At 63.9% G+C, this 56,033-nt stretch carries 51 protein-coding genes and 1 pseudogene (1 of these 52 only partly in view); 23 read left to right on the plus strand and 29 right to left on the minus strand.

The annotated features are described in order from the left end of the window. From ACLV74_RS00830 to ACLV74_RS00845, 4 genes are all read right to left on the minus strand, one after another. A protein-coding gene (locus ACLV74_RS00830; RefSeq protein ID WP_411877461.1) for a M20 aminoacylase family protein crosses the window boundary here: on the minus strand, positions 1-215 show its 5' portion. The gene continues 1,114 nt to the left of window position 1, outside the view; 215 of the gene's 1,329 nt are visible here — the first part of the coding sequence; the start codon lies at positions 213-215; the stop codon falls past the left edge of the window. Between the two features lie 33 nt (positions 216-248). Continuing rightward, the gene (locus ACLV74_RS00835; RefSeq protein ID WP_411877462.1) at positions 249-1,007 is read right to left on the minus strand and encodes a DUF3047 domain-containing protein; all 759 of its coding nucleotides are present in this window, start codon (positions 1,005-1,007) and stop codon (positions 249-251) included. Between the two features lie 343 nt (positions 1,008-1,350). After that, positions 1,351-2,523, minus strand: a complete 1,173-nt coding sequence (locus tag ACLV74_RS00840; protein WP_411877463.1) for a porin — start codon at positions 2,521-2,523, stop codon at positions 1,351-1,353. Between the two features lie 354 nt (positions 2,524-2,877). After that, positions 2,878-3,957 (minus strand): porin, encoded by a 1,080-nt coding sequence (locus tag ACLV74_RS00845; RefSeq protein WP_411877464.1) that lies wholly within the window; start codon positions 3,955-3,957, stop codon positions 2,878-2,880. A 725-nt stretch (positions 3,958-4,682) separates the two neighbouring features. Here ACLV74_RS00845 and ACLV74_RS00850 point away from each other — a divergent pair. Then, the gene (locus ACLV74_RS00850; RefSeq protein WP_411877465.1) at positions 4,683-6,014 is read left to right on the plus strand and encodes a porin; all 1,332 of its coding nucleotides are present in this window, start codon (positions 4,683-4,685) and stop codon (positions 6,012-6,014) included. 103 nt (positions 6,015-6,117) lie between these two features. After that, complete coding sequence (gene coq7 / locus ACLV74_RS00855; RefSeq protein WP_411877466.1) at positions 6,118-6,747, plus strand: 2-polyprenyl-3-methyl-6-methoxy-1,4-benzoquinone monooxygenase; 630 nt, start codon at positions 6,118-6,120, stop codon at positions 6,745-6,747. Between the two features lie 24 nt (positions 6,748-6,771). On the opposite strand, the gene ACLV74_RS00860 is transcribed toward coq7, so the two are convergent. Continuing rightward, positions 6,772-7,230 (minus strand): OsmC family protein, encoded by a 459-nt coding sequence (locus tag ACLV74_RS00860; protein WP_411877467.1) that lies wholly within the window; start codon positions 7,228-7,230, stop codon positions 6,772-6,774. 301 nt (positions 7,231-7,531) lie between these two features. On the opposite strand from ACLV74_RS00860, the gene ilvA reads away from it, so the two are divergent. The 8 genes from ilvA to ACLV74_RS00900 are packed head-to-tail and all read left to right on the plus strand — an operon-like array spanning position 7,532 to position 16,286. Further along, entirely contained in the window at positions 7,532-9,136 is a 1,605-nt protein-coding gene (gene ilvA / locus ACLV74_RS00865) for a threonine ammonia-lyase, biosynthetic (protein WP_411877468.1), read from the plus strand. A 13-nt stretch (positions 9,137-9,149) separates the two neighbouring features. Continuing rightward, positions 9,150-9,413: a cysteine-rich CWC family protein gene (locus ACLV74_RS00870; RefSeq protein ID WP_411877469.1), complete on the plus strand. Its 264-nt coding sequence runs from the start codon at positions 9,150-9,152 to the stop codon at positions 9,411-9,413. Next, positions 9,370-10,431 carry a nicotinate-nucleotide--dimethylbenzimidazole phosphoribosyltransferase gene (gene cobT, locus ACLV74_RS00875; RefSeq protein ID WP_411877470.1) on the plus strand — a complete coding sequence of 354 codons (1,062 nt, stop codon included), beginning with the start codon at positions 9,370-9,372 and terminating at the stop codon, positions 10,429-10,431. The genes ACLV74_RS00870 and cobT overlap by 44 nt, the downstream gene beginning before the upstream one ends. A gap of 16 nt (positions 10,432-10,447) precedes the next feature. Then, positions 10,448-11,293 (plus strand): adenosylcobinamide-GDP ribazoletransferase, encoded by an 846-nt coding sequence (locus ACLV74_RS00880; protein WP_411877471.1) that lies wholly within the window; start codon positions 10,448-10,450, stop codon positions 11,291-11,293. Positions 11,294-11,306: 13 nt separating this feature from the next. After that, positions 11,307-11,864 carry a histidine phosphatase family protein gene (locus ACLV74_RS00885; protein ID WP_411877472.1) on the plus strand — a complete coding sequence of 186 codons (558 nt, stop codon included), beginning with the start codon at positions 11,307-11,309 and terminating at the stop codon, positions 11,862-11,864. A 21-nt stretch (positions 11,865-11,885) separates the two neighbouring features. Next, the gene (locus ACLV74_RS00890) at positions 11,886-12,854 is read left to right on the plus strand and encodes a 5'-nucleotidase (protein ID WP_411877473.1); all 969 of its coding nucleotides are present in this window, start codon (positions 11,886-11,888) and stop codon (positions 12,852-12,854) included. Positions 12,855-12,871: 17 nt separating this feature from the next. Then, entirely contained in the window at positions 12,872-14,674 is a 1,803-nt protein-coding gene (locus ACLV74_RS00895; protein ID WP_411877474.1) for an ABC transporter ATP-binding protein/permease, read from the plus strand. Continuing rightward, the gene (locus ACLV74_RS00900) at positions 14,667-16,286 is read left to right on the plus strand and encodes an MFS transporter (RefSeq protein WP_411877475.1); all 1,620 of its coding nucleotides are present in this window, start codon (positions 14,667-14,669) and stop codon (positions 16,284-16,286) included. The genes ACLV74_RS00895 and ACLV74_RS00900 overlap by 8 nt, the downstream gene beginning before the upstream one ends. 132 nt (positions 16,287-16,418) lie before the next feature. Here ACLV74_RS00900 and queC read toward each other — a convergent pair whose 3' ends face one another. The 4 genes from queC to ACLV74_RS00920 are packed head-to-tail and all read right to left on the minus strand — an operon-like array spanning position 16,419 to position 20,219. Next, positions 16,419-17,117, minus strand: a complete 699-nt coding sequence (gene queC, locus ACLV74_RS00905) for a 7-cyano-7-deazaguanine synthase QueC (RefSeq protein ID WP_411877476.1) — start codon at positions 17,115-17,117, stop codon at positions 16,419-16,421. Between the two features lie 9 nt (positions 17,118-17,126). Further along, positions 17,127-18,305: a fumarylacetoacetate hydrolase family protein gene (locus ACLV74_RS00910; RefSeq protein WP_411877477.1), complete on the minus strand. Its 1,179-nt coding sequence runs from the start codon at positions 18,303-18,305 to the stop codon at positions 17,127-17,129. 47 nt (positions 18,306-18,352) lie between these two features. After that, positions 18,353-19,213 (minus strand): nucleotidyl transferase AbiEii/AbiGii toxin family protein, encoded by an 861-nt coding sequence (locus ACLV74_RS00915; RefSeq protein WP_411877478.1) that lies wholly within the window; start codon positions 19,211-19,213, stop codon positions 18,353-18,355. After that, positions 19,176-20,219: a type IV toxin-antitoxin system AbiEi family antitoxin gene (locus ACLV74_RS00920; RefSeq protein ID WP_411877479.1), complete on the minus strand. Its 1,044-nt coding sequence runs from the start codon at positions 20,217-20,219 to the stop codon at positions 19,176-19,178. The genes ACLV74_RS00915 and ACLV74_RS00920 overlap by 38 nt, the downstream gene beginning before the upstream one ends. A 198-nt stretch (positions 20,220-20,417) precedes the next feature. On the opposite strand from ACLV74_RS00920, the gene ACLV74_RS00925 reads away from it, so the two are divergent. The 4 genes from ACLV74_RS00925 (at position 20,418) to ACLV74_RS00940 (ending at position 23,618) form a co-directional block, all read left to right on the plus strand. Next, entirely contained in the window at positions 20,418-21,191 is a 774-nt protein-coding gene (locus ACLV74_RS00925) for a 2-keto-4-pentenoate hydratase (protein ID WP_411877480.1), read from the plus strand. A 111-nt stretch (positions 21,192-21,302) separates the two neighbouring features. Beyond that, positions 21,303-22,109 (plus strand): isocitrate lyase/phosphoenolpyruvate mutase family protein, encoded by an 807-nt coding sequence (locus tag ACLV74_RS00930; RefSeq protein ID WP_411877481.1) that lies wholly within the window; start codon positions 21,303-21,305, stop codon positions 22,107-22,109. Positions 22,110-22,266: 157 nt separating this feature from the next. Beyond that, positions 22,267-22,716, plus strand: coding sequence for a carboxymuconolactone decarboxylase family protein (locus ACLV74_RS00935; RefSeq protein WP_411877482.1), 450 nt, complete (start codon positions 22,267-22,269; stop codon positions 22,714-22,716). An 8-nt stretch (positions 22,717-22,724) separates the two neighbouring features. Next, the gene (locus ACLV74_RS00940) at positions 22,725-23,618 is read left to right on the plus strand and encodes a sigma-70 family RNA polymerase sigma factor (RefSeq protein WP_411877483.1); all 894 of its coding nucleotides are present in this window, start codon (positions 22,725-22,727) and stop codon (positions 23,616-23,618) included. A 13-nt stretch (positions 23,619-23,631) separates the two neighbouring features. Here ACLV74_RS00940 and ACLV74_RS00945 read toward each other — a convergent pair whose 3' ends face one another. Then, positions 23,632-24,048 carry a DoxX family protein gene (locus tag ACLV74_RS00945; RefSeq protein ID WP_411877484.1) on the minus strand — a complete coding sequence of 139 codons (417 nt, stop codon included), beginning with the start codon at positions 24,046-24,048 and terminating at the stop codon, positions 23,632-23,634. Positions 24,049-24,130: 82 nt separating this feature from the next. After that, positions 24,131-25,033, minus strand: coding sequence for a LysR substrate-binding domain-containing protein (locus ACLV74_RS00950; RefSeq protein WP_411877485.1), 903 nt, complete (start codon positions 25,031-25,033; stop codon positions 24,131-24,133). A 201-nt stretch (positions 25,034-25,234) separates the two neighbouring features. Here ACLV74_RS00950 and ACLV74_RS00955 point away from each other — a divergent pair, with 201 nt between their 5' ends. From ACLV74_RS00955 to ACLV74_RS00980, 6 genes are all read left to right on the plus strand, one after another. Further along, the gene (locus tag ACLV74_RS00955; RefSeq protein WP_411877486.1) at positions 25,235-26,146 is read left to right on the plus strand and encodes an alpha/beta hydrolase; all 912 of its coding nucleotides are present in this window, start codon (positions 25,235-25,237) and stop codon (positions 26,144-26,146) included. Positions 26,147-26,179: 33 nt separating this feature from the next. Beyond that, complete coding sequence (locus tag ACLV74_RS00960) at positions 26,180-27,124, plus strand: ABC transporter permease (RefSeq protein WP_411877487.1); 945 nt, start codon at positions 26,180-26,182, stop codon at positions 27,122-27,124. Further along, on the plus strand, positions 27,121-27,942 hold the full coding sequence (locus tag ACLV74_RS00965) for an ABC transporter permease (protein ID WP_411877488.1): 822 nt from the start codon (positions 27,121-27,123) through the stop codon (positions 27,940-27,942). Before ACLV74_RS00960 ends, ACLV74_RS00965 begins: the two co-directional genes overlap by 4 nt. Then, on the plus strand, positions 27,939-29,603 hold the full coding sequence (locus ACLV74_RS00970; RefSeq protein ID WP_411877489.1) for an ABC transporter ATP-binding protein: 1,665 nt from the start codon (positions 27,939-27,941) through the stop codon (positions 29,601-29,603). The genes ACLV74_RS00965 and ACLV74_RS00970 overlap by 4 nt, the downstream gene beginning before the upstream one ends. A 43-nt stretch (positions 29,604-29,646) precedes the next feature. Next, the gene (locus ACLV74_RS00975; protein WP_411877490.1) at positions 29,647-31,206 is read left to right on the plus strand and encodes an ABC transporter substrate-binding protein; all 1,560 of its coding nucleotides are present in this window, start codon (positions 29,647-29,649) and stop codon (positions 31,204-31,206) included. 135 nt (positions 31,207-31,341) lie between these two features. Further along, positions 31,342-32,472: a C45 family autoproteolytic acyltransferase/hydolase gene (locus tag ACLV74_RS00980; RefSeq protein ID WP_411877491.1), complete on the plus strand. Its 1,131-nt coding sequence runs from the start codon at positions 31,342-31,344 to the stop codon at positions 32,470-32,472. A gap of 164 nt (positions 32,473-32,636) precedes the next feature. Here the strand turns inward: ACLV74_RS00980 and ACLV74_RS00985 are convergent, their stop codons facing one another. From ACLV74_RS00985 to ACLV74_RS01020, 8 genes and pseudogenes are all read right to left on the minus strand, one after another. Next, positions 32,637-34,181 (minus strand): Ig-like domain-containing protein, encoded by a 1,545-nt coding sequence (locus tag ACLV74_RS00985; protein WP_411877492.1) that lies wholly within the window; start codon positions 34,179-34,181, stop codon positions 32,637-32,639. 51 nt (positions 34,182-34,232) lie between these two features. Continuing rightward, entirely contained in the window at positions 34,233-35,402 is a 1,170-nt protein-coding gene (locus ACLV74_RS00990) for an HlyD family efflux transporter periplasmic adaptor subunit (protein ID WP_411877493.1), read from the minus strand. Then, on the minus strand, positions 35,399-37,573 hold the full coding sequence (locus ACLV74_RS00995) for an ATP-binding cassette domain-containing protein (protein ID WP_411877494.1): 2,175 nt from the start codon (positions 37,571-37,573) through the stop codon (positions 35,399-35,401). Before ACLV74_RS00995 ends, ACLV74_RS00990 begins: the two co-directional genes overlap by 4 nt. After that, positions 37,570-38,937 carry a TolC family protein gene (locus ACLV74_RS01000; RefSeq protein ID WP_411877495.1) on the minus strand — a complete coding sequence of 456 codons (1,368 nt, stop codon included), beginning with the start codon at positions 38,935-38,937 and terminating at the stop codon, positions 37,570-37,572. The genes ACLV74_RS00995 and ACLV74_RS01000 overlap by 4 nt, the downstream gene beginning before the upstream one ends. Positions 38,938-38,965: 28 nt before the next feature. Beyond that, positions 38,966-39,430: a spore coat protein U domain-containing protein gene (locus tag ACLV74_RS01005; protein WP_411877496.1), complete on the minus strand. Its 465-nt coding sequence runs from the start codon at positions 39,428-39,430 to the stop codon at positions 38,966-38,968. Positions 39,431-39,447: 17 nt separating this feature from the next. Continuing rightward, positions 39,448-39,912: a spore coat protein U domain-containing protein gene (locus tag ACLV74_RS01010; protein WP_411877497.1), complete on the minus strand. Its 465-nt coding sequence runs from the start codon at positions 39,910-39,912 to the stop codon at positions 39,448-39,450. 346 nt (positions 39,913-40,258) lie between these two features. Then, positions 40,259-41,689, minus strand: coding sequence for an HlyD family type I secretion periplasmic adaptor subunit (locus ACLV74_RS01015; protein ID WP_411877498.1), 1,431 nt, complete (start codon positions 41,687-41,689; stop codon positions 40,259-40,261). Positions 41,690-41,691: 2 nt separating this feature from the next. Continuing rightward, positions 41,692-43,161 (minus strand): annotated as a pseudogene (locus ACLV74_RS01020) (type I secretion system permease/ATPase); the annotation flags it as partial. A gap of 150 nt (positions 43,162-43,311) precedes the next feature. Here ACLV74_RS01020 and ACLV74_RS01025 point away from each other — a divergent pair. Beyond that, the gene (locus tag ACLV74_RS01025; protein WP_411877579.1) at positions 43,312-43,512 is read left to right on the plus strand and encodes a hypothetical protein; all 201 of its coding nucleotides are present in this window, start codon (positions 43,312-43,314) and stop codon (positions 43,510-43,512) included. 355 nt (positions 43,513-43,867) lie between these two features. Here the strand turns inward: ACLV74_RS01025 and ACLV74_RS01030 are convergent, their stop codons facing one another. From ACLV74_RS01030 to ACLV74_RS01065, 8 genes are all read right to left on the minus strand, one after another. Then, the gene (locus ACLV74_RS01030; RefSeq protein ID WP_411877499.1) at positions 43,868-44,803 is read right to left on the minus strand and encodes a 4-hydroxyproline epimerase; all 936 of its coding nucleotides are present in this window, start codon (positions 44,801-44,803) and stop codon (positions 43,868-43,870) included. Between the two features lie 412 nt (positions 44,804-45,215). Then, on the minus strand, positions 45,216-45,692 hold the full coding sequence (locus ACLV74_RS01035; RefSeq protein WP_411877500.1) for a hypothetical protein: 477 nt from the start codon (positions 45,690-45,692) through the stop codon (positions 45,216-45,218). A 478-nt stretch (positions 45,693-46,170) separates the two neighbouring features. Beyond that, the gene (locus ACLV74_RS01040; protein ID WP_411877501.1) at positions 46,171-47,235 is read right to left on the minus strand and encodes an NUDIX domain-containing protein; all 1,065 of its coding nucleotides are present in this window, start codon (positions 47,233-47,235) and stop codon (positions 46,171-46,173) included. A gap of 6 nt (positions 47,236-47,241) precedes the next feature. Further along, the gene (locus ACLV74_RS01045; RefSeq protein ID WP_411877502.1) at positions 47,242-48,942 is read right to left on the minus strand and encodes an NAD+ synthase; all 1,701 of its coding nucleotides are present in this window, start codon (positions 48,940-48,942) and stop codon (positions 47,242-47,244) included. A gap of 7 nt (positions 48,943-48,949) precedes the next feature. Next, a complete protein-coding gene (gene pncB / locus ACLV74_RS01050; RefSeq protein ID WP_411877503.1) occupies positions 48,950-50,143 on the minus strand; it encodes a nicotinate phosphoribosyltransferase in 1,194 nt (397 codons plus the stop codon). A 30-nt stretch (positions 50,144-50,173) separates the two neighbouring features. Continuing rightward, complete coding sequence (locus tag ACLV74_RS01055; protein ID WP_411877504.1) at positions 50,174-51,037, minus strand: cysteine hydrolase; 864 nt, start codon at positions 51,035-51,037, stop codon at positions 50,174-50,176. A gap of 62 nt (positions 51,038-51,099) precedes the next feature. After that, complete coding sequence (locus ACLV74_RS01060; protein ID WP_411877505.1) at positions 51,100-52,032, minus strand: sugar kinase; 933 nt, start codon at positions 52,030-52,032, stop codon at positions 51,100-51,102. A 24-nt stretch (positions 52,033-52,056) separates the two neighbouring features. After that, the gene (locus ACLV74_RS01065; protein ID WP_411877506.1) at positions 52,057-53,109 is read right to left on the minus strand and encodes an SPFH domain-containing protein; all 1,053 of its coding nucleotides are present in this window, start codon (positions 53,107-53,109) and stop codon (positions 52,057-52,059) included. A gap of 135 nt (positions 53,110-53,244) precedes the next feature. Between ACLV74_RS01065 and ACLV74_RS01070 the strand changes: the two genes are divergently transcribed. Continuing rightward, on the plus strand, positions 53,245-53,961 hold the full coding sequence (locus ACLV74_RS01070) for an NUDIX hydrolase (protein ID WP_411877507.1): 717 nt from the start codon (positions 53,245-53,247) through the stop codon (positions 53,959-53,961). Positions 53,962-53,971: 10 nt separating this feature from the next. Here ACLV74_RS01070 and ACLV74_RS01075 read toward each other — a convergent pair whose 3' ends face one another. Next, the gene (locus ACLV74_RS01075) at positions 53,972-54,577 is read right to left on the minus strand and encodes a DUF4291 domain-containing protein (protein ID WP_411877508.1); all 606 of its coding nucleotides are present in this window, start codon (positions 54,575-54,577) and stop codon (positions 53,972-53,974) included. Positions 54,578-54,579: 2 nt separating this feature from the next. Then, positions 54,580-55,143, minus strand: coding sequence for an RNA 2'-phosphotransferase (locus tag ACLV74_RS01080; RefSeq protein ID WP_411877509.1), 564 nt, complete (start codon positions 55,141-55,143; stop codon positions 54,580-54,582). 311 nt (positions 55,144-55,454) lie between these two features. On the opposite strand from ACLV74_RS01080, the gene ACLV74_RS01085 reads away from it, so the two are divergent. Continuing rightward, positions 55,455-55,988 (plus strand): thioredoxin family protein, encoded by a 534-nt coding sequence (locus ACLV74_RS01085; protein WP_411877510.1) that lies wholly within the window; start codon positions 55,455-55,457, stop codon positions 55,986-55,988. Positions 55,989-56,033 lie beyond the last annotated feature (45 nt).

Below are 56,033 nucleotides of genomic sequence, written 5' to 3' on the forward strand. Positions count from 1 at the left end.
ACGCGGCTGGAGGTGTAAACCTCTTCAAAGCCGAGTTCAGGATGGGCGTGAAGGTCGCGGCGGAAGGCGGTCAGTTCGGGGTGGTACTGCACGATCTGCGCAAAAGCGCGGCCGGTGGCGCGCAACTGGGGCGGGCGGTCCGCGCTGCCGGCGAAGCCTGCCGTCGCGGTGGGTTGGGGGGATGAGGCACTTGGAAGGGTTGCCGGAGCGCGCATGTCAGTGAAGTCCCGAGTTCAGCAGGTTAAATACTAGTCTTGAAGAGATGGCGGTGCAAACACGGGGCCTTGCGAAAGCTTCGCCGACGTCGCAGTCATCGCCGGGCCGGTGGCGGCAAGCATCGGCTTGCCCTGCAGGCGAAGCGGCCCATACCAGGCCTTGGCCTTTTGCCGGGTGTTGTCGCTGTCCGTCATGATGGCAATGCCGACAAGCGCGCCGGGTGCTTCGCCGAAAGCCTTTTCATAGTCGGCGCGAATGTCGCGTTCGTACTCCAGCCAGCGGTCAAGCCGCGCGGGCCCGGATTCAATCACTACCTTGCGGATCCGGTCGGTGCGGGTATTGATGAGCACGCTCTCCGGCGCGCTGTGGCTGCCCCACACATACATGAGGGTGGCATAGGGCAGCGGCTCACCCGTCAGCGCCAGCGCCAATTCCGACAGCATGGCATTCTTGGCGGAAAAATTCGAACGGTCGCCTTCAAAGGCCAGCACCACGCGAACCGGCGAATCATCGCTGTCGCGCTGCGTCATGTCGGCGCCCGTGATCATCTGGGGCACCTTCCAGGAAAAACCCAGTTTGCCCAGGTCCGAAGGCTCAACCCGAAGGTGCTGCCGTAGCATGCTGGCGGCGCTGTCGGATTCACCGAGCACGGCATTGCGCCCGTCCAGCCGCACGGCGCGATAGCGCGTGGATTTTTTACCCGGGAATGCGCTGTGTTGCCATGTAACGGTGTCGGGGTTTGAAGCGGAGTTGGTGTTTGGATTTGCGGGCGAGGCGGAAGTCCAGCTCACGTCCTGGCTGGTGGCGGGCGACGAAGTTTCTACTCCGGCACAAGCCGCAAGCACGGTCACGCAAGCGACAACCATCAAGGTACAGAGCGCACGCAAGGAAAAATAATGAGGCACCAGTGTCATGGGCAAACGGGCCGCAGACGGCGATAAATCGGGCTTTGCGCACCTGCAAGCAGGCACCAAAGAAAAGAGACCAGATAGCTCAACGCGGCTCAGGCAGAAAAAGTTTCAGAATCCCGCCAATTTGTAGCGAAGTCATTCAAGCCATAAAAAAAACCGCCTCGGGTTTCCCCAGGGCGGCTTTTAGATCTTCATAAGAAACTGGCGTCAGGCCAGCTTCAAATTAGAACGTGTGGCGAATGCCAGCTGCGTACGTGGTGGTACGCGAGATGCTGCTGGTAGGAGCGATAGCCATGGTGTTCGAAGCCACGTTGTCGTAGTTCTTCGTGCTCACGCCACCGACGTACAGGGTGGTGCGCTTGCTCAAAGAGTACAGAGCCTGGATACCGTAGCCGGTAGACTTGCCCAGATCGTCACCCTTGGACTGTGCATAGCCAGCGCTCAGGGTCGTCGCGCCCAGAGGCACTGCAACGCTCAAGCTGTACTCTTTCTGTGCGCCCAGTTCGTGAGCAGCGGTCGGAATGCCATTTGCACCGAAGGTGGTGATGACGTCCTTGAACTTGGCACGGTTGGCGCCGAAGCCGACTTTGGCAACGCCGAAGTCATAAGAAACGTTCAGCAGCGTGTTGGTCAGAGCAGGCTTGGCCGTTGCGGTACGGGTAGCGCCTTCAGACTGGTAACCACCAGAAATCAGCAGAGGACCATTTGCGTAGCGCAGGTTGGCGGAAACCGTGTTGCTTGCGCCAACAGCGGCCGTCTTGTCTTCGCCAAAAGCGTACATGAACGAGCCGGTGAAGCCACCGAAGTTAGGCGTGTTGTACTTGATGCTGTTGTTGAAACGGGTGTTGAAACCAACCCAGGTCACGTGAGCGCCAGAGCCGTTGCCGCCGTGGTTCAGCAGCACAGCATTGCCAGCCAGGGTGCCGATGGCGCCAGCTGCAGCAGTGCTGAAGCCGTTGTTGGTATTGGAAGGATCGAACAGGGTAGCGCCCATCATGGCGTGGTCAGCAGACACGTCATCATAGGAGCTGGAGTTGCGACCGATGGTCACGGTACCGAAGCCGCTGGAGATACCCACGTTGGCGCGACGGCCGAACAGCAGGCCGCCTTGAGCGGAAGAGCCGGCGTCAATGTTGATGCCGCTTTCGAGGTTACCGATGACAGCCATGCCGCCGCCGACGTCTTCGCTGAAGCGAATGCCCCAACGCGAACCGTTCAGGCCACCGGAGTCAATTTTGGACTGGCTGATGCCAGAAATTGCGGCGCCGCTGACCTGGTTGGTCTTGTAGCTGCCGATGTTGGCGTCGAGCAAACCATAGATGGTCACGGTCGACTGGGCTTGTGCTGCACCAGCCATCGCGCCGAGTGCGGCCAAAGCGATAAGGGTCTTTTTCATTGAGAGTTTCTCCAAGGTTAAACATAGGGCTCCGGCACGGGGGCTACGTCGGACTTGCGTCTTTGTGGCTCCACCAGAGACCCGGGCCAACCCCCTTTCGGGAAGTTGGCTCTATTGCACCAGACTGGGCTTCAATGCGCAAAGGAATGCCCAAAAAAACCACCAACCCGTTGTACTCATGCCACAAAGGGAGCGCAAGACGTGGGAAAGAAACAACGCTCACAAATACCGGGTATTCCCAATTGCCAAAACCTGGTTTTTGGGCTTGATTACGTTCAGCCTCATGAAAAAAGCCGCTTCAAAGAAGCGGCTTTTTATGAAACCCGCACAGGCGGAAGTGAGGTCAACCCTCTATCAGAACGTGTGGCGAATGCCAACGCCGTAGGTCGTGGTCTTGCGATCAGGCGCGGTGACACCGATGACGGTGGTGGGGTTTTGTTCCTTGGCGGTCTGGACACCCGCATACAGGTTCGAACGCTTGGACAGCGCGTACAGGCCAGCAATACCGTAGCCGGTGCGCTTCAGCTCAGGAAGGCCAGCCAGACGGGTGCTCTTGGAGCGGGCATAACCACCGGAGAGCGTGAAGGTGCTGGAGACGGGGAAGTCCAGGCCGATCTGGTATTCCTTGGTCTTGTCCGCTGCCAGGCCGGTAATAGGCGTGGTGCCGTTCTTCACGTTGCCGTAAGCGCCGAGCAGCTTGACCACGCCGAAGTCATAGGAGCCGTTCAGCTGCGTGTACTTGATCGCCGTGGCGTTGCCGTTGGCTTTTTCGCTTTGGTAAGCCAGGGAAGCACCGATGGGGCCGTTCGCATAAGCCACGTTAAAGCTGGCGATTTTGCCGGCGCTGACAGCGGTGGTCTTGTTCTCACCGAAGCTGTACATCGCCGCAGCCGAGAAGCCGCCGAAATTCGGGGTTTCGTAGTACACCGAGTTGCCTGGACGATCCTGGTAGCTATTGCTGGACCACACGCTGGTGGAAGGAGCGAACAGCAGCGAGTCGAAGTTGGCGGAGCCGGAACCCTTGACCATGTCGTAAGGGGTCCACATTTTGCCGAGCTTCAGCTCACCGAAGCCACCGGAAAGGCCAACCCAGGCCTGGCGGCCGAAAACCGCGGTGGAGGTCGCACCGGTGAAGGGGTTGGTGTAGTTGTTGGCAGCGCCGGTGCTGGGGTCAAAGCCGGCTTCCAGCAGGAAGTTGGCTTTCAGGCCGCCGCCGAGGTCCTCGGTACCCTTCAGGCCGAAACGGCTGGTCTGCAGACCGCCGCCGCTACCGGAAAAAGGATGCGGAACGTTCACGCCGGACTGGCTGAGGTTGTTGTCCTTGACGGTACCGATCCAGGCGTCAACGAGGCCGTAAACGGTCACGCTGGACTGCGCGGAAGCAACGCCGGAAACAGCCAGCACGGCCAAAGCAACTAGGCTTTTTTTCATCATTTAGAAATCTCCAAAAAGGTGGGAAACATACATTGCGAAACACTTTTTAAAGGGCTCTCCGGTCGACCCTGGCTCGATTTAACCAAACTGTCACAAGCCAGACCAAGCCCTTATCGCTCCATTAGCAAAATTCATACCCAAGTGTTGGCCTCCAGCGACACGCCCTCCCGCTGTTGCGCGTTGCAGGTGCTGATTACCCCATTCGGTGCATTCAAAACACACCAAAATGGCGCATTTTTCATTTATGCATCGTCTTAGTGATTGCACTTCATACAGATTTCTTGCTGTGTAGTCTTGTTACGGGATGACAACGAACGCAGCCAGAACCGGGGGCGCCAATTCCCCAAAATCACTTTCTTGCACCAACAGGATGTGGCTCGCGCACCACGCGGGGAGAAAAATAGAGATAAAGCCCTAAGCGACCCTTGGGCTCCACCAAACCGCGCTCAGACCGCTCCCCTGCGAGGCACCGGTGCCATCGCGCCAGAGGGAACGGGCAAGAAATGCGCGACTTGCGCGGGTATTTTTAGGGTTTTGCCCCGGCGACAAAAACCTCGGGTTTTCCCCTGTCGCGAAAGTGATACCCCCCGTAGTGACACTCTTTACGGCTCACGGCATCGCCATTAATCTTTCCTTCACAAAGACGGCCTGCAGGGTAAAGACAGGCGCCAATTTTTCCGCCATCCATCGCTTCCTTTCGATTAATTAAAACTCCTGGAGACTCCATGAAAAAACTGACCCTCGTTGCAACTGCGATCATGGGACTTGTGTCCACCACGGCCGCCATGGCGCAAAGCACCGTGACCATCTACGGCGTTCTTGATGGCGGCTACAACCATGTCACCGGCCTGCGCAACGGCACGGCCAACCACATCGCCAGCGGCATCATCGAAGGCTCCAGGTTCGGTCTTCGCGGAACCGAAGACATCGGCGGCGGCTACAAAGCCATCTTCACCCTTGAAAACCGTTTCGAACTGGACACCGGCTCCGTCACCAACCGCCCTCCTTCGGGCGGCCAGGTGCCTGACCGCCTGGTGCAAGGTAACCTTGTGCTGCCTACCGTGAACGGCGTGCCTTTCGGGCTGCTGCCCGCTGCTACCCAGGGCGCACTGCAAACCGCGCTGAACATCGCAGCGTACGGCAATGCAGCCGGCACCCCCGGCACCACGGGGGGCCTGGGCGCCACCGTCGGCGTGAACACCGCCGGCAACCTGTTTGACCGCCAGGCTTTCGCCGGCCTGATCACGCCGTTCGGCGCCTTCACGCTGGGCCGCCAGTACACGCCAGGCTACATCGTGGGCGCTTCGTTCGACGCATCGCAAACCGAGTCCAGCCTGGCTGCGGGCCAGGTTGCCAGCTTCCCTCCTTCTTTCGACATTCGCCTGAGCAACACCATTCAATACGGCATCAAGCTGGATGGCCTGACCGCTGCCCTGATGTATGGCGCGGGTGAAGTCGCAGGCGCCGGCAATTCCGCAGGCCGTTTCTATGGCGGTATGGCCATGTACAAAGCCAACGGCTGGGGCGCAGGCATCGGCTACAACGCGCGCAACAACGAACTGGGCCAGAAATCCCTGACCAATACCGTGGTTGGCGCCTCGATCGACATCGGCCCCGGCGCACTGTACGGCCAGTGGGCCACCGTGAAGGATGAAAATCCTACCGGCGTGTCCGGCATTGCTGCGGCCCTGACTGCCGCCAGCCCCGCCCTTGCAGGCGTCGCGCCTATCGTCCAGGCAGGCATCACCAACGGCCTGAAGCAGGATGCCAACCTGATGCACATCGGCTATCGCCTGACCAGCGGCGTGCACACCGTGGTGGTGGCATACAGCCGTTACGACGACAAGAAAGCAGCCGACAACGACACGTCTTCCTACGGCGTTCGTTACAGCTACGCCCTGTCCAAGCGCACCAGCCTGAACGCCGTGCTGACCCGCTTCAGCAACAAGAACCAGGCACAGGCTGCACCAGGCGGCAACGGCTTCCTCGGTGGCGTGACCGCCAATGCCGGCGTGGATTCCACCAACATCGCCCTGGGCATTCGCCACACGTTCTAAGCAAAGCGCCCCGGATTCATTCCGGGCCTTCTGCCAAAGCCTCCTTCGGGGGGCTTTTTTCATGGGCGCGTCCATTGCACGCAAGCGGCGCTAACATGGCGGCATGACTACCGCACTCGACACCGTGCTCAACGCCGCCGACGGCGCATTGCGCACCCTCTTTGCCACACCACACGCCAGCCGCACCTGCCCGACGGTGCCCGGCGAAAAGACCGAGCTTGCCCTGCAGGACAAAGCCCTGTCAGGCGCGCTGATGCGGGTCAACCATGTGGGCGAGGTTTGCGCGCAGGCCCTGTATGCGGCGCAGGCGCTTGGCACCCGCGACCCGGCGCTGCGCGAGCACTTCCTGCAGGCCAGCCGCGAGGAAGGCGACCACCTCGCCTGGACCAAAGCCCGGCTGGACGAACTGGGCGCGCGCCCCTCGCTGCTCAACCCGCTCTGGTACGCAGGCGCGTTCGGCTTGGGCTTGGTGGCCAGCCGGCTGGGCGACCGCCTGAGCCTGGGTTTTGTCGTCGAGACGGAACGGCAGGTCGAGGCGCATCTGGCCAGCCACCTGGAACGCCTGCCGCAAGGCGACCATGAATCGCGCGCCATCGTGGCGCAGATGAAGGACGATGAGGCCCTGCATGCGCGCGAAGCCGAACAGGCCGGCGCCGTGCAACTGCCCGGGCCGGTCAAGGCGCTGATGCGCTCGGCCGCGCGTGTCATGACGACGACGGCGCATTACCTCTAAGGCCGCAACCGGGCCGCGGCGTCTTTAAACCTCCAGCACTTCGAAGCTGGTGGTGATCTCCGCAGTTTTCGCAAGCATGATGGTGGCCGAGCAGTACTTGTCGTGGCTCATGGCCACGGCGCGTTCCACCGCGCTGGGAGCCAAGCCCTTTCCCGTCACCACAAAATGCATATGGATCTTGGTGAACACTTTTGGGTCCACGGGCGCCCTTTCGGCGCTCAGTTTGACGGAACAGCCGCGCACGTCCTGGCGGCCGCGCTTGAGGATCAGCACCACGTCGTAGGCCGTGCAACCGCCGGTGCCGGCCAGCACGGCTTCCATGGGACGCGGCGCGAGGTTGGCGCCGCCGTTTTCCGGCTTGTCCGCGTCAGGGGCGCCGTCCATCACCAGGGTGTGGCCGCTGCCGGTTTCGGCGAGAAAGCTCATGTTGGAGCGTGATCCCGTGTTGGCGCTGTTGCCTGTCCAACTCACCGTGCATTCCATAAACTCCGCTCCTTATGCATAAAATTTATAACTAAAACCGTGAAAAATGTCGAGTTTGCGCCACAAGATATTGTGCAGCGCAACATTGCTCCGCTATACTGAAATCATCGCACCAATACTGATTGCCCTCGGGGCCGCAAGGTATTTTGTGCCACTGGTTGTCTCCTCCACCTCCTCTAAGGGTGGATTTACAGGCCCAGACCGCAAGGTCTGGGCCTTTTTTCTTGGCCGCGCCGCTTTCGCTGCCCGCGCTTGCGGCGCTTTTTCTCGCGCCACTATGATGTCAGGCTGCGAGAAAAACATGCCCACCCCGACCAAAACCGCTAAAAGCCTCACCAAAACAGCCCCCGCCGGCAAGCCGCTCACCCCCGCCGATTACCTTAAAAAGATTCTCACGGCACGGGTCTATGACGTGGCGGTGGAATCGAGCCTTGAGCCCGCCAAAAACCTCGGCTTGCGCCTGAAGAACACAGTGCTGCTAAAGCGTGAGGACCAGCAGCCGGTATTCAGCTTCAAACTGCGCGGCGCCTACAACAAGATGGCCCACCTGAGCCCGGCCCAGCTCAAGAAAGGCGTGATCTGCGCCTCGGCCGGCAACCACGCGCAAGGCGTGGCGCTCAGCGCGCAAAAGCTCGGCACACGCGCCGTCATCGTCATGCCCACCACCACGCCGCAGCTCAAGGTCGACGCGGTGCGCGCCTGGGGCGGTGAGGTCGTGCTGCGCGGCGACAGCTATTCGGACGCCTACGCGCACGCCGTGGTGCTTGAGAAAAAACAGGGCCTGACCTTCGTCCACCCCTTCGACGACCCCGACGTCATCGCCGGCCAGGGCACGATCGCGATGGAAATCCTCATGCAGCTGCAAAGCCTGGGTTCCAGCCGGCTGGACGCCGTCTTCGTGGCCATTGGCGGCGGCGGGCTGATCTCCGGCGTGGCCAACTACATCAAGGCCGTGCGGCCCGAGATCAAGGTCATAGGCGTGCAGATGAACGACTCCGACGCCATGATGCAATCGGTCAGCGCGAAAAAGCGCGTGACGCTGAGCGACGTCGGCCTGTTCGCCGACGGCACGGCCGTGAAGCTCGTGGGCGAGGAAACCTTCCGCATCAGCCGCGAACTGGTCGATGAATTCATCACCGTCGACACCGACGCGGTCTGCGCCGCCATCAAGGACGTGTTCGTCGACACGCGCAGCATCGTCGAGCCCTCGGGCGCGATGGCCGTGGCCGCCGTCAAGCAGTACGTGGCCAAACACAAGACCAAAGGCGAAACCTACGCCGCGATTTTGTGCGGCGCCAACATGAACTTCGACCGCCTGCGCTTCGTCGCCGAGCGCGCCGAAGTCGGCGAAGAGCGCGAAGCCCTGTTCGCCGTGACGATTCCCGAAGAGCGCGGCAGCTTCCGGCGTTTCTGCGAGGTGATCGGTGAGCTGCCCGGCGGGCCGCGCAGCGTGACCGAGTTCAACTACCGCATCAACGACGACGCCAAGGCCCACGTCTTTGTCGGCCTGACCACCTCGGCCAAGGGCGAGAGCGGCAAGATCGCCGCGAATTTCTCGCGCCACGGCTTCAAGACGCTGGACCTCACGCACGACGAGCTCGCCAAGGAGCACATCCGCCACATGGTGGGCGGGCACAGCGCGCTGTCGAAGGACGAGCGCCTGCTGCGTTTCATCTTCCCCGAGCGCCCGGGCGCGCTGATGAAGTTTCTCTCCAGCATGCGGCCGGGCTGGAACATCAGCCTCTTCCATTACCGCAACCAGGGCGCCGACTACGGCCGCATCCTGGTGGGCCTGCAGGTGCCCAAGGCCGACAACAAGGCGTTCAAGGACTTCCTCGACACGCTGGGTTACCCCCACGTCGAGGAAACCGCCAACCCGGTCTACCGGCTCTTCCTGCAAAGCTGACGCCAGACCCGCCATGAGCCCCCAGGCCGCGCCCCCGACCACAGCCGCCCTGGCCGACACTTCGGTGTGCCCGCGCTGCGGCGCCGGCCTGCGCTGCGGCATGGTGGCGGGCGATGCCGAATGCTGGTGCGTGCAGTTGCCCCATGTCATGCCCGTGCCCACCGAACGTGCTCCGTCGCCGGAAGGCAGCGCGCCGTCCTGTTATTGCCCCGCCTGCCTCAAGCTGATCACCGATGAACGCTCCCGACTTTCCACCCCTGCTCCTGCCCGCGATTGAGCCCAGCGCCGACGCCTCGCTCGAGGCCAGGCTGCGGCACAAGATCGCCCACAAAACCAAACCTCTGGGCGCGCTCGGCCGGCTCGAAGACCTGGCGCTGCTACTGGGCCTGATCCAGCGCAGCGAAACCATCGCGCTGCGCGCGCCGCAGATGGTGGTGTTCGCGGCCGACCACGGCATTGCCGCCGAAGGCGTTTCCGCCTACCCGCAGGCCGTCACGGTGCAGATGGTCGGCAACATGCTGGCCGGCGGCGCCGCCATCAATGTCTTCGCGCGCCAGCACGGTTTTGCGCTGCAGGTGGTGGACGCCGGCGTGGCGGCCGGCCTTGCGGCACATCCGCAGTTGCTGCAGCGCAAGATCGCGCACGGCACCCGCAACATCCGCCACGAGCCCGCCATGACGGCCGTGCAGGCGCGGGCCGCCCTGCAGGCCGGCATGGACATTGTGAGCAGCCTGCCCGGCAACGTTGTCGCCTTCGGCGAGATGGGCATTGCCAACACCTCGGCCGCCGCGCTGCTGTTTGCGCGCCTGGCAGGCGTCGGCATTGAAGAAGCCACAGGCCGCGGCACCGGCCTGGACGACACCCAGCTGGCGCACAAGCGCCAGGTGCTGGCCGATGCCCTGGCCCGCCACGCCGGCGCCACGCAGCCCCTTGATGCGCTGGCGGCCCTGGGCGGCTTTGAAATCGCCATGATGGCCGGCGCCATGCTGCAGGCCGCGAGCGAGCGACGCGTCGTGCTGGTCGACGGCTTTATCGCCGGCGCCGCGGCACTGGTCGCCCGGGCCCTGGCGCCCGCCGTTCAGGATTACATGGTGTTTTGCCATTGCGGCGACGAGCAAGGCCACCGGCTGCTGCTGGCGCACCTCAAGGCCCAGCCGCTGCTGGACCTGGGCCTGCGCCTGGGCGAAGGCACCGGCGCGCTGCTGGCCTGGCCGCTGCTGCAGTCGGCGGCGAACTTCCTCCACGAGATGGCCAGCTTCGAATCCGCCGGCGTGAGCGGCAAGGAAGGCGCCTGAACGCCATGGGCACCCTATGACCGCCATCGCCCAGTTCGTGCGCGAGTACCTGCTCGCCGTGCAGTTCTTCACTCGCATCCCCATCACCGGGCGGCTGGCCGACTGGGTGGGCTACAGCCCCGAATTGCTGCGCGCCAGCGCGGGGCACTTCCCCGGCGTCGGCATCCTGGCCGGCGCCTTCGCCGCCGCCGTGTACGCGCTGCTGCAGGCCCTGCTGCCCGACACCACCTTCACGCCGCTGGTGGCGGCCGCGCTGTCCACCGCCGCCACCGTGCTGCTGACCGGTGGCTTCCATGAAGACGGCCTGGCCGACACGGCCGACGGCCTGGGCGGCGGCTACGACAGGGAGCACGTGCTGCAGATCATGAAGGACTCGCGCGTGGGCGCTTTCGGCGCGATGGCGCTGGTGCTTGCCGTGCTGTGCAAGGTCTCGCTGCTGTCCATCCTCGGCTCGGTCGAAGGCGCGCCCACCGGCTGGGAGGAAGCCCCGTTCGACAGCTGGTACGTCTGCGCCGCGCTGTGGACGGGCCACGTCGTCTCGCGCGGCCTGCCGCTGCTGCTGATCTACCTGCTGCCGCACGTGGGCGAGACGGCGGCCTCCAAATCCAAACCGCTGGCCGACCAGATCGCGCCGGGCGCCCTGCTCGTTGGCTTTGCCTGGTGCTTTGTCGCGCTGGCGCTGGCCGTCCTCGCGCTGGACGCCTGGAACCTGATCGTCGCCTGCAGCTTTGCCCTGATCGCGCTGCTGTGGATGGGCCGGATGTTCAAGCACCGGCTGCAGGGCTTTACCGGTGATTGCCTGGGCGCGACCCAGCAGGTTTGCGAGATCGCCTTTTATCTCGGCCTGGCGATCAGTTTGTGAGCTCCCGCAAGCCATGAAACTCTGGCTGGCCCGCCACGCAAAACCCCTGATAGATCCCGGCATCTGCTACGGCCGGCAAGACGTGGCGGCCGATGCAGCCGCTACCACCGAATGCGCGCAGGCACTGGCCGGCTTGCTCCCCGCCGGCACCCGCGTCGCCCACTCCCCGCTGCAACGATGCGCGCAACTGGCGCAAGCCCTGCGCGAACTGCGGCCTGAATTGACCTGCGAAACAGACCCACGGCTTCAGGAAATGGACTTCGGCGCCTGGGAAGGCCGCGCATGGCAGGACATTGCCCCCGCCGAGCTGCAAGCCTGGACCGACGGTTTTAGCGAATACGCCGTGGGCGGCAGCGGCGAAAGCACCCGCCAGGTCATGGCGCGCGTCGCCTCGGCCTTTGACGGCTTGCAGGGCCAGGCCGACACGCTGTGGATCACCCACGCCGGCGTCATACGCGCGGCGGCACTGATCGCGCGCGGCGTGCGTCAGATCGCCAGCGCTGAGGAGTGGCCTGTTGAAGCGCCGTCCTACGGCCAATGGTGCACACTCGAGTTGCAAACCCACTCCTAAAACCAGACAAGGCACTCAAACATGGCAGCAAATCTGGATGGTCAGCTCGTGGTGGCGATCTCGTCGCGCGCGCTGTTTGACTTTGAGGAAGAAAACCTCGTCTTTGAAACCGGCATGACGGCCGAGCCGCCGCCCGGCGTCAAAAAAGATGCGGCCTACATGAAGCTGCAGCTCGAACGCCTGGACGTGCCGGCCAAACCGGGCGTGGCGTTTTCGCTGGTCAAAAAGCTGCTGGCCTTCAACGACGCGCCCGAAAGCGCCGGCGAAGCCGCCAGCCCCACGGCGCCCGCGCAGCGCGTGGAAGTCGTGATCCTTTCCCGCAACGACCCGGTATCGGGCATGCGCGTGTTCCGCTCGGCCCAGCACTACGGCCTCAAGATTGAGCGCGGCACCTTCAACCGCGGCGAGGCGCCCTGGCGCTACCTCAAGCCGCTGCACGCCAACCTGTTTTTGTCGGCCCACCTGAGCGACGTGCGCGACGCGCTGGCCGCGGGCGTGCCGGCCGCGCAGGTCTACCCGCATTCGGTGCGCGCCAGCGACGCCCACCCCAACGAAGTGCGCATTGCCTTCGACGGCGACGCGGTGCTGTTTTCCGACGAGGCCGAGCGCGTGTTTCAGGCCCAGGGCCTGTCCGCCTTCCAGCAGCATGAACGCGACAAGGCCTCGCAGCCGCTGCTGGCCGGTCCCTTCAAGCCTTTGCTTGAAGCGCTGCACCGGCTGCAGCAGGCCGGTACCTCGCGCATGCGCATACGCACCGCGCTGGTCACCGCGCGCAGCGCACCGGCGCATGAGCGCGCCATCCGCACGCTGATGGACTGGAACATCGAGGTCGACGAGGCCATGTTCCTGGGCGGCCTGGCCAAGGGTGAATTTCTGCGCGAGTTCGAGCCCGACTTCTTCTTTGACGACCAGACCGGCCACGTCCATTCCGCAGCCCAGCACGTGCCCTCGGGCCATGTGGCCAGCGGCGTTTCCAACCAGCTTTCCTGAGCCGCGAAAGGGCTTTCATGAATCCGTCCAGCCTTTCCGCCAAATTCCGCGCCTTCCGGCACTTTGTGGGGCGCATCGCCGCGCTGGCCGCGCCCTATTTCCGGTCCGAAGAAAAGTGGAAGGCCCGCGGCCTGCTGCTGGCCATCGTGCTGCTCAACCTCGGCACGGTCTACATGGCTGTGCAGTTCAACGACTGGTATCGCGTGTTTTACGACGCGCTGGAAAAACGCGACCAGGCCGTCTTCTGGCAGCAGATGGGCCGCTTCAGTTACCTGGCCTTTGGGGCCATCATCATCGCCGTCTACAAGTTCTACCTGACCCAGCTGCTGCAGATGCGCTGGCGCGCCTGGATGACGCGCGACTACCTGCGTCGCTGGCTGTCGCACCATGCTTTCTACAAGATGGAGCTGGCCCGTTATTCGGCCGCCACCGACATCAACGCCAGCCCCGACAACCCCGACCAGCGGATCCAGGAAGACGTGCAGTCCTTCACCACGTCCACGATCTCCCTGACCATGGGCGTGCTCAACGCGGTCGTGACCCTGGTCAGTTTTGTCGGCATCCTCTGGACCCTGTCGGGCCCCTTCGGCTTCACCCTGGGCGGCAGCAGCTACACCATCCCGGGCTACATGGTCTGGGCCGCGGTCGCCTACTGCCTGGTCGGCAGCGTGCTGGCCCACTACATCGGCAGGCCGCTGATCAAGCTCAACTTCATGCAGCAGCGCTACGAAGCCAACCTGCGCCACCACCTGGTGCGGGTGCGCGAATACAGCGAATCCATTGCGCTGGACCACGGCGAGGCCGTGGAGCGCGGCCAGCTCGACGGGCGCTTCACGACCGTGCTGGCCAACTACCTGAGCCTGATACGCGCCAACAAAAAACTCATCTGGTTCCAGAGCTTTTTCGGCCAGGCCGCCGTGATCTTCCCCTTTATTGTTGCGGCACCGCGCTTTTTCGGCGGCGCCATCCAGCTGGGCCAGCTGATCCAGATATCCTCGGCCTTCGGCAAGGTGCAAGATTCGCTGAGCTGGTTTGTGGACAACTACGACGCGCTGGCCAGCTGGCGCGCCACGACCGACCGCCTGACCAGTTTTGAAGACAGCATGGTCGCGCAGACCAAAGACAATAAGGCGCTTGTCACCACGCCCTCAAGCGCGCTTGAATCCACAGGCCTCCAGCTGGCACTGCCCACCGGTGCCGTGCTGCTGGCGGATTTGTCGCTGAAGGCCCAAACCGGCGACCACATCCTGCTCAAGGGCCCCTCCGGCAGCGGCAAGTCCACGCTGTTCCGCGCCTTTGCCGGCATCTGGCCTTTTGCCAGCGGCAACATCGCCAAACCCGCCAATGCCATGTTCATCCCGCAGCGCCCTTATTTCCCCAACGGCTCGCTGCGCGATGCGCTGGCCTATCCGGAGCCCGCCGCAGCCTACAGCGACGAGGCTCTCAATCAGGCCTTGAATGAAGCCCTGCTGCCCGATCTCGCGGCACGGTTGGATGAGGAAGACGCCTGGGGCCAGAAACTTTCGGGCGGCGAGCAGCAACGCCTTGCGATCGCACGCGTGCTGCTGAAAAAGCCCACATGGATTTTTGCCGATGAAGCCACCAGCGCACTCGATGAAGCCGCCGAAAAGACCTTGTATGAGCGGCTGCTCGCGCTCGTGAAATCGTCGCAAGGTGCCATCATCTCCATTGCCCACCGGCCCAATGTGGCGGCCTTTCACGACAAGCAATGGACGCTGCAAAAGCAGCCGCCGGGCTCAGCCGCCCTGTACAGCCTGACGGCCAGCCAACTCCCGGGGGGCAGCGCCGCGAATGCCTGAAGAAATGTCCAGGGCTGCCGCCGCGCCGGAGGCCGCCGACCTCTCCGCCTGGGGCCCCATCAAGCGCCCGGTGTTCCGCATGCTGTGGAGCACCTGGCTGGTCGCCAACATCTGCATGTGGATGAACGACGTGGCGGCGGCCTGGATGATGACCTCCATGACCACCTCGCCGATCTGGGTGGCGCTGGTGCAGTCGGCTTCCACGCTGCCGGTGTTTTTGCTGGGCCTGCCCAGCGGCGCGCTGGCCGACATCCTGGACCGGCGCCGCTATTTCATCATGACGCAGTTCTGGGTGGCCGGCGTGGCCACGATACTGTCCATCGCGGTGATTTCGGGCGTGATGACGCCGGCCCTTCTGCTGGCGCTGACCTTTGCCAACGGCGTGGGCCTGGCCATGCGCTGGCCGGTGTTCTCGGCCATCGTGCCCGAACTGGTGCCGCGCGTGCAGCTGCCCGCCGCGCTGGCGCTCAACGGCGTTTCCATGAACGCCTCGCGCATCGTCGGCCCGCTGGTGGCCGGCGCGCTGATCGCCGGCGCCGGCACCGAATACGTCTTTGTGCTCAACGCCGTGCTGTCGGTGATTTCGGGTTTTGTGATCATGCGCTGGCGCCGCGACCACGCGCCCAGCCCGCTGGGGCGCGAGCGCCTGGTCAGCGCCATGCGCGTGGGCCTGCAGTTCGTCGGCCAGTCGGCGCGGCTGCGCGCGGTGCTGCTGCGCATCGCCATCTTCTTTTTCCATTCCACCGCGCTGCTGGCCCTGCTGCCGCTGGTGGCGCGCGGCCTGCACGGCGGCGATGCCGGCACCTTCACGCTGCTGCTGGCCTCCATGGGCGCGGGCGCCATCGTTGCCGCGCTGAACCTGCCGCGGCTGCGCCAGATGATGCCACGCGACGTGCTGGTGATGCGCTCCACGCTGCTGCAGTCGGTCTCCATGGCCGTCATGGCCTTCGCGCCCAACGCCTGGGTGGCGGTGCCGGCCATGGCGCTCAACGGCATGGCCTGGATTACCTGCGCGAATTCGCTCAGCGTGTCGGCCCAGCTCGCGCTGCCCGACTGGGTGCGCGCGCGCGGCATGTCGATGTACCAGATGGCCATCATGGGCGCCAGCGCCGCGGGCGCCGCGCTGTGGGGCCAGGTGTCCACCTGGAGCAGCGTCTCCACCGGCCTGCTGGTCGCCGCCGCCAGCGGCACGGCCGTGATGCTGCTGGCGCAGTACTGGGTGTCCGACCTCAGCATCGAGGAAGACATGACGCCCTCGCGCCATTTCAAGGTGCCCGTGGCCGAGGAGCCGCCCGGCGTGGGCAATGTGGTGGTGACGATTGAATACCAGATAGACCCGGCGCGCGCCGACGACTTCCGCGCGCTGATGCAGGAAAGCCGGCGCAGCCGCCTGCGCCAGGGGGCGCTCGAATGGGAGTTGCTGCGCGACGTGAACAAGCCGGGCCGCTTTGTCGAGCAGATCGTCGACGAGTCGTGGACCGAACACCTGCGGCGCTTTGACCGCGTCATGGCCAGCGACGTGGTGCTGCGCGAACGCAAGCTGGCGTTTCATATCGGCGACGAGCCGCCGCTGGTCACGCGCTGCGTGGTGGAAAGCCTCGTGCGGACCTAGGTGGGTTTTACTCCTTCCCCCTTTGGGGGAAGGTGGGGATGGGGGCCAGCGGCGTGCGAACCAGCGCCATCTTCAATCAGGCCGAGGCCCCCATCCCAGCCTTCCCCCAGAGGGGGAAGGAGCAAGAGCAGATCAACCGGCCGCGGAGTAGCGCTCAAAGCCCCGCGCCCGCAACTCGCAGGCCGGGCAACTGCCGCAGCCATAACCCCACGCATGCCGGTGCACACGATCACCCAGGTAGCAGGTGTGGGTGTGCTCCACGATCAGGTTCACCAAGGCCTCGCCGCCCAGCGAATGCGCCAGCCGCCAGGTGTCGGCCTTGTCTATCCACATCAGCGGGGTTTCGATCAGGAAGCGTTTGTCCATGCCCAGCGACAGCGCCAGCTGCATGGCCTTCATGGTGTCGTCGCGGCAATCGGGGTAACCCGAAAAATCGGTTTCGCAGACACCGGTGACCAGCACCTGCAGGTCGCGCCGGTAGGCCAGCGCCGCAGCCAGCGTGAGGAACAGCAGGTTGCGCCCCGGCACAAAGGTGTTGGGCAGGCCCGAGCTTTCCATCTTGAAGGCCACGTCGCGGGTCAGCGAGGTGTCGCTGACCTGGCCCAGCACCGCCAGGTCCAGCAGGTGGTCTTCGCCGAGCTTATGGGCCCACTGCGGGAATTGCTGCTTGATTTCACGCAGCACGTTCAGGCGCGCCTCCAGCTCCACCTTGTGGCGCTGGCCGTAGTCAAAGGCCACGGTCTCGACGCGTTCGTATTTGGACAGCGCCAGGGCCAAGCAGGTGGTGGAATCCTGGCCGCCGGAGAATAAAACGAGTGCGGAGGTGTGCATGGAAAGACTTTAAATCAGTCCGCGTTTGGCCAGGCTTTTCATCAGCGCCGAGATGCCGAAAGTCCAGGGAGCGGCCTTGTCGGAGGTGGTCACGCGGTTGACCAGGCTGCCCAGCTGCGGCGTGGCCACCGTCACCACGTCGCCCACCACGTGGGTAAAGCCCTGGCCCGGGCCGTGGCGGTCCTGCGTGGGCGCGAACATGGTGCCCAGGAAGAGCATGAAGCCGTCCGGGTACTGGTGGTTGGCGCCTATGGCCTGGGCCACCAGGTCCAGCGGGTCGCGGCTGATCTTGCTCAGCGAGCTGCCGCCCTTCATCTCGAAACCCTCGGGGCCCGTCACCGTCATGCTCAGGTCGCTGCGGCGCACGTGTTCAATGCCGAATTTGCCGTCGAACAGGCGGATGAAAGGGCCGATCGCACAGGAAGCGTTGTTGTCCTTGGCCTTGCCCAGCAGCAGCGCGCTGCGGCCTTCGAAGTCGCGCAGGTTGACGTCGTTGCCCAGCGCCGCGCCAACCGTCTCGCCGCGCGAGTTCACGGCCAGCACGATCTCGGGCTCGGGGTTGTTCCAGTGGCTGTGCGGGTGTATGCCCACTTCGGCACCCGTGCCCACCGCGCTCATGGGCTGGCTCTTGGTGAAAATTTCGGCGTCGGGGCCTATGCCCACTTCCAGGTACTGCGACCACACGCCTTGCGCGATCAGCACTTCCTTGAGTTTGTCCGCCTCGGGTGAGCCGGGCTTGATGCTGCTGAGGTTGTCGCCGATCACGCCGACCACGGCCTTGCGCACCGCCTCGGCCTTGCTGGCATCGCCGCGCGCCTGCTCTTCAATCACGCGCTCCAGCATGGACGCCACAAAGGTCACGCCCGCCGCCTTGAGCGCCTGCAGGTCGCAGGGCGCCAGCAGCCAGGGCAGCGCGGGCTTGCGCGCATCGGCCCCGGAATTGGCCAGCACCTCGGCGGTGCCCGCCAAGCGCGGCAGCAGGGGCATGGTGGCACGAATGGCGGCGGCCACATCGGGCAGCTCCAGCAGCTGGCTGGCCGTGGGTGCAAGGCCGGAAAGATCAAACACGCCGTCGGGCGTGACCAGCGCGAGCACCGGCCCGCTGCCCTCCACCCACACCCGCGCCACCAGCAGGGCGTCGGCGGCATCAACAGGCAAGGCGGAAGCAAGGCTCAGGGAATTTTTCATGGTGGTTGGGGAAGGAATGCGCCCAAAAACAGGCTGAACCGCCAATACTACAGGGGACGGCCGGCCCCTGAGGACAAACCGTGCGACAGGGCGTTAAGCCAAGCCAGCGCGCGATCGGGGTCGGCAGGGTTCATTTCATTGGGTAACAGTCCCGGTTTATCGGGTTCGGTTTGCTGCCGCAGTATGTCCCGGGCCCGCTCCAGGCCAGGCCTGTCAAGAAACCCGCGAATATCGACACCCAGCATGCGCGCGCCCGCTAGTTCGTAGTCAAAACCGTCTTCCTGCGTCCAGCCAGTGAATTCATTCCAAAGCCGCATCTCGTTGCCGGCGGACAGATAGTGGCGCAGGATCATCTGCAGGTCGTGCGCGTCCTTGCGCGGGGATGTGTAGTGCCGGTCTTGCCAGCAGACTATTTTGAGCAAGGCGAGCGCTGCAAGCGGCACCACCTTCGCCGTCACATTTCCCGGCAGCACGACCGGGTTCGCGGCGGCAAGCGCTTCGCGAAAACCGAGAACATCCATGACAAACTCATCACGCGGCGGCCAGGCGATTTTTCGCCCGGAGGACTCAACACCGCCAAACGGCACAAGGTCAACAGGCCAACCACTGCGATGCCGTATCCGGTGCCCAGCCTTCCCCTGGCGCTCAAAAGCACCGCCGGCTATCAAGCGCTCATGCACGACGGTATAAGTAGCCCAATCCGGCACCGCCAGCGCAAGGTCTATGTCCTCAGTCTGTCGTTGCGTCTGGATACCATGCGCATACTGCAAATGCAGGTCGCGTGCAAAAGCACCGGCAATGAGCAGAGGAACACCCAGCGGCGCAGCGATAGACTCCACGTCCGCCAGCACGACGGCGTGCAATGCAAGCTCAGGCCGCAGGGAGAAGTCGAGCAAGGTATTCGTCATACACCAGTTGTGCAGTTTCCATGCAGCGGGCGTCGCCCGTCGCGAGCAAGTCGGCGTACACCAGCACGGGATGCACTGTGTCGGGCCGGGCTGCAACGGGCACTTTTCCCCAGAACGGCTTGCGCCACTCGATGGTCCGGTCATCGGGCCGGGCGCCGCTTGCAAGCTTCATTTTCTTTTCAACCAAAAGCCTTGGCGGGATTTTTCCGGCATAGAGAGTAAGAACACCGGGCCTCAAATAGTTCACCAACAGGTCCGCCGCAGGCTCTGCGCCCCACAGCACCTCGCGCAAATCAAGCGGCCAGGTTTTCCAGCCCTCAAAATCCGTCACGGTGTAAATGGCTTGCAAGGTCTTGGCTCGCAGCCGGCGCGCATAGGCCAGTGCCCATTCGTCTAGCAGGCGTTTGTTGGCGTTCAGCCGCCGGCGTTTGCCCTGCACCAGCAAATGGCCGTTCTGCTGCATGTCGGCCATCACCGCCGGAATCGCGCCCAGCGCCACTCCCGCTGCCGCGGCGATGGCTCTCTGCGGCGCATCGGCGAGTTCGGGATCACACAGAAGCGCGAACATCACCTTCAGGCCCGTGAGGGTGTGCGCCTTGCCGGCGGCAGGGGCCGTGGCATGGCCCTGCAGCTTGCGCCCCATCACATAGACAAGCAACCCGGGGGCATCCAGGTAAGCATTGCCTGCTGTATCGGCAAATTGCTGCTTCCGTGCATGCAACTTCTCCGCCATAGGCGGGGTCAGGTAGTCAGTCAGCAGCAATGTGGGGCAGTCCGCCGCGTTGGCTATGTGCTCAAGCCGCATGCTGGCCGCGCCCAATGTTGCGGGCGTCAGTTTGCGCTGGACGACTGCTGCATAGTCGACCTGTTCGCGGCCCTTCCCCATACGCAGCCATGCATCCACTCCTGCCCGCATCGCCGATTCAGGCTTCGCAACCTCCAGGGCTTCAATACCGAATGGTTTTAAGGCTTCGACTGCGCGCTCGATGACTATAAGTTGATCCATACGTTCAATATTTTAGTATGTTCATATTTCATGAACAAGATATTATCTTGAAAACAGTGCAACTTGTTCATTATTTTCAATTGTTCATAAAATTTGAACGTGCCGCCAGGCGAAATCCTTCACCAAAGAATCCGGCATGCGCGTGCCTGCGCCTACACTGAAACGCACAACCCCTGCCCACCTCTTTCCCCAGCCCCTATGTCCATAAGCCCCGAACACATCACGCAAGCCGCCACGGAATTGGCCGCCAGGCGAAACAGCGGAAAACCCGGCCCGCGCCTGCCCGAAAGCTGCCGCCCGCTGGACCTCGAAGATGCCTGGCAGGTGCAGCAGGCGGTCACCCTCGCCTTGGGCCAGGCCGTGGGCGGCTGGAAGGCCGCCCTGCCGGGTCCCGGCAAGCTGGTGGTGGGGCCGGTTTACCAGCCTTCCATCAGCCGCGCCGCGCTGTGTTCCGTTCCGTTTCCCGTGGACAGCTCCCCGGACAGCCAGAAGGTCGAGACCGAACTGGCTTTTGTGCTGGCCGCGGATTTGCCGGCGCGTGAACGGCCTTATGCAGAGGCCGAGGTCGACGCGGCCGTGGGCGGCGTGCATGCCGCGCTGGAGATCTGCGCCAGCCGCTACAGCGACCCTACCGGTTTGCCCTTTCCCGAGATGCTGGCCGACGGCCTGGTCAACAACGGCGTGTGGCTGGGGCCTGAACTGGACGCGCCCGACCGCGCGGCGTTTGATGTGAGCTGGCAGGCCGGTGACGAAGCCCCGCAAACCGTCCAGGGCAAGCACCCCAACGGCCACCCGCGCGCGCCGCTGTACTGGCTGGCGAATTTCCTGCGCGGGCGCGGGTTGGGGTTGAAGGCCGGGCAGCTCGTGATCACGGGCTCCTACGCCGGCGTGCTCACGGTGCCGGCGGGCAAGACCTTGCGTTTCGACTACGCCGGACTGGCCCGGTTTGAGGTCGAATTCAGCAGGCGCTGAGCGGCTTTCCGGGGCGGCCGGCATATAGGACTGGAAGTGGCCGAAAATGGCCGGTGATGCTACCGCGCCTTGCTAAGCTGGTGGTTTCCTCTTTTTCCAGCGGAGACTCCCATGCGCGCCCTTCACCACAAACAGTTCCTGGAACTCCACCAGGCTCCCAACAGCCTGCTGCTGTTGCCCAATGCCTGGGACGCGGCCAGTGCCCGGATTTTTGAAGCCTCGGGCGCTGCGGCCGTCGCCACCAGCAGCGCCTCCCTGGCCTGGGCCTGCGGTTATGCCGACGGCGGCGCGCTACCGCCCGAAGAGTTGCTGCATGCCGTGCGCAACATCACCCGTGTTTTAAACGTGCCGCTCACGGTCGACATGGAAGACGGCTACAGCGCCGCTCCGGCCGAAGTGGGCCGGCTGGCCGCCGAGCTTGCGGGCACGGGCGCCGTGGGCATCAACCTCGAAGACGGCAGCGACCCGCCCGCGCTGCTGGCGGACAAGGTACGCGCCATACGCGCGGCGCTCAAAGGCATGCCGCTCTTTATCAACGCCCGCACCGACGTCTATTTGCGCCAGCTCAAGGTCGAAGGCAGCCCGGCCCAGGCCAGCATTGAGCGCCTCAAGCTTTACCACGCGGCCGGCGCCGATGGCGCTTTTGTGCCCGGCCTCACGGCCCTGCCCGAGGCGGAAGAAATCTGCGCGGCCGTCACTATGCCGCTGAATTTGATGGCCATGCCCGGGTTGCCGGCGATTGCCGCGCTGCAGGCGGCCGGTGTGCGGCGCGTCAGCGTGGGGCCGGCGCCCTTCCAGGTGGCGTACCAACACGCCAAAACCAGTGTTGAAGCTTTGCTCCAACAAGACCTGTCGCCGCTGCTGGGCCTCAAGCTGGACTACTCGGCGATGAACGCCTTGCTGGCGCCCGGCGACTGAACTCACACGCTCCAGGAAAATCGCCTGACTCCCTCCGGAGCCAGGCGATTTTTCATGGGTTTCATCTTTTTTGAGGGGAGGCGTCACAAACGGCAAAGCTGGATCGTCAATACGGTGTGACACCCAACTTTTAAACCCCTTTCAGGGAAAAACCGCCATGACCGCCGCAGCTGCTTCCGCCAACACCGCCCCCGTCCGCTTCGACCTCGTCGTGCCCGACGTCTTCCCCGCCCTGCTCAAGGTGCACGAAGCCGTCGGCGGCCACGGCCTGGACAAAAAACTCCACCACCTGGTGCACCTGCGCGCCTCGCAGATCAACGGCTGCGGCTTTTGCGTCAAGATGCACACCCGCGAAGCGCGCCAGGACGGCGAAACCAATGACAGGCTGGACCGCCTCATCGTCTGGGCGCACGTCAACGACTTCAGCGAAGCCGAGAAAGCCGCGCTGGCCTGGACCGAAGCCCTGACCCTGCTCGACCCCAAAACGGATTACGCCAGCTTGCGCGGCCGCCTGCGCGAATTGTTCAGCGACGAGGAAATCGGCGCGCTGACCGCTACCATCGGCATGATCAACCTCTGGAACCGCATCCAGGTTTCGGCTCATTAAGGCCCGCCATGGCAAACATCGACCCCACCACCGTGTTTGAAGAAAGGCGCAGGCATCTTTTCGGCCTGTCCTACCGCATCCTCGGTTCGCGGGCCGATGCCGAAGACGCCGTGCAGGACGTGTTCATCAAATGGCTGGCGGCCGACCACGCGGGCATCGCCACGCCCGCCGCCTGGCTCACCGCGATCTGCACCCGGCATTGCATAGACATGCTGCGCGACGCGCAGCGCAGCCGGGTCGACTACGTGGGCACCTGGCTGCCCGAGCCGATACAGACCCGCACCGACGAAACGCCCGAAACGCATGCGCTGCTGGCCTCGTCGCTGAGCATGGCTTTTTTGCTGCTGCTGGAGCGGCTCACGCCCAAGGAGCGCGCCGCCTACCTATTGCATGAAATTTTTGAAACGCCCTATCCCGAGATCGCCGGGATGCTGGACATGGAAGAGGCCGCCTGCCGCAAGCTGGTCTCGCGCGCCAGCGTCAGCATCGCCCAGGGCAAGGTGCGGCACGTGACGCCGCCCCAGGTGCAGGACGGCCTGCTCGCCGCCTTCCGCGAAGCCATCACCGCCGGCAGCACCGAGGCGCTCGCCGGGCTGCTCTCGGACGACATCGCCCTGTGCGCCGACAGCGGCGGCAAGGTCACTTCCATCGAAGGCGTGGTGCAAGGCAAGGGCAGCGTGCTCACGCTCATCGCCACCCAGCTGGCGCGCTACTGGGCCGCCTACGAATGGCTGCCCTGCGAGATCAACGGCGGCCGCGCCATCCAGTTGCGCCTGAACGGCGAGATCATCGCGGCCATCACCTTCGCCTACAACGACGAAGGCAAGGCCACCAACATCTACATCATGCGCAACCCCGACAAGCTCGACGGCCTGGCTTTCGGGCCCGAGGCCCTGGCCTAGGACCCGTTAACGCTTACTTGCGCGAAGAGCGCAGCGCGTCCAGGCTCCAGGCGCCGCCGCCGGCCGCGGCCAGGAACAGGAGGACAAAGCAGAACAGCACGGCCGACTCGCCGCCGTTCAGCATGGGCGACAGCACAAAGCCCTTGGACGCATGGCCCATGAAATAGGCAAACGCCAGCAGGCCCGACAACACAAAGGCCACGGGCCGCGTGAAGAGGCCCAGCAACAGCAGCGCGCCGCCAAAGAGTTCCAGGATGCCGGCAAAGCCGATCAGCGACATCACCTGCAGCCCGTCAAAGTAGGCCACGTGGGGAAAGCCCAGCAGCTTGGCCGTGCCGTGCTGGATCAGCAGGTAAGCCGAGACAATGCGCAGGACCGAGAGCGCGCGGGACGTGAGTTGGGTGTTGTTGCTGCTGGTGGCGAACGCCATGGGAATCCCTCCGTTAAAAGGATGTGTGACGGTGGCCGGGCGGAAAAGTTCAGTGGGCATGCAAGAAAGCCGCGCGCCTTCCTCACTTCACCGCGGGCGCCGCGCTTTTTTCGGCCAGCAGCTCAACGAGGTGCCGGCGTATCACCGAGGTGATGTGCTCGCGCTTGCCCTGCTCCAGCATGCCGATCAGCCGCGTCGGAGGGCGACCCGGCAGGGGCAATACGCGCAGCAGGGCGTCGTTGGCCCAGTCGGCGTTTTTTGCGTGCGGCACGATGGTGATGCCCACGTTCTGGCGCACCAGTTCGATGATGGCCGACAGCGAGCTGAGCTCCAGGAAATCCTGCGGCACCAGGCCCAGCTTGCGCAAGGTCTGCTCTATGCGCATGCCGCTGGGCGTGCGCCTGTCGAAGCGCAGAAAGGGCTGCTCGCGCAGCAGTTTTTTGAAGTCGCTGCCGGGCGGCGCGCTCTGCGAACTCGCCACGACCGTCAGCGGCTCGGTGTAGAGCGGTGTCCAGAGCATGCCCTTGAGTTCCTGCTCCGCATCTTCAACAAACACCGCCGCGTCGAGTTCGCCGCTTTTGACGCTGCGCGCCAGGCCGCTCGACTCCTGCATCACCAGCCGCACATTGAGGCGCGGGTACATCGGCTTCATCCTGACCAGGGTGTGCGAGAGCAGCCCCATCGCCGAAAAAATGGAGCCCATCGTCACCGTGCCGGCGATCTCACCCTCGTCGTCGAGGCCTTCACGCATCTGGTCGTAGTAGCCGACGATTTTTTCGGCATGCGCGATCAATGCGCGGCCCGAGACCGAGAGCACGACGCCGCGCCCGGAGCGCTCGAACAGCACGGTCTTGAGCTCGGTCTCCAGCGCGCGCATCTGCAGCCCGACTGCCGCCTGCGTGAGTGCGACGCGGTCCGACGCCGCGGCGAAAGAGCCGCCCTGCGCCACGGCGAGAAAGGTCCTCAGGAAGCGGATGTTGCTCACGCGGGTTCCAGCTCAATTCAAAAGAATAACTTTATCATCTCACAACATAATATAGATATATTTTTTAAACCAGATTGAGAACAATCTGCCTTAACAGGGTTGTATGACGGACTCATGTCCTTCGCCACGACGGCGCATCACTCTTGCAACACGCGGCACGGAACAGGCCGCTTTCGAACTCTTTTTTGTAGGTGGTGATGTATGCCTGAAGTCCTCTCAGCGAATGCCGCAACGGCGCCAAGCCCGTCTTTCGGCGACAAGCGGGCGGCCGCGATCTACGACCTGGGCCACAGCACGATTTTTGCGTCGCGCACCGACCCGCGCTTTTCCTATTGCACCTATGCCCCGCCGCACCTGCACGAGGCCAGGCAACCCATGCAGCTGGTGGTTGTGGTGCACGGCACGGGCCGCGCCTTCACCGAATACCGCGATGCCTTCGCCGCCTTCGCCAAGTGGAACGACTGCATCGTGCTGTGCCCGCTGTTTCCGGCCGGCCCGCAGGGCGACGGCAACCGCGACGGCTTCAAGCACCTGCGCGAAGCCGACATCCGCTACGACCAGATCCTGCTGAGCATGGTCGACGAGGTGGCCGTCAAGTTCGGCTGCGATTTCTCCAAGTTCGCGCTCTTTGGTTATTCAGGCGGCGGGCAGTTCGTCAACCGCTTCGGCCTGCTGCACCCCGAACGCCTCTGGGCGCTGTCCATAGGCGCGCCGGGCTCGGTCACGCTGATCGACCCGCAGCAGGACTGGTGGGTGGGTGTGCGCGACTTCGAAAAACGCTTCGGCAAACCCCTGAACCTGGCCGCGCTCAAGGCACTGCCGGTGCACATGGTGGTCGGCAAGGCGGACATGGAGACCTGGGAAATCACCCACCGCGAAGGCGGCAAGTTCTACATGGCCGGCGCCAACGATGCGGGGAGCACGCGCCCCGAGCGGCTGGAGACCTTGCGCAAGTCCTTCGCGCAGGCCGGCGTCGACGTCACCCTGGACCTGGTCGACAACGTGCCCCACGACGGCCTGGCCTGCGTCGGCACGGTGCAGGACTTCCTGGCGGGCGTGCTGCGCGACATCCGCGTCGACCTGCGCTCTGAAGCAGCCGGCCGGGCCCAATAATGCCGCGCGCGCCCCAGCCCTGAAAGCCTGACCATGCTACGTTTCGCGCTGGCCCGCCTGTTGATGGCGATACCGACCCTGCTGATCGTGGCGGTCGCGGTCTTCGTGCTGATACGGCTGATCCCCGGCGACCCGGCCCAGCTGCTGCTCGGCGACCTCGCCGACCCGGTGCGCCTGGCCGACCTGCGCGCCCAGCTCGGCCTGGACAAAAGCTGGCCGGTGCAGTTCGGCATCTGGGGCCGCCACGTGCTGGGCGGCGACCTGGGCGTTTCCATCACCACCGGCGAACCCGTGTTGCAACTGGTGATGAGCCGCTTTGTGGTCAGCGCGCAAATCGTGCTGGTGGCGGTGTTCTTCGCCACGGTGGTTGCGGTGCCCGCCGGCATGATCGCCGCCTGGAAACAAAACCGCCTGCCCGACCTGATGCTGGTGGGTGCGGCCACGCTGCTGGTATCGATCCCCACTTTCTGGCTGGGCCTCTTGCTGCTGCTGTTCTTCGGCCTCAAGCTTGAATGGCTGCCGGTGGTGGGTTATGTGTCCATCATGAGCGACTGGAAGTCCGGCCTGCTGTATCTCTTGATGCCGATACTCACGCTGTTCCTGCATGAGATCGGCGTGCTGATCCGCATGGCCAGGGCCAGCACGCTGGAAGTGCTGCGGCTGGACTACATCACGCACGCGCGCGCCAAGGGCCTGTCCGAGCGCGCGGTGTTGATACACCACGCATTCCGCAACTCCTTCGGCCCGACCTGGACGCTGATAGGCCTGGTGTTGGGCAACCTGCTGGGCGGCGTGGCCGTCGTAGAAACCGTGTTCACCATTCCCGGCCTGGGCCGCCTGCTGGTCGACGCGATCTTCGCGCGCGACTACCCGGTGATCCAGGGCTGCTTGCTGCTGGTCGCCGTGATCTACGTGGTCACCAACCTGGTGATAGACCTCTGCTATCCCATCTTCGACCCCAGGGTGCTCGCGGAATGAAAAAGTTTCTCACCCCGCAAGCCCTGATCGGCGTGTTCATCGTGGGCCTGATCCTCGCGGCGGCCTTGCTGGCTTTCCTGTGGACGCCGCACGACCCGCTCAAGATCAACTTCATGGCGCGCCTGAAGCCGCCCAGCGCCAGCTACTGGCTGGGCACCGACGAGTTCGGCCGCGACGAGCTTTCGCGCCTGATGGCCGGCGCGTCCAACAGCGTGTGGATCAGCTTCCTCACGGTGCTGTTTTCCATCAGCATAGGCACGGCGATCGGCGTGTTGACCGGCTTTGTGCGCGGCTGGACCGACCGCATCATCATGGCCTTCATCAACGCCCTGCTGGCCTTTCCCGGCCTGCTGCTGGCGCTGGCGCTGCTGGCGGTCTTCGGCGCCAACAAGTACGGCATCATCCTGGCGCTGGGCCTGGCCTACACGCCCTCCGTCACGCGCATCGTGCGCGGCACGGTGCTGTCGCTGCGCGAGAAAGAATTCATCGAATCCTCGCGCGTGCTCGGCAACTCCGAGCTCTACACCATGTTCCGCCACGTGCTGCCCAACTGCGTGGCGCCGCTCACGGTCCTCGCCACCTCGATGTTCGGCTGGGTGATCCTCGCGGAAAGCTCGCTGTCCTTCCTGGGCCTGGGCGTGCCGCCACCGGCGCCCACCTGGGGCAATATGCTGGCCGCGGCCCGGCCCTTCATGGCGCAGGCGACCTACCTGTCCATCTTCCCGGGCCTGTGCATTGCGCTCACGCTGCTGGGCATCAACTTTCTGGGCGACGCGGTGCGCGACCTGCTGGACCCGCGCATGAGGGGCATCGAATGACGCATCTGGTGGATGTCTCCGGCCTGAGCCTTTCCATCGGCAAGGGCGGCCGCGAAATCGTGCGCAATGTGTCCTTCACCGTCGCGCCGGGCGAATTCGTCGGCATCGTCGGCGAATCGGGCAGCGGCAAGACCCAGGCGGCACGCGCCATCATGGGCCTCACGCCGCCGCCGCTGGTGCGCAGCGCGGGCCGCATTTTGTTTGAAGGCGAAGACATGGCGGCGGCCGGCGACGCGCGCCTGCGCAAGCTGCGCGGCGCGCGCATAGGTATGGTGTTCCAGGAGCCCATGACCTCGCTGAATCCGTCGATGACGATAGGCCGGCAGCTCGACGAAGGCCTGGCCCTGCACCGGCCCGAACTGTCGCCGGCCGCGCGCCGCGAGAAAGCGCTGGCCATGCTGGCGCGCGTCGGCATCACCGACCCGCAGGCCGCGCTGGCCGCCTGGCCGCATGAATTTTCGGGCGGCATGCGCCAGCGCATGATGCTGGCCTCGGTCATGCTGCTGGAGCCCGCGCTGCTGATCGCCGACGAGCCCACCACGGCCCTGGACGCGCTGGTGCAGCGCGACGTGCTGGAGCTCATGGTCGGCCTCACGCGCGAACACAACACCGCCGTGCTGCTGATCAGCCACGACCTGCCCATGGTCGCGCGCTACACCCAGCGCATGATCGTCATGCAGCAGGGCGAAGTCGTCGAAGCCGGCGACACCGCCGCCCTGCTGGCCGGCCCCCAACAGGACTACACCCGAAAACTGCTGGAGGCCATCCCGCGCCGGCAGGCCGCGCGCACGATTGCCGACGAGCAGCCCGTCATCGAAGTGCGCAATCTCGTCTTCGACTACCCCGGCAAGCGCAAGTTGTTCGCCAAGTCCACCGCCAAGCGCGTGCTGCACGGCATAGACCTGGTGGTGCGGCCGCGCGAAATCGTCGCGGTGGTGGGCGGCTCGGGCTCGGGCAAGACCACCTTGGGCCGCGCGATTGCGGGCCTGATCAAACCGACCGAAGGCGACATCCGCTTTCGCGGCCATTCGATTGCGCGCAGCGACGCGGGCTGGCTGGACTACCGGCTCAACTGCCAGATGGTGTTCCAGGACCCGTATTCCTCGCTGAATCCGCGCATGAGCATTGGCCAGCTGGTCGGCGAAGGCCTGCGCCTGGTGCCCGGCCTGACTTCCGCCGAGCGGCAAACGCGCGTGGCGAAGATGCTGGACGAGGTCGGCCTGCAGCCTCAGCATGCGCAGCGCTATGCGCATGAACTCTCGGGCGGCCAGCGCCAGCGCGTGGCGATTGCCCGCGCGCTGATACGCCAGCCGGCCTTTGTGATTGCCGACGAGCCCGTGTCGGCGCTCGACGTCACCGTGCGCGCCCAGGTGCTGGCGCTGCTGGCCGAACTGCAGGAGCGCCATGGCTTTGCCTGCCTGTTCATCAGCCACGATCTCGGCGTGGTCGAGCAGGTGGCCGACCGCGTGATCGTCATGCAGGCCGGCCGCATCATCGAACAAGGCAGCCGCGACGAGGTCTTCGACAAGCCGCAGCACGCCTACACACGCAAGCTGCTCTCGGCGATTCCCGCGCTGACGCCCACGGGCCAGGGCGGCATGCAGCTCAAGTGGCGGTTTGACGAGCCCGATGCGCCGGCGGGCGCCCTGCAACCCGCCTAGTCACTGTTTTTCCGTCCGATTTCCGATTCTTAAGGAGCTTCCCATGCTTTCCCTGCGATTGAAATTCATGAGTGCCGCCGTCATCGCGGCCTGTTCCGCGGCCCAGGCCCAGACGCCCACGCAGATCGTGGTCGCGCAACCGGCCGACATCCGCTCGACCAACCCGGGCGTGAACCGCGACAACACCACCGACGGCGTGGTGCTCAACATTGTCGAAGGCCTGGTCGCCTACCACGAGAACGGCACGGTCGGCCCGCTGCTGGCGCGCTCCATCGTCGTCAGCCCCGACGGCCTGACCTACATCTTCAAGCTGCGCACCAACGTGAAGTTCCACAACGGCGAGCCCATGACTTCGGCCGACGTGCTGTGGAGCTGGAAGCGCTACACCGACCCCAAGACCGACTGGCGCTGCCTCAGCGAATTCGACGGCCGCTCCGGCGTCAAGGTGACCTCGGTCACCGCGCCCGACCCGCAGACCGTGGTCATGCAGCTGGACAAACCCTCGGCCGTCTTCCTCGACAACCTGGCGCGCACCGACTGCGGCATGACGGCCGTGCTGAACAAAAAATCCGTCAAGGAAGACGGCAGCTGGGACAAGCCCATCGGCACCGGCCCCTTCAAGTTCGAGGAGTGGAAGCGCGGCGAATACGTCACGCTGAGCGCCTTTGCCGACTACCAGTCGCCCCCCGGCGCCAAACCTGACGGCTACCTCGGCGTCAAGAAGCCCATGGTCGAGCAGGTCAAGTTCCTGACGGTGCCCGACATGTCGACCTCCAAGGCCGGCCTGCAGTCCGGCGCCATCGACGCCGGCCAGATCACCTCGTCCGACGTGCAGGAACTCAAGGCAAACAAAAACCTCAACGTGGTCGCCGCCGTCGATGCGGGCAAGAACACGCTGCTGATGCAGACCAACGACCCGGTGCTCAAAGACGAACGCATCCGCCAGGCGATCGCGCTGTCGCTGGACATGAACCAGCTTGTCGCGGCTGCGTCCGAAGGCCTGGCCAAGGTCAACAACTCGGCCATCCAGGACACCTCGGCCTTCTACAGCGCGGCCCAGAAAAAAGGCTACCGCTACGACCCGGCCAAGGCCAAACAATTGCTGAAGGAAGCCGGCTACAAGGGCCAGCCCATCGTGATCCAGGCCAACAAGCGCGCCCACGTTCCAAGCTTCTCGGTCGCGGTGATGAGCCAGGCCATGATGCAGGCCGTGGGCATCAATGCGCAAATCGAAGTCCTTGAATGGGCGACCCAGCTGGACCGCTACAACAGCGGCAACTACCAGATGAGCTCCTTCACCTATTCCTCGCGCCTGGATCCGGCCCTGAGCTATGAACAGTTCTCGGGCAACAAGGCCAAGCAGCCGCGCAAGGTCTGGGACGACCCGGCCGCGCAGAAGCTGATCGACCAGAGCTTCACCGAAGCCGACCCGAAAAAGCGCCAGGCCCTGTTCGACCAGCTGCACGCGCAGATGATCGCCAGGACACCGCTGGTGATTCTCTACAACGTGACCGATTCCTGGGCGGTGCGCAAGCGCGTGGCCGGCTTCACGGTGTGGGAAGGCAAGCCGATGCTCTGGAACACCAAACTCGCGGCCAGGTAAGCGTTTGCAGCTTTCCCGTTCACTCGCCTTGATGCGCGGCGCCGTCCGCTGACGCCGCCCGCGCGCAAGGCCAGGACAGGCACTCACCGCAGCGCCCCTCCATTCCCTTCCCGGCACTTTTCACGGCAGCACAGCATGGCAAACATCGAACAGTTCCCCTTTATCTCGGTTTCCGGCAGCCCGCGCGAACGCGGCCTGCAATACGGCCTGCAGGCTGCCAGCCGGGTGCGCGGCAGCGCGCGCCTCTACGGCCAGACGCTGGTCAACCTCGGCTACAGCGAGCAGGCGCGCACGCGGCTGATTGATTTTTTCGCCAAGAAAATCGGGGACTTCGCGCCCCACTACATCGACGAGATGCGCGGCATTGCCGAGGGGTCGGGCGTGGACTTCCAGGACATCGTGATGATCAACGCCCGCACCGAGGTGCTGGCCAAGGCGCGCGCCGAGAAAGTCAAAGAAGCTGACGACGAACCGGGCGACGGTTGCACCGGCGCGCTCATCCTGCCCGAGCGCTCGGCCAACGGCAACCTGCTGCACGGACAGAACTGGGACTGGCGCGCCGAATGCGCCGAGACCTCCGTGGTGCTGCGTGTGCGCAACGACAACGGCCCCGACTTCCTGACCTTTGTCGAGGCGGGCGGACTGGCCCGCAGCGGTTTCAACAGCGCGGGCGTGTCCATCACCGCCAACTACCTCGAATCGGACCGTGACTTCAAGCAGCTGGGCGTGCCGCTGTCGCTGATACGCCGCAAGGTGCTGGAGCAGGAGATTTTTTCACTGGCGATGAAGGCCGTCGCGGCGACGCCGAAATCCTGCTCCAACAACATCATGCTGGGCATGTCGCAGGGCTTCGGCATCGACTTCGAATGCACCACCAATGAGTCCTTCCCGATCTACCCCGGCGCCGACAACCTGATCGTCCACGCCAACCACTGGATGAGCCCGGTGGCGCTCAGCAAACTCGTGGACCTGGGCATTTCCCAGTCGCCCGACAGCCACTACCGCGACTGGCGCGTGCGCAAGCTGCTGAACGCCCACGACAAGCTGGGCCGCCAGGAGCTGAAGGACGCCTTCTTTGACGACTTCGGCCTGCCCTATTCCGTCTGCCGCCCGCCGCGCCTGGGCAGCCACGACAACCTCTCGGCCACGGTGGCCATGGTCATCATGGAACCGGCCGTGGGCGAAATGGAAGTCGCGCCGCTGCCGGCGCTGAACCGCGTCTTCACCTGCTACAGCCTGACGCAGGAACCCCGGCTCAGCGCCTGAGCGCGGGCAGCGGAAACGCGGCCCGCCGGCGGGCCCCAAATCGCATCGATCAGCATCACCAGAGCCCCGCCACGGGGCCCTCCGGGCGCAATGCAAAAAACCGGCACAAGCGATGCTAAATAGGCATGGCCAAACAATGTCTTCCCGCCGACATTGCGCGATCATCAGACTACAGCGAGCCGAGGCCATACGCGCGAAATCCAGGGCACAACCCGTAGCGCATGCGTCCCTTGCAGCGTCCCCACACCATGGGGCTCCAAGGTGCCCTGGTAGCCAATGCCTGCGTTGACGCTGACGCCGAGGTCGGCGCCTTGCGCGTTGGCCGTGGGGGTAACGACCAGTCTGTACTCGGTCGCGCTGACCGGGGTGAAGGTACCCTTGGTGCCGTTGGTGACCGTGATGTCATTCGCGTCAAAGCCGGTGACAGCCTCGCTGAAGGTGAAGGTATAGGTGACCGCCGCATTGGTGGGGCCGGAAGCTACGCTATCGGTGACGGTGAGGGTAGGGAGAACCGGCAAGGTGGCCGCGCCGCTGTTGGGGCCGGCCTCGAATTGGACAGCGCCTTCATTGAGCAAGGTGATGAGAGTGGATGCCCGCAAGGTGGCATCGCTGATGTTCAAGGCGTTCAGCAAGGCGGTGAAGGTGGCGCTCATGCTGCCGTTGGCCTGGTCGAGGCCTGAAAGTTTGGCCAGCGCCTGGCCATAGGCTTCGGCCGCGCTGACGCCGTTGGCCTCGTTGTAGTCGGCGCTGAGCACGGTGGTGACGGCGCCCAGGATGTCGGACACGCCCAGGGCTGCGCCGACGGAAGCATTGGTGGCGTTGACGGTGGCGGCCGAGGCCGTGGCGGCATCGGTGGTGATGCCCATTTTTTGCACGGCCAGTTCAGTGATGGGACTGACGGTGACGCTCTGGCTGCCGCCCGTGGCCACAAAAGAGGCGCGCAGCGCGGTGCTGCCCAGGCTTGCGGACGCATTGGTGGCTTCGTCGCGGAAGTCGGCGGCTGCGCCGTTGGCATCGGAGATGGTGATCAGCAAAGGCTGGCCAGAATAGGTAGTGGAAAGATTGACGGTGACCTTACCGGTGGCGTCGGTGACGCCCGAGGCCACCAGATTGCCTTGTGCGTCATAGATCTTGTAGTTGAGTGCGGCTGTCACCGGGCCGGCCACCGCGGCGATGCTGACGGCAAAGGTGCTTACTGTGGGGGCTGTCACGGCGGCTGCGCCCCCGCCACCGCCGCCGATCGCAGCCAGGCCCAGCCCGCCGCCGGCAATGGGAAGCCATGCCGAACTGCCAGAAGCGGCTGCGCTGGAACCACCGGCCGCTGTGGCTTCTTCGGCAGGTGCGGCGGTTTCGGTGGTGTTGGCGGCGACTACATCGTAGGAACTGTCGACGGACGATTCGGCGTTTTGATCACCCTCCGATTCGCCGAGGCGTTTTTTACGCAGGATTTTGTCTGCCGATTGGCGCGCCTGGCCGGCGGCGGCCTCCTGTTCGATCTGGATAGCCGCGGCGGCGTTGGGCCCAGGCGCCTTGCCGGCCGTCGCAGGCTTGGCTGCCTGGACGGGTTTTTCGGCGGGGGTGCCCTGCTGGACAAACACCTGCGGCATGACGGTATGCGCGGCGGCGGCCGTGATGGGCAGGTTTTCCGCGTGCACCGGATTTGCAGTGGCGACGGTTTGCTTGTCGGCTTGATGGGGCATTTGGTTCATGGCAGGTCTCCTGGTTAAACAAAGAAAAGAAAGGAAGAGAAAATCGAACGCTCAGCGTTCGGAAAAGGCTTCGGAAAAAGTCTTGGTGATGGGCTTGGTGAGGTAGCGGAAAATCGAGTGGCTGGTGCCGCGGATGTCGATGCTGGCCGTCATGCCGGGCTGGATTTCGATCGGCTTGTGCCCTGTCACCTTGTGCCGCTGCACCGGGTCAAGCTGGACCTGCACGCGGTAATAGATGTTTTCGCCGCTGCGGGTGTCTTCAGTGAGGGTGTCGGCGCTGACGTATTTCACGGTGCCGGACAGCACGCCGTAGACCGCGTAGTCGTAGGCGTCGAGCTTGACGGCCGCCGGCTGGCCGACGTGGATGCCGGCGATGTCGGCGGGCTTGAACTTGCCTTCCACCACCAGGTCGCTGCCGCTGGGGGTGAGCTCCATCACCACGTCACCGGGCTTCACGCGTGAGCCCAGGGTGGTCAAGCGGATATTGCGAACGGTGGCGTCGGCGGGCGCGCGGATCTCGGTGCGCTCATAGGTGGTGGAGCGGTCGGCTAGCACCTGTTCCTGGGTGGCGAGGTCTTCCTCGGCCTTGGTCATTTCGGCCTGGGCATCCTGGAAATATTTGTTGCGCCGGTTGGTGATCTGGCCGTCGAGTTCGGCGATCTGTTTTTTCAGGCGGATGATTTCAACACGGGAGATGTCGCCGCTTTTGAGCAGCGGCTCGCTGATGCTGAGTTCTTCGCGCGTGGACGCCAGCATGGACTGCAGCGCGGCGGATTCCTGGTTGACGGCGCGCTGGCGGCGCTGGAAAAGCTCCGTCTGGTTGCTGACGAAAGCCGGGAACTGCTGCACTTCGGGCGGGAATACCAAGGGGCGGCCCAGCACCTCGGCATGCAGGCGAACCAGGGCGGCTTTGAGCGCGGCGACCTTGGCCCGGCTGTCGCTGAGCGAGGCCAGCCCTTGTTCACGTTCGAGCGTGACGAGGATGTCGCCCTTTTTGACGTGGCTGCCTTCACGGACCATGAATTTTTCGATCACACCGTCGGTGGTGGCTTGTACCAGCTGGGTGCGAGAGCTGGCGATCACCTGGCCGGTGCTGCGCGCGATCTGCTCGACGTCGAACCACAAGCTCCATGCCAGGAAACATCCGATGATGAGAAGGAGCAAGGCGATCAGGCGTTGTGCCGACCGCAAGGCCGGCGATGTGGGGTATGCGGATTTCATGCGACAGCCTCCTGTGGCGCGCCGGGATGGCCGGCGGCGGCCGAGGGACGGGAACGGGCGGCAAGCTGCTGCAGCACCTGCGCCTTGGGACCGTCCATGACGACGCCGGTGGGCGAGAGGATGACCAGCCTGTCCACCAGTTGCAGCAAGGCGGGTTTGTGGGTAACGATGACAAGCGTTTCGTCGATCTGCACGCTGGCGCGCAAGGCCGCGATGGTGCGCGCCTCCAGGGTTTCGTCCATGGAAGCCGTGGGTTCGTCGAGCAACCACACGTCGGGAGCGGCCAGCACCATGCGCGTCAGGGCGATCAGCTGCTTTTGCCCGCCCGAGACGCCGGTGCCGCCTTCGGCGATCGGCATGTCGAAGCCTTTGGGGTGCCCGGCAATCACCTGCCCCAGGCCCGTGAGTTCGCAGGCGGCGAGCAGGTGCTGCTCGGTCTTGCCGAGAACGCCGGTGGTGAGGTTGTCGCGCAAGGTTCCGGCGAACAGGCGCACGTCCTGCGGGAGATAGCCCAGCCGGTCGCTGAGGTGAGGCCGCGAGATGTGCTGCAGGTCTATGCCGTCGAGGGAGACACGGCCCTTGGAGGGCATGTACATGCCGGACATCAGCTTGAGCAGGGTGCTTTTTCCGCTGCCAACGGGCCCGAGCAGGCCGACTTTCTCGCCGGGCCTGATGTGCAGGTTTTCCAGTTGCAGCACGGTGGCCTGGCCGCGGTAGCCGAATTCGAGCTTGTGCACGGCCACCTCACCCCGCAGGCGGTCTATGGCAAGCGGACGCTCCACCGCATGGTTGTCCTGTTCAAGGCTGAAAATGTGCGAGAGGCTGCGCACGGCCGACTTGGCATTGGCCCACTGCACCATCAAACCGGGAAGCATGCCGGCCGGTGTCAGCACACGGCCGGAAAGGATGGAGCAGGCGATGATCCCGCCTGAAGTCAGCGTCGTGGACGTGGAAGCCACATAAGCGCCGGTAGCGATCAGAAGCACATAGCTGATTTGCTGCAAAAATCCGGCGTAATAGGTGGCCGAATCGCCCAGATGGCGCAGCCGCATGTCTTCATCGATGCTGATGCGGGTCAGGCCGTTCCAGCGCGCCAGGAACTGCCAGCCGGCGCCGCTGGCCTTGATGGATTCCGCGCCTTCGACCGCCTCGACCAGCAAGCCCAGTTTGCGGTTTGAAGCCGCCTGGCCTGAAAGCGCATGCCGCTCCATGCTGCGGCGAGAGAGGAAGCCGACCGTCAGCGCCACGATGAAGAACACCACCGGCACCGTGGCAACCAGGGGCCCACCCAGCAGGTAGATCACGGCCAGGAAAAGAATGGCAAAGGGCGTATCGACCAGCAAGTAAAGGGTGACCGAGGATGCGAAGGACCTGATCATTTCGTAGCTGCGCAGCTGGGCGGACAGCGTCCCGACGCTGGCGGGAAATTGATCCATGCGCACACGCAGCAGCCGCTCGAAAATGCTGTGCGAAAGATTGGCGTCCATGGAGCGGATGGAATGCTCCGTGATGGTGGCGCGCGCGAATTTGGCGATCAACTCCAGCAGGATGCCTATCGCGATACCGGCCGTCAGCGCATACAGTGTGGACAGTCCTTGCGTGGGAATCACACGGTCGTAAACCTGCATGCTGTACAGCGAGGTCAGCAGGCCGAAAAGATTGATGACGACGGAGGCGAGGGCCGCTTGGATGAAGTAGCGCCTGTTGTCGCGCAGCGCGCTGCGAAACAGCTCGCCCGCAGTGCGGTAGAGACTGTCGCCCGTGGCGTGGCTTGCCTGAATTTCGGTATAGATCGCGCCTTCAGGCAGCACCGTGACGTGGCGATGGCCCGATGCGTCCTCGAGCAGCCAGCCGCCGGCGGGCGTGTGCTGGTGAAGAATGAACACGCCGACATCGGGATGGATGGCGACAGCGGGCAGCCTGGCGGCCGCGCTGCCTTCCGTCCAGGCCTGGGATCGCGCACCCATGGATACAAAAGCATGGTCCGCGCAGGCTTGCAGGCCGTCGCGGGTGAGGCCTTGCTCCTGCGCGGCGGCCAAGCGGGTTTGGAGCTCTGCCACCATGTGCGATTTCATGGGCCGCAAGTCCTTGACGATGTCGGGCAAGCGGCGAGCCAGCCACAGCACGCTGCGCGTGACGTGCGATGTCGTATTGGGTGATGAAGTGCTCATGGGAGTTCGCTTTCTGGGGACCACATGGGGATGCCGAGCAACAGGCCCAGGCGGTAATAGGAGCCCACGCTGACGGAGCGGGCCTCGACTTCGGCCTGCTCGGCCTGGGCGATCTCGCGCACGGAATTGAGCAGGTCAATCCAGCTGCGGCGGCCGGAGACGAAAAGGCGGCGGTTGGATGCCAGAACTTCCACCGCGCCTTCGCGGCTGCGCTGCAGCTCGGGCAGGCGGCGCTGCGAGGACTCAAGGTCACGCCATTCGGCTTCCACGCGTTCAGTGACATCCCGCCGGCTGGCTTCGGCGCTGCGCTGAACCGCCGACAGGTGCCGCTCCGCGGCCTCGATCTGGGAGCTGAGCGACAGGCCCGAGCCCGGCGCGTATTGCACCGACACGAAGACACGGTTGCCGGGCGCGGCGGAGCCCAAGTACTCGCCGACCTGGCGTTCGAGCCGCAAGGAGAAGGTGGGCCACATCGCGGCGCGCGTGCGGTCTATCTCGATGGCGGCCAGGCGTGTATCGATTTCAGCGAGGCGCAGGTGGGGGTTGTCTTGCACGGCGCGCTCGAGCAGCCGCGCAAGCATGGGTGGGCGCGGCGGCGGTGCCGGCAACTCGAGCGCGCCGGGCTCCAGGGGCCGGCCTATCGCGCTGCTCAACTGCGCCAGGGCGGAATTCTCGAGCGCACGGAAGGATTCGAGGTCTGCCTGGGCTTGGGCAAGCCGCGTACGCACCATGTTGACGTCGGCCGTGGCTGACACTTCCGCCTGGCTGCGCCGCTCTATCATGCGCAGCAGGTCATTCAAGGTATCGACGTTGCGCTGCTGCGCGATGCGGCGGCCGACGTTCAGCAGGTAGGACTGCGCGATGCCCGCTACGCGTGTAGCCAGTGTGATCTGTGTATCCGAAATGGATTCACGCGCCCGGAGTTCTCGCACCTCGGACAGGCGCAGGTCAGCGGTGAGCCGGCCGCCCGTCCAGAGCGGCTGGGTCAGGCGGAAGGTCGTGGCGCTGCGCCCGGACAACGAGTCGGTCTGCACCGCCGGCGCGGGCAAAAACTGCATGCGCGCGGCTTCGATCATGCTTTGCGCAGACTGCTGCTCGGAACGCGCGCTGGCCACAGTAGGGTGCGTCTCAACGGCCATCTGCAGGAGCTGGCGCAGGCCCAGGCTGGTGGCGGCCTGGGTTGCAGGAACCGCTTGATCGGCTTGAGCGTACAGCACATCGCAGGCCGTGCAGAGCTTTGCCATGGCAAGGCGTATCCCCGAAGCCTCGACCGGGGCGGGGGACGGCACGGCGTGCTCACTCTGCGCATGCCCGGCGCCGCACAGGCACAGAGACAGCAATGCGATGGTAAACAGGGTTTTCATAGAGGCACCGGCCAGGCTGTCGGGCGACTCAGTAGACGACGTACACGGTGCGGACCTTGTTGGTCGCAGCCGTGTTGGTGCAGGAAGCCGTAAGGCATGTACCGCCCTGGCCCAACGCCATGGTGCCGGTCACGGTGTAGGGCTGGTCAACGCCGCTGCCGGTGCCGGTGGTGGCCGACAGGCCCAGCGTATACGCGAGATTGACGGCGTTGTCGGTGGTCGCTTCAGTGGTCGCGGGCGTGGCGGCATTGGTGAAGCCGATCTTGTAGGGCATGGTGTTGGTGCACTTCATGTTGAAGGTGCCGCCGGTGGCGTTGGCCAACGTTGCCTGGAAAGATGTGTAGGCAAACACCACGGGGGCGATGGTGCCGAACACACACTTGGACGTGAGGTTGATGGTGACGCTGACGGAGGCCGAGTCATTGGCCGCCTGCGCCGGCGACGCCAGCAGGCCGGCCAATGCCATCACGCTCCCTGCAAAGAACTTTTTCATGTGTGGACTCCGAAGGGTCAGTACACGACGTACAAGGTGCGGACTTTGTTGGTTGCCGCCGCGTTGGTGCAGGCAGCAGTGAGGCAGGTGCCCGCCTGGCCCAGCGCCATCGAACCAGACACTGAATAGGCCTGGTCGACACCGCTGCCAGTGCCGGTGGTAGCCGACAGGCCCAGCGTGTAGGCGAGATTGACGGCATCGTCTGTGACCGCATCGGAGACGGCCGGCGTGGGGGCGTTGGTGAAGCCCATCTTGTAGGGCATGGTGTTGGTGCACTTCATGTTGAAAGTGCCGCCCGTGGCCGTGGCCAGCGCCGCCTGGAAAGAGGTGTACGCAAACACAACGGGAGCGACCGTGCCGAAGACGCACTTGGACGTCAGGTTGATGGTGACGGTGACGGACGCCGAATCATTGGCTGCCTGGGCAGGTGCGCAGAAGATGGCGACAAGGCCGAGAGTGGCCGCCAGAATGAGTTTTTTCATGAAGGTTCTCCGGTTAAAGAACGGGTGACAAAGACGCTTGAATGGAAAAAAAGGAACCACGAGAGAAAGAAATCGGCCCTGGCAAACGGCGTAAAAACTGACTACCAAATAACTAATGAAACAAAATTTCGGGCTGGTTTTTAGCTTATCGATGCCAGTTACGAATATGTAAGTAATAGTCCGCGCGATGACAATCTTTGTAGGCTTCTTGAAATTTCCCCCGTGCTTGTGGGCAAAAGGCATCGAGGGATAACCCCATCCTTGCGCGGCAAGTTTTCCGAAACGGCGTGCCACAAAATTTCGCGAAGAGGAAAGAAGAGCGGTCCAGGCGTTCCAGCGCAGCCGTCTATCGCTCGCGCAAACCTTCCTGCGCGGCCTGCACCAGCGGGCTGAGGAAAAAGGAGATCACCCGCCGCTTGCCGGTCTTGATTTCGACGTGAGCCACCATGCCGAAACCGAGCGGCACATCAGCGCCGTCGACTTCGATACGGGTGCGCGCCAGCTGCACGCGCACGGCGTAGAGCAGGCCGCGCTTTTCGTCGGCGATGGCATCGCGCGAGACGTCAAGCACGACGCCGGGGATGGCGCCATAGGTGGTGTACGGAAAGGTTTCGAGCTTGACGACCACTTCCTGGCCGGCGCGCACAAAGCCGATATCCTTGTTTTCAAGCATGGCCTCCACTTCGAGCGGATGCTCCCCGGGCACGACCACCATCAGTTGCTGGGCCGGCGTGACGACGCCGCCGACGGTGTGCAGCGCCAGTTGCTGCACCGTGCCAGTGACAGGTGAAAGCAGCCGGGTCAGGGTGTCGCGTGACTGGGCCTTGCTCAACTCCTGTTCGAGCGAGGCGGCACGCTGTTGTCCCTCCTTGAGGCTGTCGAGAGTGGCGCGGCGGATCTCGGCCTTGAAGGCTTCGCTCTGGCGGCGGCTTTCCATGACGGAGGCCTGTAGTTGCTGCACGCGCTCGCGCTGCACCGAGAGTTCGCCGGACTGCTCAAGATAGGCCTGCTGGCGCTCGAGGAAAGTGTGCCGGGCCACATAGCCGTCCCTGGCCAGGCCGTCCAGGTCCGAAGCGCGCTGCTGCATCATGGGCAAGGTGGCCTGCAGTTTGGCCACCTGTTCGCGGCTGGCGCGCAGTTCGGCCTGGCGGGTCGTAATCTCCGCCTCGCTGCGCGCCAGCTTGGTGGTGTACTCGCTGTATTGCCCTTCAAGCATGCGCGCGGCTTCGGCGAGGCGCTCCGCCGAAGCCTGGGGCACGTGCGGCAAGGCGGGTGTGGCGCCGTGGGCCATCGCGTCGAGCAAAGCACTGGCGCGCGCGGCCTGCAGCAAGGCGGCCTCCAGTTCGGCGCGGGAGCGTTCGATGTCGGCAGCTTCAGTGCTGGCGTCGAGTTCCACCAGCAGGTCGCCGGCTTTGACGGCCTGCCCGTCTTTCACGTGGATGGCCTTGACCACCGCCGCGCTGAGCGGTTGCACCACCTTGGTGTACCCGCTGGGGACGATCTTTCCGCTGGCGACGGCGACGATATCGATCTTCCCGAACACGCTCCAGAGCACAGCCATAGCCGCAAAGACAATAAGCAGCCACATGAAGGCGCGCGGGGCGGCCGGCGTGGGTGTTTCCTGAACCGCGAGCACGGCGGGCAGAAACTGGGCTTCGGCGGCGCTGTAGCCGCGGGCGCCGGATTGTTGCCGGTCTTTCCAGGCAAGGGCGAAGACGGCCTTGTAACGCTGCAGCAATTCGCCGATGGCGCCCAGGCGTTGTTTGAAAGAATTCATGGTCATAGCCCCTGCATGCGGTGCAGATGCGCATACTGCCCGCCGGGCAGGGCCAGCAGTTCTTCGTGCGGACCCTGCTCGACGATCTGGCCTTTGTCGACGACGATGATGCGATCGGCGTCGCGAACGGTCGAAAGCCGGTGCGCGATGATGAGCACGGTGCGCCCGGCGCAGATAGCCCGCATGTTGTCTTTGAGGATGCGTTCAGACTCGTAGTCCAGGGCACTGGTGGCCTCGTCGAAAATCAGGATGCGGGGGTTGCTGATCAGGGCGCGCGCAATGGCGATGCGCTGGCGCTGGCCGCCCGACAGGGTGGCGCCGTGCTCGCCCACCATGGTGTCGTAGGCCTCGGGCAACTCGATGATGAATTCGTGGGCACCGGCCAGCCTGGCGGCTTCTATGACCGCTTCGAGGGGCAGCCCGGTGTTGACCAGCGCGATGTTGTCGCGGATGCTGCGGTTGAACAGCATGTTCTCCTGCAGCACCACGCCGAGCTGGCGGCGCACCGTGGTGGCATCGGTGGTGGCGAGGTCGACGCCGTCTATCAGCACGCGCCCCTGGTCGGGGATGTACATGCGCTGCACCAGCTTGGTCAGGGTGCTTTTACCGGAACCGGACCGGCCGACGATACCGATGACCTCGCCCGCGGCCGCGCTGAAACTGATGCCGCGCAGCACCTGCGGCGCATCGGGCCGGTAACGAAAACTCACGGCGTCGAATTCGATGGCGCCCTCTATCCTGGGCATGGCGCTTTTGTTGCCGGCAATTTCGGGGCGGGTGTTGAGGATGTCGCCCAGGCGCTGCATGGAGATGCCGACCTGCTGGAATTCCGTCCACAGCTGCGCGAGGCGGATGACCGGCGCCGCGACGTAGCCGGCGAGCATATTGAAGGCAATGAGCTGACCGACGGAGAGTTTTCCCTCCACCACCAGCTGGGCGCCCAGCCAGATGGTGGCCACGGTGACCAGCTTGCTGACCAGCGACACGCCATTGTTGGCCAGGGTGCCTATGGTGGTGGTGCGAAAACCCGCGGAAACGTAGGCGGCCAGCTGGTTGTCCCACTTCTGCGCCCATTGCGGCTGCACCGCCATCGACTTGACGGTGTCTATGCCGCCTATGGTTTCGACCAGGAAGGCCTGGTTTTCGGCGCCGCGGTTGAATTTCTCGTTGAGGCGCGCGCGCAGGATGGGCGTGAACAGCACCGAGAGCAGCGCATAGCAGGGCAGCGAGACCACCACGATAAGGGTCAGCCACACGCTGTAATAAAGCATCACCGCCAGAAAGACCACGGAGAACAGCAGGTCCAGCACGACGGTGATGGCATTGCCGGTGAGGAAAGACCGTATGGTTTCGAGCTCCCGGATGCGGGCGACCGAATCACCCACTCGCCTGGACGTGAAGTAAGCCATGGGAAGGCCCAGCAGGTGGCGAAAGAGGCGTGCGCCCAGTTCCACGTCGATGCGGCTGGGCGTCGTGTCGACTTCCCGTACAAACCGGCGTTGGGATCCCGATATCCCGGCGGGCGATCCCGGCGCTGTGCGGAGTCCTGGGGGCGGCATAAACTGCAGCAGGTCATCCAGCTCCGCCACACAGGCCAGTGTTGGCAGGGCAAACAGCGAGTCTTGGCGGCCCGTCAAAATAACCGTTTCAGCGGCGCACTGATCGAGAATCCCTTTGAGCTGCCTCCAGTCAAGCCGCGCCGCATTGATGAGCGTGACATCGGGCCAGGAATCGGGGCCGACTTGGCCGGCATGCCATTCAGCCCACCGCACTGCCTTGCCTTTGCTCAATCCCATCTGCTCTCTCAGCGCTTTGGTCAGTGAAGAGTCCTCCACCGAAAACTGACTGAGCTCAATAAAGTACATCATTTTTAATACCCCCTTGTATGCTCCCGCACCGGGTTCACATGCATCCATCGCTGAAAACCGCGACGAATCAAGCATAGTCAGCTCACAAAGAATGGGGGGCCACATTGTCCGCAGGAAGGCAATGTGCGCGACTTTTTAAGATTGCGCGTGAAGTGGTTCTCGAAAATGCACATCTGTAGTCATTCCTGAAGAGGGCGAGGTACTTCACTTGGGCGAATGATCTCAGGGTAAACCAGATGTTCGCGGCAAAAACTTTCGACAGGGTCAGTGGCCATCATCAAAAAACTCACCCGCTGCGGCCACATCTTCATCACAGACGGATACCCCAAGCAAATGGGTCGCCGTCTTCGATCAGCAAGGTGGCTTCAGCGCTCATATGGGCCCGGCCGCGCAGAATTGGAATAATCTGTCCGCCCTCCATGACATAGCTGGCTTCGAACCGGCTGCCGATGATGCTCGCCTGCTGCCAGATTTCGCCGGGTTCGAGCTTTCCATCCGCAGCCAGGCAGGCGATCTTGGCGCTGGTACCGGTGCCGCAAGGAGAGCGGTCGTAGGCTTTGCCGGGGCACAGGACGAAGTTGCGGCTGTCCGCGCCTTCGTCATCCGGTGCGAACAATTCAATGTGGTCGATCTCGGCGCCGCCGACACCGGTAATGCCTTGGGTTGCCAGCGCTTCGCGCAGCAACACGCTGTAGGCGGTCAGCGCCTCAAGGTTGTCGCTCACCACGCGCTGGCCGTGCTCACTCACCAGAAAGAACCAGTTGCCGCCCCAGGCCACATCACCGCGCACCGTGCCGTGGCCAGGGACTTCGACGGCGACTTGCCGTAAATGCCGCAAGGCAGGTACGTTGCGCACGCTCACGGACCCGTCGGCATGTAGCGTCGCCGTGACGGTGCCGACCGGCGTTTCGATACGATGCACACCGGGCGCTATCAGCTCCAGGTGCGCCAGCGAAGCCACCAGCCCGATGGTGCCGTGCCCGCACATGCCCAGGTAGCCGGTGTTGTTGAAGAAGATGACGCCGGCAGCGCTAGCCGGATCCACCGGCTTGCACAACAGCGCGCCCACCATCACATCGCTACCGCGCGGCTCCAGAACGGTTGCCGCCCGCCAGTCGTCGTGCCGCTGCGCCAGCAGGGCACGCCGCTCGGCCATGCTGCCATTTCCCAGGTCGGGAAATCCATCCAGGACCAGGCGTGTCGGTTCACCGCCGGTGTGGGAGTCAACCACCTTGATTCGTTTCATGCAAGCTCCGTATTGGGTCCAGTGACTAGCTTACTTCGCCGGTTGCGGGAGAATCCCGCCAAACGGCATCGGCTCAGGAGTCCCCCAGGGGCGAAACCGCCGGCAACAGGTCTGGCCGGCGACGCTTGCCCAATGGAAATTCCCAATCAAGAAAATAAACACAACCAATATTAATATATTAATTAGATATTAATTTGTTGTCATAGGTATTAAGCAGCTTGCCACGCCGCCCTTTTTGCGTTGAGGGGAATTTGGCAAATGCCGGGAACAGTTGCCGGGGCGGCCCGGATGCGCAAGGCATGCGCCAGGCCTGTGGCGACTAAGCTTGAGCCCCGGATTCGATGACTTTGCGGGGCGCAGCCGATGAGGCAGGTCAGCAGCTGTCTGGCATCGTGACGATGCGGCCCGGCTCTCAGGCGTGCACGCTTGATAGCCTGCGGGGTCGCGCGGTGGACCTGGAGAAACCGTAGGTATCCAGGATGTTCAGGAGATCGTCCTGCCCGAAATGCGCGCCGAGGTACAGCGGGCTGACAGAACAAAGATGGTGGCGGAAAAAATCCACCGCGACACGTCTGCTGCCGACCGGTATCACGGCAACGGCCTGAAGTTCCGCCATCTGCGCCAGAAAGTCATCCATGGCGGCATAGTCGGCGTGCATGTGCCGCTCACCCAGGCGGATAAAGACGAGGTGGTGCCTGAACGCCTCAACGGCGGGAAGCGCCCCCGGCAAGGTCGTGTTGTCCACGCGCGCAACGGGCGTCAAAGCGGCTGCCATTTGCAGGCGGCTGCGAAGCACATCGACTTCCAGTTCATTGAACCCGGCTAACAAAACACGAGCACCAATGCCTTTGAACAAGGCATGGATCGCGAAAGAGTCTCTGGCACTCATAGTGGGGTCCTCTCCCTCATCAAGGCTGGGCGTAAGTTCCGGTATCCGGGCGATACCGCGCCAGACAACCGGACCACAGTGTCCGAGAGAACGCCAGGAAAGGAAGCGGACTTTGTTTTCTTGCGGACAAACCTTGCGCGAAATCTGAAGTTTCTACGGGTTTGTTGGCATCAATGCAAGCGTGGACTCAGGCGTATCGCCACAGGGCGTCGGGAAAAAATTTCCTGTTACCGACATTCATTGTCCGGCGCAGAACATTGTTGGCTTGTTTACACCGACCCAATTCCTACAATGCCCAAGACGCTTTGGCGTTCCTTGTTCTCATCCCAGACAAGGCTGCCTCCAGGCAGTTCGAGCCCCTGCAGTGACCTCTGCTGCAGGGGCTTTTTTTGCCCGCTTGATGCACCGTGAAAGATAGGTCGCACAGCGACCGGAAACCCGGCATGCCGGTGCGGTCGCACCGCCGGCATACGCAAGCTCAAGTCCGTGCGGTCAAGGAGAAAAAGAAGTCCAGCATGTGGAAATGATCGTCATGGAAGCGGTCTTCCATGGCGGCCAGCTTTTCAATGGGAATCCATTCGGCGGCGGCCGCGTCGTCTGCGGCCTGCACTTCCGGCAAGCGGCGCGCACCCAGATCAAAGAAGTGGGCATGGGTGATCACGCGGCCGCGCAAACTGCGGTCCGGGTGGTCGAACACATGAACCGCTTTCAGCGCGTTTTCCATGTCGCCTTCCAGCAGGCGGATGCGGGTTTCTTCTTCCAGTTCGCGCAGGGCTGACTGGTAGACCGTTTCCCGCTGTTCGATGAATCCACCCGGTACGGCGAACAGGCCCTTGCCGGGGGAACGCCCGCGCCGGATCAGCAGCACACGCCCGCCGCACTGGACAACAGCATCCACCGTCACAAAAACCGGCGGATAAGGCGAGCCGGCCCACTTCGCCTTTTCCTGCCTGAGGCTTTCCCACTCCTGCGCGAGTTCACGGAAATACGGCAGGGCCGCCCAGCTGCGAAGAAACGCGACGGTACTGGCCGGCGCCTGGCTCACCAGGGCGGCAAGCGCCGGTTCCAGCGCAGCACCGGCGTTACCGAAGTAGGCGTCACGCAAAGCGCTGGCGTCGATCCGGCCCTGCGATTCGGCCGAATCCAGCGTCCAGCCCGGGAAGTTCTTCAGGTACTCACTGGTAGCGTCCTTGAAATGCCCCACGAGCACGACAGAAGAAGCGCCCGCTTTCTCGCCGAGCAGTTCCGCCACACCCTGCCTGACCGCAGCGACCCAGCGCTCCTGGTCGTAGTAGTCACGCATGGGCAGAAACCGCACCCTGTCCCGGTCGGCCTCGGGCAGGGCCAGGCGGATCATTTCCACCCGTTCCTCCCACGTGAAAGGGTTTTTGGGAGTTCGGGCCTGCCAGGCCGAGCCGAGCACCACGAGGCAAAGCGGGGCTGCCGCCAGGGCCCGCCGCAGCAACGCAAGCTGCCCGTTGTGGAAGATCTGGAAGCGGCCGATGTAGACCGAGACGTCGTGGTTTTCAGGGCTGGGTGTCATGAGGCCTCACTGGAATTTGGCGGCGATCGGCATCTGCCGGCCGGTGCCGAAGGCGCGCGCGCGCAAACGGATGATGGGAGGCGCCTGCCGGCGCTTGTATTCATTGCGGGCGATCATGCCCCTGATGCGTTCGACCATGGCCAGGCCCTCGGGCTGCCGGCGCAGTTGCGCGACGAAAGCGGCGGCATTGTCATACTCCCACCCGGCCAGGCGCCGGCCCTCGATCAGGAGCTTGAGCACTTCGTCGAGCACCGGGTAGGGCGGCAGGCTGTCCACGTCCTTCTGGTCGGGCGCCAGTTCCGCCGAGGGGGCCTTGTCAATGATGGCCTGCGGAATGAGTTCTTTCCCGGCCGCTTCGTTGAGGTAGCTTGACAGGGCGAACACCTCGGTTTTGTAGAGGTCGCCGATCAGGCCCAGGCCGCCGTTGGTGTCGCCGTACAGCGTGCAGTAGCCCACCGAGATTTCGGACTTGTTGCCGGTGGTCAGCAGCAGGTGCCCGAAGCTGTTCGAGTACTCCATCAGGATGGTGCCGCGCGCACGCGCCTGCAGATTCTCCAGCGCGATGCCCTGCAGCGGCCGGCCAAAAGCGGCCTCGAAGCCTGCAGAAAATTCGTTCACGATCCCGGCGATCGGGTGGCGCAGCAGTTCCACGCCCAGGTTGCGGCACAGGATTTCCGAGTCATCGACCGAGCCGGCCGATGAAAAACGCGAAGGCATGGTGATGGCGGTCACGTTGGACGGACCCAAGGCTTCGGCGGCAAGCGCCAGCGTCAACGCCGAATCAATGCCGCCCGACGAACCGATCACCGCCTGCGTGAAGCCGCAGCGCCGCGCGTAGTCCCGCAGGCCGAGCACGATCTGGCGCCGGTAGAACTCCATGGTCGGCAAGCCCTCAGGCGCAACGGCGGCGGGCTCATCGCCGGCCAGCGTCAGGAAGCGGCCGTTCTCGAAACGCAGCGTCGTCACGTCTTCCGCAAAACGTTCGGCCTCGAACACCACGCCGGCCTGCGGCTCCACCGCGAAGGAAGCGCCGTCATAAACGAGCTGGTCATGCCCGCCGACCTGGTTGACGTAAAGAATGGGCAACTCGTTGCGCCTGCTGGCGGCGCTGAAGATCTGGTGGCGCTGCTCGCGCTTGCCGATGTTGGACGGGCTGGCGTTGATGGAGATCACCAGGTCGGGCGCGGCGTCGCGCATGCGGTCAAAGGGGTTGACCGCGTAGTCCAGGCCCTCGTCGTTCCAGCCGTCCTCACAGATCAGCACGCCCACCTTGGCATCGCGTATCCGCAGGACTTTCGCGACGTCCTGGCCGGGTTCAAAGTGCCTGCGTTCGTCGAAGATGTTGTAGGTGGGCAGCAGCTGCTTGGCGTATTCGAGGAGCACCTCGCCGCCCTTGATCACGCACAGGGCATTGCGCAACTTCTTGCCCGGCGCTTCACGGCGCGCGGGCAGGCCCACCACCCAGTAGAGATTCGGGATCTGCCGCGAGGCCAGCAGCAGTTCCTGCAGGGCCGCGTCGACACGCTCCATGAAGCCCTCCTCGTCAAGCATGTCGCCGGGGTAATACGCCGTGAGCGACATTTCGGAGAAGACGACGATGTCGGACTGGTCAGTCCAGGCCTTGCTGGCGGCCGTGACCATTTTGGCCACATTGCCGGAGAGGTCGCCTATCGTGAAGTTCAGCTGGGCAGCGGTGATTTTGAGCATGCGGTCCTCAAACTGAAGCGGGGAAACGGAAGACCTGGCGCAGGTAGGCCAGGAAGGTCTGGTCGTTGCACAGCGTCTTGCCCGGGCTGTCCGACAGCTTGGCCACCGGCCGCGCGTTGGCGCCCGTCAGTTTCATCACGATGTTCAGCGGCGTCAGGCCCACATCATTGGTGAGGTTGGTGCCTATGCCGAAGCCGGTCTGGGTGCGTTCGGCGAACGCGCGATAGAGCTTGAGCGCGGTCGGCACATCCAGCCCGTCAGAGAACACCAGGCGCTTGTTCTGCGGGTCGACGCGCAACTTGGCGTAGTGGGCCAGGGCTTTTTCGCCCCAGACGAACGGATCGCCGGAATCATGGCGCAAGCCGTCGAACAGCTTGGCGAAGTAGAGGTCGAAGTCCGCCAGGAAGGCGTCCATGCCGACCACGTCGGTCAGCGCCACACCGAGGTCGCCGCGGTATTCCTGCACCCAGTCTTCGAGCGCGGCGCGCTGGAAGTCGCGCAAGGTCATGCCCAGCGCCTGGTAGGTCTGCAGGTATTCGTGCGCCATGGTGCCTATGGGCACCAGGTTCAGCTCCTTGGCCAGCAGCACATTGGAGGTTCCCTTGAAGTACTGCGGCACCTCGCGCTTGAGCGTGGTGACCACCTCGGTCTGCCAGTCGCGCGAGAAGCGGCGGCGCACGCCGAAATCAAAAAACTCGAAGGGGTTGCGCAACGCGGGTTCTTTCTCGAAGGCCCGCAGGATCTCAATCTTGCCCTGCAGGCGCTTGCGGCCCTCCACCAGAGCGGCAGCCTGGTCGGAGCGGCGGAAATACAGCTCGTTGACGATGGCCAGCACGAAGATTTCAAAAGCCATGGTGTGCACCTGCGGGCCCACGGCCTTGATCACCAGCGTGGGACCGTCCACCGTGGCCGTGATGAACTCCCGCTGGAATTCGAAGATGCGCAGGAAGTCCACAAAGTCGCTCTTGATGAAGCGAAGGCTGCGCAGGTAGGCCAGCTCTTGCGGCTGAAAGCGCAGGGTGCAGAGATGGTCGAGCTGCGCATTGACTTCTCCGAGCAGTTCGCTCAAGGCGTAGCCCGGCTGGTTGCGGCAGACAAAGGTGTATTCGGCTTCGGTCTGCGGGTGCCTGTGCAGCATGGTTTGCCACATCGTGAACTTGTAGAGATCGGTGTCCAGCAGGCTTTGGATGATGGGTTGCATAAATCGCTTTGTGATGGAAGGGGGAAGCGCTCAGGCGTTGGCCTGCAAGGCGCTCAGCATGGTCGCGCTGGTAGACAGCACCGCGCCGCGGCGCGCCATGTCGTCCAGGAAAGCCTGGTGCTGCGCCTCGAAACCACCGACGGGGCTCATGCAGTCGGTCAGCAGCACCACCTTGCTGGTGTTGCCGGACGGCAGGTTTTCAACGATGTGCTCGGTGGTCGCCTTCACGCAGTGGCTGCTGGCTTCGCCGGCGATGATGAGCAGGTCGGCTTTGTCCAGCGACGCGATCAGGGCCGTGTTGAGCTGCGTCGCAGGGTCTTCCTCGTCCGGCACCTCGGCCTGCATGGCGCTGTAGTGCTCCGTCCACGGATTGCTGCCTTTGCTGATCTTTTGCACCATCGCCAGGCGGCTGTCTTCCCAGAGGTTGTAGGCGGCTTTCACGGCGGGGTGCACATTGTGGCCCCAGCTGCCGATTTCGCAGTGCACCGGCCACACCATCAGGGTGTAGCGGCCGCGCCGCTCCAGCTCGTCGATGTAGGCCAGGGCCCTGGGCAGCATGGCCGCATCTTTGGGCAGGTAGTCGCCCTTGCGCACCTGCGCGGCGTTGATGGGGGTGAATGGCCCCACCGCATCACCTGCGCCGGTTTTCCAGAAGGTCGGGTGGGCGATGTCAAACCTGTGATGGGAATCCAGCGTCACGCCGATGGCGGAAATGCCGGAGGCGCCTTCGCGTATCAGCTTGGCCAGGCGCAGCATGTCGGCATGGGCGCCCGCCACGGGCAGGGCCGGCAATGTGGCTCGCCCCGTCACCGGATCCACCGGCAGCCAGTCGGCCGGCAGGTCGCAAAAGTCGTTTTGCGGGTCGATGATCAGGAGCTGGATGTTTTTTTTCATGTTGTCCTCCGTTGACAGTGATTAGGGGCAATGCCGCCGATTCTCGCAGCAGCGGCTTGCTGTTACTCCACCAGCACGCCCTTGGTGGCACAAACACCGATGCGGGCCTCCATGCCGGCGGTAAAGCGCAGGAAGTCCGATTCCATGCCGTCCGAGAAGATCACCCCGTTGTCCGGCATGCGCGAGCGCAGGGTCAGCACTTCCCTCTCCGCGATTTCCCCATAGAGCAGCGACGTCTGGGAGGCCCGGCTGGCAAACGGCTCCCTCACGGCAAAGATCAGATGGTCGGTGTCGCGCGGCATGGGCTCGTAGCCCTCCCCTCTCCCATGGCCCACGGCATCGGCAATGCCGATGGAGCCGGTGACGATGCTCTTGAGCCAGGCGGTGGAGCCCAGCCCGGTCGCGACGATGAGGCCGGAAGACGATTGCGCCTCCTTCATCCCCCGGAACTCGATGTCGTAAAGCGCGGAGGTATGGCTTTTCGGGCCTATGAACAGGTCGTTGACGCCCCGCAGCACCTGCCCGTCCGACAAGGTGGCCTCCGCCATGGTGACCAATGAAGTGGCGCGGCTGTCCCTGGCAACGCCCGGCAGCACCGACGCGAGCTGCGAGGCCTCAAACGGAAGCAAAACGCCGTCCCAGCGTTTGGGCTCGGGGTTCACGCCGATCAAGGGCTGGCCGTCCAGGTACTTCAGGGTGTTGGCCACCATGCCGTCCTGGCCCAGCGTCACCACGATGTCGTCGGCCGCGAAGATGTAGTTGGTCAGGTGCGCCCTGTCGATGACCTGGTAGCGGCCCCAGGCCTGCAGCGCCTCGGCCACCACCCGCAGGCTGGCGGCATAGGCCTCGTTCTCGCGCAGGTAGTCGGTGAAGTCCGCGCCCAGGTGCTCCAGGTAAAACTGGGCCTGGCCCAGGGTCTGGTAGCGCGCCACCAGCTCTTCCAGCCGGGTCTGGCGCGTGACCAATACGACCTTGCGGTTCTCTGCTGCGGACATGGTGATTTCCTTTCCTGCTTTCGCTTATTTCCGTGCCGCGGTCGCCTGTACGGGACGGCCGGCGTTCGCCCCTGCCAGCAGCGAGTTCAGCAGCTCGGGCGACATGTTCAGCTGGCCGATCTTCTCGGCCTTGTCGGCGATGCCGCCAAAGGCCTGGGCGATCAGCTGGGCCGGGTCCATGCCGGCAGAAGCCAGTGCCTGGATGGTGCGCGGGTCCACCGCCTGGAAGGTTTTCATGATGGCGTCCAGCCGGGCGGCTTCCGCTTCGGCCAGCGTGCGCGAGTTGGCGGCCTGCCCGTTCACGTAGAGCTTGCGCTTTTCCTCCAGCGCGACGTCCGAATCCATCTGCTCGGTGCGCAAGGCATTTTCCTTGCGCATCACCGAGGCCTTGGCGGCCATCTTGGCGTCCTCGATCTGGCTGCGCTTGTCTTCCACGGCGACTTCGGTGTCCAGTTCGTTCTCGCGGATGGAGCGCTCGTTCTGCACCGCGGCCATGCGGCGCAGGTAGATGGCGTCATCGGCGGCTTTCAGGTTGGCCTCGCGGGATTCGGCCTCCAGGGCGCGCGCAATGTCCGGCGTCGGTTTGATCGCCAGGATAGACACGCCCAGGACCTGCAATCCCAGCGCCGCGATCTCCGGTTGCGCGCCCAGGCTGGCTTCGGCGTGGCGGGCGATTTCGGCGGAGGACAGCAAGGCTTCCTTGAGCGCCAGCGCCTGGACCTTCTGCTGGATGATGACCTGGACCTGCATGCCGACGCGGTCGCCCAGCTTGAGCGGGTCGTCCGACGCATAAGCCTGGCCATTGGGCTTGAGCGAGAAGTCCATCAGGCGGGCCGTCAGCTGCGGCGCCTTGACCTGGTAGGTAACCTGCCCTTGCACCGTGACGCTCTGGAAATCGGAAGTCACCAGCGTCAGCATGAAGGGGTGGTGGGCGCTGGCCACCGGCACCGCCACAACGGTGGAAGTGGGCGCGTAGTAATAGAAGGACTGGCCCGCACCCTCGCGGACCACCCTGCCGCGCTTGAACTGGATCAGGTGGACCGTGGGCTGGGACTTGATGAATCGGATGCCAAACATGGTGCTTTCTCCTTCTGGTTAACTCATTAATTGCTTGATGGCTCGACAGCTTGATTGTCTTAGGTTGTACTGAACAACCTAGTTATAAGTTGCATAATACAACTTAATTGGAGTTTGTCAAACAGGAATGCAAGCATGGCCACAAAAAAGAGCACCCTGAGCTTTGAGCGACCGCTCACCACCGTGGACATCGTGATCTTCACGGTGCTGGACGAGCAGTTGCAGGTCCTGCTGGTCCAGCGCCCGGGCGGGCCTGAAGAGCCCTGCCCGAATGCCTGGGCCCTGCCGGGCGGCTTTGTGGACGTCGACAAGGACGACTCGCTCGAGGCCTGCGCCAGGCGCAAGCTGCTCGACAAGACAGGGGTCAGGAGCCCCTACCTCGAACAGTTGGGCAGCTGGGGCGGCAAAACGCGCGACCCGCGCGGCTGGTCGGCCACGCACGCCTACTTCGCGCTGCTGGCCGCCGACTCCGTGAAACTGGTGCAGGACGAGGCCAAACCCGCCAAATGGCATCCCGTCGCCGAACTGTCGCCGCGCAAGCGGCTGGCGTTTGACCACGGCGACATCCTGCAGGCGGCGCTGGAGCGCTTGCGAAACAAGGTGGAGTACACCTCGCTGCCGGCCTTCCTGCTGCCCGAGCCCTTCACGCTGCCGCAATTGCAGAAGATGTATGAGGTAGTGCTGGGCCGGCCCATCGACAAGAGCGGTTTCCGCACCCGCGCCCTGGCCGCGGATTTTTTGAAGGAAGACGGGTCCCTGGACGTCGGCTCACCCCGGCCGGCCATGGGCTACCGGCTGAAAGATCGCAGCGCGGTGATGTATTTCCCGAGGACCTTCAGTCCCCGCAGCTAAGGGGACTCGTTTATGTAGCAGCCCGCCCGGCGTAAACCGTCTCAACCGGCAACTGCAACATCGGGTCATCATCCGTGGCGTGCGGGCGCTGCGACGCGACGAAGCTGCTCATGTCGATCACCTCCAGCAGTTCGTCCGTGGCCATGGCGCGCAAAGCCTCCCCGCGCAGGCCGAGTTGAATGGCCCGGCGCGCCAGGTTCGCCCCCGATGGCGCGTGGTCCGGATCCCACTGGCGCCTGACGTTTGACGTCGCGACGGCAGCTTGCCAGTCCTGCGGGCTGGCGTAGGCCTCACTGTCGAACGTGGAAGGCACGGCAGCGGCAAGGAGCGAGTCGAAGAAGGTGCGTTTCAACCTCAAGCCCAGAACTCCCTCCTGCCCCTCTTTGGTACCCCAGCCTGAGCGGTACATCATCCACAAAAAATTCGGCTTGATCCAGCTCATGCGGCCGAAGCTGAAGTCAGGCCCGCCCAGCTGGCCATGCAGGATGGCATATGCCGCCGTGCCCGGCCGATAGGCCTGATAAACGACGATGGTGTCCGCGTCGTGGTGCGCCAGGACATGTTTTCCTTCAGCCGGCCATAGCTGGCGCTGCTGAATGTGGGGAGCGACAGCCAACTTCACTCAACGCCCCCCGCTTCGGCGACAGAGAGATAACCCGGCGGCACATGGTCGGTCAGCCACACATTGTTTTCGGACCGGAAGAACAGGAAGCCCTCCGCGGACATACCATGGGCGTCCACGGCGAGCAGAACAGGCGGGCCATAACGCTGGCCCACCTCGACGGCAGTTTCACGGCTTTCACTCAGATGGACATGGTGACGCTGGCGCTTGGTCAGGCCTTGCGCAAGTATCGAATCGAGAAAGCGCGACGCGGTGCCGTGATAAAGCATGGCCGGCGGCGCCAATGGCGGCAAGCCAAGTTCAATCTCGACGGAGTGGCCCTGGTTGGCGCGAATGCGCAACCCGTCTTCACTGAACGCGAAACGCTTTTTATCGCTGGTTTCCACGACCTCTTCGAGCAAGGCGCGGGAAAGGGTGTGATCGGCTGAAGCAGCCTTGGCGAGCAGTTCGTCAACCTCGGCCCAGCCGGCGGCATCGAGTACCAGCCCGATGGTGGACGGCTTGTGCCGCAAGACCAGGCTCAGAAACTTGCTGGCTGTGGTGATTTGTTTTGAAGTCATGAGTTTTCCTTTTTGTTATGTTCTCGCATAGGTTGTCTTGAACAACCTATAGGGTTGCATAATACAACCAAACACGGGGAGAGACAACAAACCGGGCGAGCGACGAGGAAAGGAGGCTCGGCGAACGCTCAAATATGCGGCTCCGCCGGCCTTTTTGTATTCCACTGTATCCACACGCCCCCGCGATACCCGGCCTTACGCATCGGCCCTGGCAAGACACACGGGTGATACCTCGCGGCATTCCAATGCCTGCATCGGCTGCTGATTTCATTCAGCGCCGGGTTTCATCCACTTCACCCAAGGACCCGACCATGAACGCTCGCCGTCAATTTCTGGCCACCGCCGCCGTTGCGACTGCCGCCGCCTGTGCAACGCCCTACGCCTCGGCTTTCTTTTCGCCGGGCCGCGCGCCGTCGGTGGCGCCGGAGTTCGCCGGCATAGACACCTGGCTGAACTCGGCGCCGCTGCGCATGGCGGACCTGCAGGGCAAGGTGGTGCTGGTCGATTTCTGGACCTACACCTGCATCAACTGCCTGAACCACCTGCCTTCCGTGAAGTCCTGGCATGAGAAATACAAGGACAAGGGCCTGGTGACCGTCGGCGTGCACACGCCGGAGTTCGCGTACGAAAAATCGACGAAGAACGTGCAGTCGGCCATCGAGCGCCTGGGCATCAAACATGCCGTGGCCCAGGACAACAGCTACACGACCTGGCGCGCTTTCAACAACAACTACTGGCCTGCCGTTTACCTGATCGACAAAAAAGGGATGATCGTCTACAGCCACTTCGGCGAGGGACGCTACGCCGAAACCGAAAAGACGATCCAGGCGCTGCTGGCCCAATAAGGCCGCCCCTCGCCAGTGCCGAAGCGCAAAATGCCGGGATCACGG

Origin of the sequence: Polaromonas sp. YR568 (assembly GCF_943369415.1) — a bacterium.
Classification (GTDB): Bacteria; Pseudomonadota; Gammaproteobacteria; order Burkholderiales; family Burkholderiaceae_C; genus Polaromonas.

Bases quoted from the DNA above. Each gene is read 5' to 3' on its own strand.
- ACLV74_RS00840 (WP_411877463.1), bottom strand. From the start codon at position 2,523: ATGAAAAAGACCCTTATCGCTTTGGCCGCACTCGGCGCGATGGCTGGT.
- ACLV74_RS00845 (WP_411877464.1), bottom strand. From the start codon at position 3,957: ATGATGAAAAAAAGCCTAGTTGCTTTGGCCGTGCTGGCTGTTTCCGGC.
- ACLV74_RS00850 (WP_411877465.1), top strand. From the start codon at position 4,683: ATGAAAAAACTGACCCTCGTTGCAACTGCGATCATGGGACTTGTGTCC.
- coq7 (WP_411877466.1), top strand. From the start codon at position 6,118: ATGACTACCGCACTCGACACCGTGCTCAACGCCGCCGACGGCGCATTG.
- ACLV74_RS00860 (WP_411877467.1), bottom strand. From the start codon at position 7,230: ATGGAATGCACGGTGAGTTGGACAGGCAACAGCGCCAACACGGGATCA.
- ilvA (WP_411877468.1), top strand. From the start codon at position 7,532: ATGCCCACCCCGACCAAAACCGCTAAAAGCCTCACCAAAACAGCCCCC.
- ACLV74_RS00870 (WP_411877469.1), top strand. From the start codon at position 9,150: ATGAGCCCCCAGGCCGCGCCCCCGACCACAGCCGCCCTGGCCGACACT.
- cobT (WP_411877470.1), top strand. From the start codon at position 9,370: ATGAACGCTCCCGACTTTCCACCCCTGCTCCTGCCCGCGATTGAGCCC.
- ACLV74_RS00880 (WP_411877471.1), top strand. From the start codon at position 10,448: ATGACCGCCATCGCCCAGTTCGTGCGCGAGTACCTGCTCGCCGTGCAG.
- ACLV74_RS00885 (WP_411877472.1), top strand. From the start codon at position 11,307: ATGAAACTCTGGCTGGCCCGCCACGCAAAACCCCTGATAGATCCCGGC.
- ACLV74_RS00890 (WP_411877473.1), top strand. From the start codon at position 11,886: ATGGCAGCAAATCTGGATGGTCAGCTCGTGGTGGCGATCTCGTCGCGC.
- ACLV74_RS00895 (WP_411877474.1), top strand. From the start codon at position 12,872: ATGAATCCGTCCAGCCTTTCCGCCAAATTCCGCGCCTTCCGGCACTTT.
- ACLV74_RS00900 (WP_411877475.1), top strand. From the start codon at position 14,667: ATGCCTGAAGAAATGTCCAGGGCTGCCGCCGCGCCGGAGGCCGCCGAC.
- queC (WP_411877476.1), bottom strand. From the start codon at position 17,117: ATGCACACCTCCGCACTCGTTTTATTCTCCGGCGGCCAGGATTCCACC.
- ACLV74_RS00910 (WP_411877477.1), bottom strand. From the start codon at position 18,305: ATGAAAAATTCCCTGAGCCTTGCTTCCGCCTTGCCTGTTGATGCCGCC.
- ACLV74_RS00915 (WP_411877478.1), bottom strand. From the start codon at position 19,213: ATGACGAATACCTTGCTCGACTTCTCCCTGCGGCCTGAGCTTGCATTG.
- ACLV74_RS00920 (WP_411877479.1), bottom strand. From the start codon at position 20,219: ATGGATCAACTTATAGTCATCGAGCGCGCAGTCGAAGCCTTAAAACCA.
- ACLV74_RS00925 (WP_411877480.1), top strand. From the start codon at position 20,418: ATGTCCATAAGCCCCGAACACATCACGCAAGCCGCCACGGAATTGGCC.
- ACLV74_RS00930 (WP_411877481.1), top strand. From the start codon at position 21,303: ATGCGCGCCCTTCACCACAAACAGTTCCTGGAACTCCACCAGGCTCCC.
- ACLV74_RS00935 (WP_411877482.1), top strand. From the start codon at position 22,267: ATGACCGCCGCAGCTGCTTCCGCCAACACCGCCCCCGTCCGCTTCGAC.
- ACLV74_RS00940 (WP_411877483.1), top strand. From the start codon at position 22,725: ATGGCAAACATCGACCCCACCACCGTGTTTGAAGAAAGGCGCAGGCAT.
- ACLV74_RS00945 (WP_411877484.1), bottom strand. From the start codon at position 24,048: ATGGCGTTCGCCACCAGCAGCAACAACACCCAACTCACGTCCCGCGCG.
- ACLV74_RS00955 (WP_411877486.1), top strand. From the start codon at position 25,235: ATGCCTGAAGTCCTCTCAGCGAATGCCGCAACGGCGCCAAGCCCGTCT.
- ACLV74_RS00960 (WP_411877487.1), top strand. From the start codon at position 26,180: ATGCTACGTTTCGCGCTGGCCCGCCTGTTGATGGCGATACCGACCCTG.
- ACLV74_RS00965 (WP_411877488.1), top strand. From the start codon at position 27,121: ATGAAAAAGTTTCTCACCCCGCAAGCCCTGATCGGCGTGTTCATCGTG.
- ACLV74_RS00970 (WP_411877489.1), top strand. From the start codon at position 27,939: ATGACGCATCTGGTGGATGTCTCCGGCCTGAGCCTTTCCATCGGCAAG.
- ACLV74_RS00975 (WP_411877490.1), top strand. From the start codon at position 29,647: ATGCTTTCCCTGCGATTGAAATTCATGAGTGCCGCCGTCATCGCGGCC.
- ACLV74_RS00980 (WP_411877491.1), top strand. From the start codon at position 31,342: ATGGCAAACATCGAACAGTTCCCCTTTATCTCGGTTTCCGGCAGCCCG.
- ACLV74_RS00985 (WP_411877492.1), bottom strand. From the start codon at position 34,181: ATGAACCAAATGCCCCATCAAGCCGACAAGCAAACCGTCGCCACTGCA.
- ACLV74_RS00990 (WP_411877493.1), bottom strand. From the start codon at position 35,402: ATGAAATCCGCATACCCCACATCGCCGGCCTTGCGGTCGGCACAACGC.
- ACLV74_RS00995 (WP_411877494.1), bottom strand. From the start codon at position 37,573: ATGAGCACTTCATCACCCAATACGACATCGCACGTCACGCGCAGCGTG.
- ACLV74_RS01000 (WP_411877495.1), bottom strand. From the start codon at position 38,937: ATGAAAACCCTGTTTACCATCGCATTGCTGTCTCTGTGCCTGTGCGGC.
- ACLV74_RS01005 (WP_411877496.1), bottom strand. From the start codon at position 39,430: ATGAAAAAGTTCTTTGCAGGGAGCGTGATGGCATTGGCCGGCCTGCTG.
- ACLV74_RS01010 (WP_411877497.1), bottom strand. From the start codon at position 39,912: ATGAAAAAACTCATTCTGGCGGCCACTCTCGGCCTTGTCGCCATCTTC.
- ACLV74_RS01015 (WP_411877498.1), bottom strand. From the start codon at position 41,689: ATGAATTCTTTCAAACAACGCCTGGGCGCCATCGGCGAATTGCTGCAG.
- ACLV74_RS01030 (WP_411877499.1), bottom strand. From the start codon at position 44,803: ATGAAACGAATCAAGGTGGTTGACTCCCACACCGGCGGTGAACCGACA.
- ACLV74_RS01035 (WP_411877500.1), bottom strand. From the start codon at position 45,692: ATGAGTGCCAGAGACTCTTTCGCGATCCATGCCTTGTTCAAAGGCATT.
- ACLV74_RS01040 (WP_411877501.1), bottom strand. From the start codon at position 47,235: ATGACACCCAGCCCTGAAAACCACGACGTCTCGGTCTACATCGGCCGC.
- ACLV74_RS01045 (WP_411877502.1), bottom strand. From the start codon at position 48,942: ATGCTCAAAATCACCGCTGCCCAGCTGAACTTCACGATAGGCGACCTC.
- pncB (WP_411877503.1), bottom strand. From the start codon at position 50,143: ATGCAACCCATCATCCAAAGCCTGCTGGACACCGATCTCTACAAGTTC.
- ACLV74_RS01055 (WP_411877504.1), bottom strand. From the start codon at position 51,037: ATGAAAAAAAACATCCAGCTCCTGATCATCGACCCGCAAAACGACTTT.
- ACLV74_RS01060 (WP_411877505.1), bottom strand. From the start codon at position 52,032: ATGTCCGCAGCAGAGAACCGCAAGGTCGTATTGGTCACGCGCCAGACC.
- ACLV74_RS01065 (WP_411877506.1), bottom strand. From the start codon at position 53,109: ATGTTTGGCATCCGATTCATCAAGTCCCAGCCCACGGTCCACCTGATC.
- ACLV74_RS01070 (WP_411877507.1), top strand. From the start codon at position 53,245: ATGGCCACAAAAAAGAGCACCCTGAGCTTTGAGCGACCGCTCACCACC.
- ACLV74_RS01080 (WP_411877509.1), bottom strand. From the start codon at position 55,143: ATGACTTCAAAACAAATCACCACAGCCAGCAAGTTTCTGAGCCTGGTC.
- ACLV74_RS01085 (WP_411877510.1), top strand. From the start codon at position 55,455: ATGAACGCTCGCCGTCAATTTCTGGCCACCGCCGCCGTTGCGACTGCC.